Source organism: Lysinibacillus sp. NPDC096212 (assembly GCF_044763105.1).
Lineage (GTDB): Bacteria > Bacillota > Bacilli > Bacillales_A > Planococcaceae > Lysinibacillus.
In genome coordinates, this window is record NZ_JBIWFQ010000007.1 from 57672 (window position 1) to 115342 (window position 57671).

At 35.8% G+C, this 57671-nt stretch carries 59 protein-coding genes (2 of these 59 cut by a window edge); 38 read left to right on the forward strand and 21 right to left on the reverse strand.

The annotated features are described in order from the left end of the window. Positions 1-386 carry the 5' portion of a hypothetical protein gene (locus ACIQ7T_RS09180; protein ID WP_370077885.1) on the reverse strand. Its footprint begins 106 nt before the window's first position, so the window shows 386 of its 492 coding nt (coding positions 1-386); it begins with the start codon at positions 384-386; its stop codon lies beyond the left edge, outside the window. Between the two features lie 270 nt (positions 387-656). Between ACIQ7T_RS09180 and ACIQ7T_RS09185 the strand changes: the two genes are divergently transcribed. The 6 genes from ACIQ7T_RS09185 (at position 657) to ACIQ7T_RS09210 (ending at position 5136) form a co-directional block, all read left to right on the forward strand. Further along, a complete protein-coding gene (locus ACIQ7T_RS09185) occupies positions 657-806 on the forward strand; it encodes a hypothetical protein (RefSeq protein WP_370077883.1) in 150 nt (49 codons plus the stop codon). A 202-nt stretch (positions 807-1008) separates the two neighbouring features. Then, entirely contained in the window at positions 1009-1326 is a 318-nt protein-coding gene (locus ACIQ7T_RS09190; protein WP_402869904.1) for a hypothetical protein, read from the forward strand. A 6-nt stretch (positions 1327-1332) separates the two neighbouring features. After that, positions 1333-1728, forward strand: coding sequence for a MerR family transcriptional regulator (locus tag ACIQ7T_RS09195; RefSeq protein WP_370077879.1), 396 nt, complete (start codon positions 1333-1335; stop codon positions 1726-1728). A 262-nt stretch (positions 1729-1990) separates the two neighbouring features. After that, positions 1991-2758, forward strand: coding sequence for a nucleotidyltransferase domain-containing protein (locus ACIQ7T_RS09200; RefSeq protein WP_370077877.1), 768 nt, complete (start codon positions 1991-1993; stop codon positions 2756-2758). A 468-nt stretch (positions 2759-3226) separates the two neighbouring features. Next, entirely contained in the window at positions 3227-4708 is a 1482-nt protein-coding gene (locus ACIQ7T_RS09205; RefSeq protein ID WP_370077875.1) for a malate:quinone oxidoreductase, read from the forward strand. A 224-nt stretch (positions 4709-4932) separates the two neighbouring features. After that, a complete protein-coding gene (locus tag ACIQ7T_RS09210) occupies positions 4933-5136 on the forward strand; it encodes a hypothetical protein (RefSeq protein ID WP_370077873.1) in 204 nt (67 codons plus the stop codon). Here ACIQ7T_RS09210 and ACIQ7T_RS09215 read toward each other — a convergent pair. The 7 genes from ACIQ7T_RS09215 to ACIQ7T_RS09245 form a co-directional block, all read right to left on the reverse strand. Next, the gene (locus tag ACIQ7T_RS09215) at positions 5133-5414 is read right to left on the reverse strand and encodes a hypothetical protein (protein ID WP_402869905.1); all 282 of its coding nucleotides are present in this window, start codon (positions 5412-5414) and stop codon (positions 5133-5135) included. The two genes, ACIQ7T_RS09210 and ACIQ7T_RS09215, sit on opposite strands and share 4 nt — an antisense overlap. After that, entirely contained in the window at positions 5411-6067 is a 657-nt protein-coding gene (locus ACIQ7T_RS09220; RefSeq protein ID WP_370077869.1) for a hypothetical protein, read from the reverse strand. Before ACIQ7T_RS09220 ends, ACIQ7T_RS09215 begins: the two co-directional genes overlap by 4 nt. A gap of 162 nt (positions 6068-6229) precedes the next feature. Further along, positions 6230-6643, reverse strand: coding sequence for a MarR family transcriptional regulator (locus ACIQ7T_RS09225; protein WP_402869906.1), 414 nt, complete (start codon positions 6641-6643; stop codon positions 6230-6232). Positions 6644-6865: 222 nt separating this feature from the next. Beyond that, on the reverse strand, positions 6866-7897 hold the full coding sequence (locus ACIQ7T_RS09230; protein WP_370077865.1) for an alpha/beta fold hydrolase: 1032 nt from the start codon (positions 7895-7897) through the stop codon (positions 6866-6868). 38 nt (positions 7898-7935) lie between these two features. Then, positions 7936-8595 carry a hypothetical protein gene (locus tag ACIQ7T_RS09235; RefSeq protein ID WP_370077863.1) on the reverse strand — a complete coding sequence of 220 codons (660 nt, stop codon included), beginning with the start codon at positions 8593-8595 and terminating at the stop codon, positions 7936-7938. 3 nt (positions 8596-8598) lie between these two features. Beyond that, complete coding sequence (locus tag ACIQ7T_RS09240) at positions 8599-9006, reverse strand: permease prefix domain 1-containing protein (protein WP_370077861.1); 408 nt, start codon at positions 9004-9006, stop codon at positions 8599-8601. Beyond that, a complete protein-coding gene (locus tag ACIQ7T_RS09245; RefSeq protein WP_053482886.1) occupies positions 9003-9332 on the reverse strand; it encodes a PadR family transcriptional regulator in 330 nt (109 codons plus the stop codon). Before ACIQ7T_RS09245 ends, ACIQ7T_RS09240 begins: the two co-directional genes overlap by 4 nt. 281 nt (positions 9333-9613) lie before the next feature. Between ACIQ7T_RS09245 and ACIQ7T_RS09250 the strand changes: the two genes are divergently transcribed. After that, the gene (locus ACIQ7T_RS09250; protein WP_402869909.1) at positions 9614-9811 is read left to right on the forward strand and encodes a hypothetical protein; all 198 of its coding nucleotides are present in this window, start codon (positions 9614-9616) and stop codon (positions 9809-9811) included. Between the two features lie 177 nt (positions 9812-9988). Here the strand turns inward: ACIQ7T_RS09250 and ACIQ7T_RS09255 are convergent, their stop codons facing one another. After that, positions 9989-11179 (reverse strand): M14 family metallopeptidase, encoded by a 1191-nt coding sequence (locus ACIQ7T_RS09255; protein ID WP_402869911.1) that lies wholly within the window; start codon positions 11177-11179, stop codon positions 9989-9991. 206 nt (positions 11180-11385) lie between these two features. Between ACIQ7T_RS09255 and ACIQ7T_RS09260 the strand changes: the two genes are divergently transcribed. Next, complete coding sequence (locus ACIQ7T_RS09260; RefSeq protein WP_370077857.1) at positions 11386-14124, forward strand: ATP-binding protein; 2739 nt, start codon at positions 11386-11388, stop codon at positions 14122-14124. Between the two features lies 1 nt (position 14125). Then, the gene (locus ACIQ7T_RS09265) at positions 14126-14965 is read left to right on the forward strand and encodes a CheR family methyltransferase (protein WP_370077855.1); all 840 of its coding nucleotides are present in this window, start codon (positions 14126-14128) and stop codon (positions 14963-14965) included. Between the two features lie 70 nt (positions 14966-15035). Here the strand turns inward: ACIQ7T_RS09265 and ACIQ7T_RS09270 are convergent, their stop codons facing one another. Together ACIQ7T_RS09270 and ACIQ7T_RS09275 are read right to left on the reverse strand one after the other, a co-directional pair. Continuing rightward, the gene (locus ACIQ7T_RS09270) at positions 15036-16172 is read right to left on the reverse strand and encodes a SpoIIE family protein phosphatase (protein ID WP_402869914.1); all 1137 of its coding nucleotides are present in this window, start codon (positions 16170-16172) and stop codon (positions 15036-15038) included. A 162-nt stretch (positions 16173-16334) separates the two neighbouring features. Continuing rightward, positions 16335-17342 carry a hypothetical protein gene (locus tag ACIQ7T_RS09275; RefSeq protein ID WP_370077851.1) on the reverse strand — a complete coding sequence of 336 codons (1008 nt, stop codon included), beginning with the start codon at positions 17340-17342 and terminating at the stop codon, positions 16335-16337. Positions 17343-17741: 399 nt separating this feature from the next. On the opposite strand from ACIQ7T_RS09275, the gene ACIQ7T_RS09280 reads away from it, so the two are divergent. Then, positions 17742-18998, forward strand: coding sequence for a GNAT family N-acetyltransferase (locus ACIQ7T_RS09280; protein ID WP_370077849.1), 1257 nt, complete (start codon positions 17742-17744; stop codon positions 18996-18998). Between the two features lie 19 nt (positions 18999-19017). On the opposite strand, the gene psiE is transcribed toward ACIQ7T_RS09280, so the two are convergent. Continuing rightward, a complete protein-coding gene (gene psiE / locus ACIQ7T_RS09285) occupies positions 19018-19473 on the reverse strand; it encodes a phosphate-starvation-inducible protein PsiE (protein WP_402869916.1) in 456 nt (151 codons plus the stop codon). A gap of 104 nt (positions 19474-19577) precedes the next feature. Beyond that, positions 19578-19802 carry a hypothetical protein gene (locus ACIQ7T_RS09290; RefSeq protein WP_402869918.1) on the reverse strand — a complete coding sequence of 75 codons (225 nt, stop codon included), beginning with the start codon at positions 19800-19802 and terminating at the stop codon, positions 19578-19580. 229 nt (positions 19803-20031) lie between these two features. Between ACIQ7T_RS09290 and ACIQ7T_RS09295 the strand changes: the two genes are divergently transcribed. Beyond that, complete coding sequence (locus ACIQ7T_RS09295) at positions 20032-20253, forward strand: phosphate-starvation-inducible protein PsiE (protein WP_370077843.1); 222 nt, start codon at positions 20032-20034, stop codon at positions 20251-20253. Positions 20254-20362: 109 nt separating this feature from the next. Here ACIQ7T_RS09295 and ACIQ7T_RS09300 read toward each other — a convergent pair whose 3' ends face one another. Next, positions 20363-20914 carry a TetR/AcrR family transcriptional regulator gene (locus tag ACIQ7T_RS09300; protein WP_402869921.1) on the reverse strand — a complete coding sequence of 184 codons (552 nt, stop codon included), beginning with the start codon at positions 20912-20914 and terminating at the stop codon, positions 20363-20365. A gap of 137 nt (positions 20915-21051) precedes the next feature. On the opposite strand from ACIQ7T_RS09300, the gene ACIQ7T_RS09305 reads away from it, so the two are divergent. After that, a complete protein-coding gene (locus tag ACIQ7T_RS09305; RefSeq protein ID WP_370077839.1) occupies positions 21052-21612 on the forward strand; it encodes a hypothetical protein in 561 nt (186 codons plus the stop codon). Positions 21613-21727: 115 nt separating this feature from the next. Here the strand turns inward: ACIQ7T_RS09305 and guaC are convergent, their stop codons facing one another. After that, positions 21728-22711: a GMP reductase gene (guaC, locus tag ACIQ7T_RS09310; RefSeq protein WP_402869924.1), complete on the reverse strand. Its 984-nt coding sequence runs from the start codon at positions 22709-22711 to the stop codon at positions 21728-21730. A 342-nt stretch (positions 22712-23053) separates the two neighbouring features. Between guaC and ACIQ7T_RS09315 the strand changes: the two genes are divergently transcribed. Further along, a complete protein-coding gene (locus ACIQ7T_RS09315; RefSeq protein ID WP_370077835.1) occupies positions 23054-23473 on the forward strand; it encodes a VOC family protein in 420 nt (139 codons plus the stop codon). Positions 23474-23591: 118 nt separating this feature from the next. Here ACIQ7T_RS09315 and ACIQ7T_RS09320 read toward each other — a convergent pair whose 3' ends face one another. Beyond that, positions 23592-25541: a methyl-accepting chemotaxis protein gene (locus tag ACIQ7T_RS09320; protein ID WP_402869927.1), complete on the reverse strand. Its 1950-nt coding sequence runs from the start codon at positions 25539-25541 to the stop codon at positions 23592-23594. Between the two features lie 337 nt (positions 25542-25878). Here ACIQ7T_RS09320 and ACIQ7T_RS09325 point away from each other — a divergent pair, with 337 nt between their 5' ends. Beyond that, positions 25879-26253 (forward strand): VOC family protein, encoded by a 375-nt coding sequence (locus ACIQ7T_RS09325; RefSeq protein WP_370077832.1) that lies wholly within the window; start codon positions 25879-25881, stop codon positions 26251-26253. A 108-nt stretch (positions 26254-26361) separates the two neighbouring features. On the opposite strand, the gene ACIQ7T_RS09330 is transcribed toward ACIQ7T_RS09325, so the two are convergent. Then, complete coding sequence (locus ACIQ7T_RS09330) at positions 26362-27108, reverse strand: hypothetical protein (RefSeq protein ID WP_402869930.1); 747 nt, start codon at positions 27106-27108, stop codon at positions 26362-26364. Between the two features lie 271 nt (positions 27109-27379). Here ACIQ7T_RS09330 and ACIQ7T_RS09335 point away from each other — a divergent pair, with 271 nt between their 5' ends. The 5 genes from ACIQ7T_RS09335 (at position 27380) to ACIQ7T_RS09355 (ending at position 32070) form a co-directional block, all read left to right on the forward strand. Then, complete coding sequence (locus ACIQ7T_RS09335; protein WP_370077828.1) at positions 27380-28567, forward strand: acyl-CoA dehydrogenase family protein; 1188 nt, start codon at positions 27380-27382, stop codon at positions 28565-28567. Positions 28568-28580: 13 nt separating this feature from the next. Continuing rightward, a complete protein-coding gene (locus ACIQ7T_RS09340; protein WP_370077826.1) occupies positions 28581-29450 on the forward strand; it encodes a transporter substrate-binding domain-containing protein in 870 nt (289 codons plus the stop codon). Positions 29451-29879: 429 nt separating this feature from the next. Next, positions 29880-30587, forward strand: coding sequence for an amino acid ABC transporter permease (locus tag ACIQ7T_RS09345; protein WP_197142622.1), 708 nt, complete (start codon positions 29880-29882; stop codon positions 30585-30587). A 12-nt stretch (positions 30588-30599) separates the two neighbouring features. Further along, positions 30600-31301 (forward strand): amino acid ABC transporter permease, encoded by a 702-nt coding sequence (locus tag ACIQ7T_RS09350; RefSeq protein WP_134022231.1) that lies wholly within the window; start codon positions 30600-30602, stop codon positions 31299-31301. A gap of 13 nt (positions 31302-31314) precedes the next feature. Next, positions 31315-32070 carry an amino acid ABC transporter ATP-binding protein gene (locus ACIQ7T_RS09355; protein ID WP_370077824.1) on the forward strand — a complete coding sequence of 252 codons (756 nt, stop codon included), beginning with the start codon at positions 31315-31317 and terminating at the stop codon, positions 32068-32070. Between the two features lie 66 nt (positions 32071-32136). On the opposite strand, the gene helD is transcribed toward ACIQ7T_RS09355, so the two are convergent. Beyond that, a complete protein-coding gene (gene helD / locus ACIQ7T_RS09360; protein WP_402869936.1) occupies positions 32137-34443 on the reverse strand; it encodes an RNA polymerase recycling motor HelD in 2307 nt (768 codons plus the stop codon). 592 nt (positions 34444-35035) lie between these two features. Here helD and ACIQ7T_RS09365 point away from each other — a divergent pair. The 4 genes from ACIQ7T_RS09365 (at position 35036) to ACIQ7T_RS09380 (ending at position 38823) form a co-directional block, all read left to right on the forward strand. Next, positions 35036-35992 (forward strand): AAA family ATPase, encoded by a 957-nt coding sequence (locus ACIQ7T_RS09365; RefSeq protein WP_402869938.1) that lies wholly within the window; start codon positions 35036-35038, stop codon positions 35990-35992. A 23-nt stretch (positions 35993-36015) separates the two neighbouring features. Next, positions 36016-36651 (forward strand): RNA ligase family protein, encoded by a 636-nt coding sequence (locus ACIQ7T_RS09370; protein ID WP_402869941.1) that lies wholly within the window; start codon positions 36016-36018, stop codon positions 36649-36651. A gap of 476 nt (positions 36652-37127) precedes the next feature. Next, positions 37128-38210, forward strand: coding sequence for a YHYH domain-containing protein (locus ACIQ7T_RS09375; protein ID WP_402869944.1), 1083 nt, complete (start codon positions 37128-37130; stop codon positions 38208-38210). Then, a complete protein-coding gene (locus tag ACIQ7T_RS09380) occupies positions 38200-38823 on the forward strand; it encodes a hypothetical protein (protein ID WP_370077818.1) in 624 nt (207 codons plus the stop codon). Before ACIQ7T_RS09375 ends, ACIQ7T_RS09380 begins: the two co-directional genes overlap by 11 nt. 65 nt (positions 38824-38888) lie before the next feature. On the opposite strand, the gene ACIQ7T_RS09385 is transcribed toward ACIQ7T_RS09380, so the two are convergent. Next, positions 38889-40079, reverse strand: coding sequence for a coenzyme F420-0:L-glutamate ligase (locus tag ACIQ7T_RS09385; RefSeq protein ID WP_402869947.1), 1191 nt, complete (start codon positions 40077-40079; stop codon positions 38889-38891). Between the two features lie 124 nt (positions 40080-40203). Between ACIQ7T_RS09385 and ACIQ7T_RS09390 the strand changes: the two genes are divergently transcribed. After that, on the forward strand, positions 40204-41124 hold the full coding sequence (locus ACIQ7T_RS09390) for a LysR family transcriptional regulator (protein WP_370077814.1): 921 nt from the start codon (positions 40204-40206) through the stop codon (positions 41122-41124). 388 nt (positions 41125-41512) lie between these two features. On the opposite strand, the gene ACIQ7T_RS09395 is transcribed toward ACIQ7T_RS09390, so the two are convergent. Next, entirely contained in the window at positions 41513-42394 is an 882-nt protein-coding gene (locus tag ACIQ7T_RS09395) for a LysR family transcriptional regulator (protein WP_402869950.1), read from the reverse strand. A 112-nt stretch (positions 42395-42506) separates the two neighbouring features. On the opposite strand from ACIQ7T_RS09395, the gene ACIQ7T_RS09400 reads away from it, so the two are divergent. Next, positions 42507-43526: a YeiH family protein gene (locus ACIQ7T_RS09400; protein ID WP_370077971.1), complete on the forward strand. Its 1020-nt coding sequence runs from the start codon at positions 42507-42509 to the stop codon at positions 43524-43526. A gap of 102 nt (positions 43527-43628) precedes the next feature. On the opposite strand, the gene ACIQ7T_RS09405 is transcribed toward ACIQ7T_RS09400, so the two are convergent. Continuing rightward, positions 43629-43964 carry a heme oxygenase gene (locus ACIQ7T_RS09405; RefSeq protein ID WP_142509939.1) on the reverse strand — a complete coding sequence of 112 codons (336 nt, stop codon included), beginning with the start codon at positions 43962-43964 and terminating at the stop codon, positions 43629-43631. 242 nt (positions 43965-44206) lie between these two features. Here ACIQ7T_RS09405 and ACIQ7T_RS09410 point away from each other — a divergent pair, with 242 nt between their 5' ends. The 13 genes from ACIQ7T_RS09410 to ACIQ7T_RS09470 all read left to right on the forward strand — a co-directional run. Next, on the forward strand, positions 44207-44893 hold the full coding sequence (locus tag ACIQ7T_RS09410; RefSeq protein WP_402869953.1) for a response regulator: 687 nt from the start codon (positions 44207-44209) through the stop codon (positions 44891-44893). Continuing rightward, positions 44877-46304: a HAMP domain-containing sensor histidine kinase gene (locus ACIQ7T_RS09415; RefSeq protein WP_402869956.1), complete on the forward strand. Its 1428-nt coding sequence runs from the start codon at positions 44877-44879 to the stop codon at positions 46302-46304. The genes ACIQ7T_RS09410 and ACIQ7T_RS09415 overlap by 17 nt, the downstream gene beginning before the upstream one ends. A 153-nt stretch (positions 46305-46457) precedes the next feature. Beyond that, a complete protein-coding gene (locus ACIQ7T_RS09420; RefSeq protein WP_402869959.1) occupies positions 46458-47294 on the forward strand; it encodes a peptidylprolyl isomerase in 837 nt (278 codons plus the stop codon). A 12-nt stretch (positions 47295-47306) separates the two neighbouring features. Next, complete coding sequence (locus ACIQ7T_RS09425; RefSeq protein ID WP_370077802.1) at positions 47307-48008, forward strand: polyphosphate polymerase domain-containing protein; 702 nt, start codon at positions 47307-47309, stop codon at positions 48006-48008. 14 nt (positions 48009-48022) lie between these two features. Next, the gene (locus tag ACIQ7T_RS09430) at positions 48023-48706 is read left to right on the forward strand and encodes a DUF4956 domain-containing protein (protein ID WP_370077800.1); all 684 of its coding nucleotides are present in this window, start codon (positions 48023-48025) and stop codon (positions 48704-48706) included. A gap of 46 nt (positions 48707-48752) precedes the next feature. Continuing rightward, positions 48753-50543: a CotH kinase family protein gene (locus ACIQ7T_RS09435; protein WP_370077798.1), complete on the forward strand. Its 1791-nt coding sequence runs from the start codon at positions 48753-48755 to the stop codon at positions 50541-50543. Between the two features lie 88 nt (positions 50544-50631). Continuing rightward, on the forward strand, positions 50632-51234 hold the full coding sequence (locus ACIQ7T_RS09440) for a class I SAM-dependent methyltransferase (RefSeq protein ID WP_370077796.1): 603 nt from the start codon (positions 50632-50634) through the stop codon (positions 51232-51234). 482 nt (positions 51235-51716) lie between these two features. Next, a complete protein-coding gene (locus ACIQ7T_RS09445) occupies positions 51717-52940 on the forward strand; it encodes an ABC transporter substrate-binding protein (RefSeq protein WP_370077794.1) in 1224 nt (407 codons plus the stop codon). Between the two features lie 265 nt (positions 52941-53205). After that, positions 53206-54081, forward strand: a complete 876-nt coding sequence (locus tag ACIQ7T_RS09450) for a branched-chain amino acid ABC transporter permease (protein WP_370077792.1) — start codon at positions 53206-53208, stop codon at positions 54079-54081. A gap of 13 nt (positions 54082-54094) precedes the next feature. Then, a complete protein-coding gene (locus tag ACIQ7T_RS09455; RefSeq protein ID WP_142509935.1) occupies positions 54095-55030 on the forward strand; it encodes a branched-chain amino acid ABC transporter permease in 936 nt (311 codons plus the stop codon). Continuing rightward, positions 55030-55809: an ABC transporter ATP-binding protein gene (locus tag ACIQ7T_RS09460; protein WP_370077790.1), complete on the forward strand. Its 780-nt coding sequence runs from the start codon at positions 55030-55032 to the stop codon at positions 55807-55809. Before ACIQ7T_RS09455 ends, ACIQ7T_RS09460 begins: the two co-directional genes overlap by 1 nt. Then, positions 55809-56516, forward strand: a complete 708-nt coding sequence (locus ACIQ7T_RS09465) for an ABC transporter ATP-binding protein (protein ID WP_248717509.1) — start codon at positions 55809-55811, stop codon at positions 56514-56516. The genes ACIQ7T_RS09460 and ACIQ7T_RS09465 overlap by 1 nt, the downstream gene beginning before the upstream one ends. Positions 56517-57296: 780 nt before the next feature. Continuing rightward, positions 57297-57671, forward strand: partial view of a cupin domain-containing protein gene (locus ACIQ7T_RS09470; RefSeq protein ID WP_370077786.1) — the 5' portion only. 120 nt of this gene lie beyond the right edge of the window; only the first 375 of its 495 coding nucleotides appear in the window; its start codon is at positions 57297-57299; the stop codon falls past the right edge of the window.

Consider the following 57671-nt stretch of genomic DNA (forward strand, 5'->3'; position numbering starts at 1 on the left):
GGTTGCCCATTTTTGAGCAAGATAAGTGTATAAGCAGAAAGATTTAGTTGTAATTGGCCATCACTACTCACTAATTGGTTATTAAAAAAGTCGACTTTGACATTTTGAAAGCTATTTTCCTTTACGACAACGAGGGCTCGATATTGAGGTGGATATATCAAAGGAACAGGTGCATTCCCATCATAATATCCAGTAATCTGATCACCGATTGTTACAATTTCTTGGTTTACAAAATAAGTAGAAGGTGAGACGACAAAATTAACGATGCCCTGAGTACTATCTTCTACCGTCATAAGTTTATAACAACCTTCCTTTTCTCCGTTTTGCCCGATCGGAAAATCATCAATCTGTGTAACGACCCCACGAAATGATTTAAAGTTTACCATTGCTATTCCTTTCTTTATAAAATCTAAATCGATCATTGGTGAGACAAAAGCTTTGATTATTGTTTACCCAAAGGAACTGATTTGAATTCAATTACTAAAAGAAAACCAATTTTATAATATAGTACAGCGTCATTTTAATTTATGTAACATCTCTAATTTGGGTGACAGATAATGATTTTATTTATCAAAGGTTAGGTTTCTATATGACATGAATCAATATATACTTAATTTACAAACTATAATGTTCTTTTTTCAAAGGAGGGGAGCCTATTGAAGTGGATTTCTAAAAATAAGAAACCCCTTTTACTATTCATCATTATTATTATTGTCATTGCTGGGATACTCGATATCAAATATGAAGGATTGTTCTTTCAACTATTACCAGAGTCTATTCAAAACCGTTTAGCTGACATTTTCTAGGACACAGAGGCTAGCTATAAAACTCTTTTATTCATAGTTGGAATTGGCTTTATAACTTCATTAGCAACAGCAGTATATTTCTTGTACTAACGATAGGTAGTAGATCCAGAAGATTGATTGTGGCTCTTTTGATTAAAATCTGTTGACATGGAGTTAACTCCATCTTTTAAAGTGAAAGTATTAAAAGAATGGGGTGATGTAAATGGATATTATTGTTTATGTATTGATAGGGGTATACGCATTATTAACAGGGATTGCAGGCTTGTATCAATGGAAAGAGCACGGATATCAAATACGAACATTCTTATTTGTAGTTTTATCTATAGGTATTCTTTTAACGATATTTATACCAAACAAAGCTCTGGTACTGGTGTTGCTAATCCTTGAATTTGTATTGTTACATGTATTCGCAGTTGCGGAAGGGCTATTGACAAATAAACAACTAAGATATAGTCACCATATCGTTCGCTTCATATTCCATTGTATACTGCTATTATTGGTTTATAAATTTATAGTGTAGTAGGTGATGATCATAAAAATTGGTGAATTTGCTACATGTACGGATCTTAGTAAAGATACGATTCGTTATTACGAAAAAATGGGTCTATTACATCCGGAAATAAAAAACAAACATCGTGAGTATAACGAGGAACATATTGAAATCATTAGTGCAATTCTTAAACTAAAGCAATGTGGTTTTTCACTTCAAGAAATTAAAATGCTTTTTGAATGGTCGCAAAATACTGATGAAAATGATGAATTGACAGAAGCGGAAATTCAGAACGTTCAACAGCTGAAAATATTATTTCAAAATAAGTATAAGCAAATGCTTCAAAGAGAAAATGAGATTAAACAAATAAAGCAAGTCTTACTACGTGCTGATCATAAAATAGAGCAACTACTAGAAAAAAATAAAGGTTAGATGGGTGTTCTAATTAGAATAACGGCATCATTTTAAAAACAATTGAGATAATCATCTAATTGAACAAAAGATCCTGAAAACGACGGATATATTTCTTTATAACTAAAGGGAACATCAATAAAAAAGATAATGTTTTTTATAATTTAACACAGCTAATAATGCTGTGTTTTTTTCATTTACAAAGTTAAAGGTTTTTTTTGATAAATATTGAATATATGAGATATTCCAAAGCTCAATTTTTAAGAAAGGTGATGATAGTTTTATGGAAGAATGGCAAATGGCACTTGAAGAGTTTTTAAAAGATTGGAAGAACCGAAATGATGTTGTAGGGGCACTCGTATGTGGGAGCTATATAACGGGAGATCCTTCAAAGCTTTCTGATATAGATGTACATATTATTTTATCTGAAGATGTTGATTGGCGAGAGAGAGGGAATAGAATTGTTAAAGGTTTTCTTATAGAATATTTCGCTAATCCACCAAAACAAATTCGCAAATACTTTCAAGAAGATTTTCAAATCCATAGAACAATGTCCATGGTTCAATTCATTACAGGAAAGATTCTATTTGATAACACGGGAATACTTAATGAGTTAAAAATCGAAGCGGAACATTGGATAAACAATGACTATGATGAACTAAATAAAACAGTTTTAGAAATAAAAAAATATACACTATGGGATTCACTAGATAATTTAAAGGATTGTTTTGAACAACAAAGAGTGGATTTCCCTTTTGTGTATTTTAACTCATTAGCTAATTTATTTTCTGAGTACTGTCAGTTCTTAAAGTTAGAAAGCATTCCATACTATCAAGTACATTCTTATCTTATAGAGCCAGCATTTATTAAAAAATATCTAAAAAATGTTTTTCCTGATTCGATATTTAAAGAAATGTTTTTAAAAGCATTACTTGAAACGGACAAACAAAAGATGATGGAGGCATATGAAGAGGTAGTAAACCATGTATTTAATCAGATGGGTGGTTTCAAAATAGATGGTTGGAAAATAAAAAGCCCTGTCGAAAAATAGGATGAGATTCGGTTTTTTGGTTAGAATAAAAGAAATAAGTTTACGCTAGAAAGTATTAAGAAAATTCGGTGTGTTTTTATATGTAGTGGAGCTGGTGCAAAAACAAGACTGGTTCCATATTTTTATGTTATTATATAGATATAATATTAAAAAAATCCTCATTATTATATGAAAATGCTAGCCAATTTTAGGTCAATTATTCCATAAAACTTAAATAAAGGTTAGGTTTCTTTGTGGTGGAATAGGAGGTTTTTCTCTTGATTTATTAAGGGAAAGGCTCGAAAAATGCACATAACTCTCATATAGATAGTTGATATTTTAATCTTTATGTAATTATGATACACTGCAATAAGGTAATAATTGATACAGAAAAGGTGTACTCCTAGGTTACTCCTAGGCTTACTGAGACATCTAAGCAGGAGAGCTTTACATCCTTTCTGCAAATCTTAATATATAAGGAAGGTAAAAATGAGTAACAGACAAATTAAATCAGATGTTATCTTAATTGGTGCCGGAATCATGAGTGCTACTTTGGGAACAATGCTCAAAGAATTAGCGCCAGATTGGAAAATTACAGTGTTTGAGCAGCTCGATAAAGCTGGTGAAGAAAGTTCTCACGAATTAAATAATGCGGGAACTGGGCATGCGGCACTTTGTGAGCTTAACTACACTTCAGAGAAAAAAGATGGATCAATCGATATTAGCAAAGCGATTAAAGTTAATGAGCAGTTCCAACTTTCAAAACAGTTTTGGTCTTATCTTGTGAACAACCAACTGATCAGTAATCCACAAGACTTTATTATGCCTTTACCTCATATGAGTTTAGTACAAGGTGCAGACAATGTAGAGTTTCTAAAAAAACGTCATGAAACGATGACAAAAAATCCTTTATTCCAAGGTATGGAATTTTCTGATAACCCAGAAAAACTAAAGGAATGGATTCCTCTTATTATGCAAGATCGTCCAGCAGATGAAGCTATCGCTGCGACAAAAATTGACACTGGTACAGACGTTAACTTTGGTGCATTAACACGTATGTTATTCGACCACTTAAAAACTCAAGACGTTGATATCAACTACAATCATAGTGTTGAAAGCATGAAACGTACTAGCGATGGTTCATGGGAAGTACGAGTGCACGACAAAAATGGCTGTAAAATGGAATACCATACAGCAAAATTTGTCTTCCTTGGAGCTGGTGGAGGAAGCCTAGAATTACTACAAAAATCAGGTATTCCTGAAGGAAAACATATTGGTGGATTCCCAATCAGTGGATTATTCTTAGTATGTAAAAACCAAGAAGTTGCTGAACAACATCATGCGAAAGTATACGGAAAAGCTAAAGTTGGTGCTCCACCAATGTCTGTTCCGCATCTTGATACACGCTATATTGATAACAAAAAATCTTTATTATTTGGACCGTTCGCAGGTTTCTCACCTAAGTTCTTAAAAACAGGTTCAAATATGGATTTATTTGCTTCTGTAAAACCGCATAATATTACAACGTTATTAGCGGCAGGGGTTAAAGAGATGGGATTAACAAAATATTTAATCCAACAACTTATGTTATCTAAAGAACAACGTATGGAAGAGCTACGTGATTTCATCCCGAATGCTAAGAGCGATGATTGGGATATTATTGTAGCTGGTCAACGTGTACAAGTTATTAAAGATACTGAAGCTGGTGGTAAAGGAACGCTTCAATTTGGTACGGAAGTTGTAAGTGCTTCTGATGGCTCAATTGCTGCATTACTTGGAGCTTCTCCTGGTGCTTCTACTGCCGTTCACGTTATGCTTGAGGTAATCAATAAATGCTTCCCTCAACATGTTAACGAGTGGGAGTCAAAACTTAAAGAAATGATCCCATCATACGGCAAATCATTAGTAGAAAATCCAGAGCTTCTTAAAGAAATTAACGAAACAACAGACGAAGCGCTTCGTTTAAAATAAAATTAGATGTAGAAACAAAGGATTTAAGCGTTTGTTTCTACAAAATAAAATAGAACCTTCATTCTAATTTTGGATGGAAGGTTCTATTTTTTTATTTCACAAATGGAGTTGCAGTGGGAATTTTCATCCATATTAACTAATATATTAAAATAGGCATTAATTAATGACAAATACACGAGGATTGAATGAAAATAGTTGAATGGACAGCATGATGAGAAATACTAATGAAGTATATCCGCGAATATTCGACTCTTAATGAAGAACAACAACAAGCAATTGTTGAAGAGATAGCAATTGAGGAATTTGAAAAGTTTGAGGGAGCTCCATTTTTGGGAGATGAATTAGACCCTCGCGTACAATTAATGATTATTAAACAAATAAGAAACACACCTTTTATTATCAAACAAAAGGTGTGTTTCTTATTTTAAAATTTAAGCTTGGAAAAACAAAATTGGATAGAGTGTTTGATATACATTGAACAAAAGAACAGCAACAAAGAAACCAAGAGTGCTAGAGAAATGCTGAAAGCGATCGGAAGCTCAACACCGTTCCAAATGCTCATTTGTATTTGTTCCAAGCCGAATGTTCGCAAAATGCCGGCTACTATTGATAGTAATGCGCTTAAGACTAGCCCTGCATAGAGGATAGATAATACGAGAAGGGCTAATGAGCAAAAAAAGCCTTGAATGATTTTTATGAATGTCATTCCTTTTCCCTCCGTATAATTTGCTGCACCTTGGCGTTTTTAGCAATCGAATAGCTTTTTGTATAATAAAGTGTTTGTATATGACAATTATCGCCTACTGCTACAATATCTCCATCAACGATTTCTGCATCTGTATAGGAAAGATGTATTTGTTCACCTTTAATATATTTACAATTCAGCTTTTTCTTTAGAAAAGATATAGATAACGTGTCTTTTTCTACATGTATCACATCTGCAATAAGCTTTCCAATCTCATTTCCACCAGACATTTTTAATTGAAAATGTTTAGCCTCTATTTCATTCGCTTGAACAAGACCGATTGCATGAAACTGTTCTGCTTGTAAGTTTTGTTCAATGGTCAACTTCCCAGAACTATTCAATTTTGTTACTCGCCCATTGCGCATATTTAAGCTCCCGGCATTTTTAATCTCATTAATTTCACAAAAATCTTTTATAGAGCATGATCCTGTACTATTTAAAATCTGCGCTTCAACGTGGGAATGAAAAGAACTATGACCATGAGTAGAGATTTTTTTTACGCGTACCTCTTGATGTAAAGTAACGAATCCACGGATATTTAATTGCTCACAATCCGCTGCTAAATCTGTAATATTGCCATTAGTAAGGGTTACTGTACGTAGTTTTTGAATCACGGATAATCACCTCATGTTAATTTAATTAATATATATTTTAATAATTAAAATATATATTAATTAAAGTATATGTCACTTTGTTTTGTCAAGAACAAAAAATTTGCCATGAGCTTTTTATGTATTTTCTGGGCAATAAAAAAAGGACTTCAATTTTATGAAATCCTAAAAAATTTTTCTCATTAACTGATTAACCTCACGCAATATTTTTGCCATGTCTATCAGTTTTTCCTGTGGAAACTTTAAAAATAAATCTTGAACCTTCAATTCGCCGTTATTAGTTAAAATCATTTTTACAACACGACGATCTTCTTGCTCTCTAATTCGCTCTACCAATTCTAATTTTTCCAGCTTATCGCACATCGATGTAACGGCTCCTGGTGTCACACTAAAGAATTCAGCAATGTCTGTTGCTTTCATACCACCATTAATCTTTAGTTGAAGTAGGAGGATCAGCTGATTTTGAGATAATGATTCTCCCTCAGATAAAAGATTTACAAACATTTTCGATGTATGCTGTATTTCAAACATCTCTTTCATAATGATTTCCACATTGTGCAATTGATCATTTTTTGACATAGTATCACAGCCCATTAAAATATTTAATAACTAAATTATATAGTAAATAAATAATGTGAGCTACTATCGATATCCTTAAGAGAATTGATTTCTTGTCATTGTAAAACACAGAAGCGACTCATCGGACGCCCCCAGGAAGCTTTGTTCTGTGCAAAAGCGAAGCATCAGCAACAAAGAACTCGGTTGGAAGGAAATCAACCCCATGTTTTGGTGAAGAGCCAATTATTTCACAAACGTATCGCACATCCATTCATAAAATTTTTCCTTCTCTTCAAATTGTGGATAATGAGCTGATTGTTCAAAAGCAATAAATTCTTTTTTATCGGCTTCAATCGTATCAAAGTATTTTTTTGCTGTGTTAGATGAAGTTTGATAATCATATTTACCCATAACAAAATAGCATGGTAATTCAAGTTTTTTTACTTTAGTAGGTAATGGGTTTTTCATTACTTCATCTAATAGAGCTTTTTGAGAATAGGATAGCCCATAGTTGTAACGAATCACATCTAATAAGTTATACTCACGACTGAATAACATACTTATGATATTCCCATCAGGGTTATCAATAAGTCTTGAAGCTCCACCATATTTTGCAATATACTTCCGTGGAATAAACGTCTCGCCATTTTCTACTTGTTCAGTTAACCCTTGTAAATATAGAACATCCTCTACATTGCCATCGTATTCAGCTTGCTGAATAACGTAATTCAAACCGTCAATCTCGCTTCCTGCTTGATCACTCATCTGTCCAATTCCAACATATGCTGTAAATTTTTCAGGAGCTTTAGAGGCAGCTTGCGTTGCAATATACGTACCATAAGAGTGTCCAATTAATATTACTTTTTCTTTGCCAAGACGATCTGATATATAATCCGTCAAGGCCAATAAGTCATCTACGAGTAAGTCTGATGAAAGATTAGAATAATCCTCAAAAAAATGATATGATTTTCCGCTTGCTCTTTGGTCGTAATTCACGACCGTAAAATTGTTTTCCAATAAGTTTTGATACTTACTGGCATACGGTATTTCTGAACATCCAGGCCCTCCATGGACAAAAATAATAACGGGATTATCCTTATCTTTGCCACGTATCATAACTTCATGATTACTTCCATTTATCTTTACTTGCTCTAATACACTTACACTGTTATTACCTTTAATATGGGAAGTCCATGTAGGGAATAAAAGCGCTGTTATGAGTAATACGATTGTAATTATTACAGTATATTTTATAAATTTCATTATCTTTTTCATCTAATTACCTCTGTGGAAGTGAAATATAGTCGAAATTTTTAGATTTTTTCAGGAGTAGTTGTTGAATTGTACATTTTTCTTTTATAAACATAAAAGTACATGCTAAGGGGCCACCATAGGACTACAAAGATTGGATAAAACGCCCATATTACTCCTGGTGAAGAGACAATATTTACTGTAATAAAAAAGATACTGATAAGAATTGTAGCGGTAACAGAGAATGCTACAAATGTTTTTCTTTGTGCGTGGTATAAAGCTAATGGCCACCAAATTACTAAAAATGATGGATAGATCGCCCAAGGGTATGGATGGGATAAAATAATATTTAATAAGGAGTAATAGATAATGGTACTTGCACAGCCTATTAGTGCAATTTTTAATGTTTTTGCTTTTTCATCTAAATACATAAGAATTGGCCACCAGATGATTGGATAGATCGCATAAATGAACCATATATAATCGGGTGAATATAAGTAATTTTCAATGATAAGAAAAGCAATAATCATGGCACTACAAACAAGAGAATATTGTTTATACATTCTTTTAGACATAAAGAATAACGTTATTGGCCATAGCAATACAAGTAAGCACGGGTAAATAAACCAAAGCTCCTGAGGTGACGTCGTATAATTGACGATTCCTAAAAAAATCATTGTCATCAAACTACCTACAATCGAAAAGCTAATAAAGTTCTTCATGTTTTATTCACTCCATTTCTTACGTGACCAAACGAAGTACATAGATAATGGCCACCATAATATTGCAAAGATTGGATAGATTGCCCAAATTGTATTTGGTGTATAGTAAAGATTAATAAAAATAAAAAATGCAATAATTAAACCACTACCCCATATAGAGAATTCTAAATTTAATTTAGACATGTTTTTCTTTTCGGGCTCCTTAACACCTAATTCCTTTTTTAAATCCTCAATATCTCCAAACTCCACGATGGCTTTGTTGATGGCATCCTCTTGTTCTTTCCCTTGATCCATTAAATAAAATACTTTTTCTTCAAGGTTTTGAATGATTTCTTGTTTCACCATCTCTGTTTCTTTATTACGAGGAATGTCTTTAAAAAGCTCATCAATATGATTTTTTATCTTTTTCATTCTAAGCCCTCCATAAATAAGTCGATAATTTCTTTTACTTCCGACCACTCTTTTACTAGCTCATTTAAATAAGCTTTACCTAACGGGGTAATACGGTAATACTTTCTTTTGCCTCCATGTGAAACATCACCATAATAGGCTTCAATAATTTCCTTTTTCTCTAGACGTTGAAAAACTGCGTATAAAGTTGCTTCTTTAATTTGAAATCGATTATTTGTGCGGATACTTATTTCCTGAGAAATTTCATAACCATAGCGGTCTTTCTCTAAAATTAACCTTAAAATAATGGAATCCAAGTGTCCGCGGATGATGTCACTTCGAACCATAAGTCACCTACTTAATTTTTATTGCTCTATCTGTTAGAGTAATATTAGCAAACATTACTCTACCTGTCAAAGTAATTTTTCCAAATACGTCCATATTTCTGCTAAGAAGGATCATCATCAAAACGTGTGGTTGATTTCCGTTCCGGCTGGGCGCTTTGCCGCTGACGCTTCGCTTTCGCACAGATAAAACATTTGCCGCTGTCGCTTCGCTTTCGCACAGATAAAACATTTGCCGCTGACGCTTCGCTTTCGCGCAGAGCAGAGCTTCCTGGGGGCGTCCGATGAGCCGCTTCACTCGCGATGCTCGCTCCAGGGTCTCGGGCCAACAGATGTTTTTTGCGCGAAAGCGTAGTGCTAACGTAGCGGCAGCAGCACCGAGGTTGGTCACGAAGGCGTTATCACAGGATGGTTTTAGCCTTCGTTCCTCTATCGCTAATCCCCAAGGAGTCGCCCAGCCTCCACTCCAATCAACTTATTGACATAGTAGACGTTTTAACAAAAGTCATCCACAACTTTTGGTGATGAACTATCAAGAAGCAATCAATCAGAGGGTAAAAAATCCCCTTTCACTTCAGAAGTAAAAGGGGATTGGGGATATTTATTTAGCATTGAATTGTGATGGTTACTTCGACTTCACAAATTCTAGGCTCTTTTTATTACATATACAATGCTGCAAGGAATATACCTAATGTTTCTTCATAGATGGCGTCGAATTGGCTGAGTGGAAGTGGATTTGTACCACTACCTAACTCAACTGTAAAGCCAGGTCTACGCCAATCCTGAATAAACCAATCTTTATAGCCCGCATAACTGCCTGCCGAATTAATAGGCTCATAGCCACTGACCCGGCTAAACTCATTAACAAGGATTTCTGACTCTGGCGGTTCGAGATTTTCGAAACCCCAATAAATCACTCTTCCTTGTGTATGAAACGCGAGAACTCTGGCAAAATCGCGTTTCTTTGTTAAGTCAGCCATAGCAATGGCCTCAGGCTCGGACAAAGGTCGTTGTCCGCCAAAATCTCTTGGTCCAGGTGTTTTTGGATTTCGTGCACGTTCGAGTTCCCATTTTGCAGGAAACTGATCGTTCAAATCGACACCATTTATATTAGCCTTCCAACCTGAGAAATCGGTGCTACCGTTATTCCAAGTAATGAGCTGATTTCTTAATGCGTCGTCATTAGGTGGCCCTTGTAATACTAAATCGACACCATCGGGATTGACCATCGGAACTATAGAAAGGGTTGTTTGCTGGTAAAGTGGTAATGGAGATAAACCGCGAATTGTACTTTGATTGGTGAGAGAAAGTAGATAGTCGTTTATAAAAGTTAAAATAATTGGAGTCGTAATCCATTCATTCGCATGAAAGGAGCCGTTATAATGGACACGCTTAGCTCCGTTCCCGATAAGAAGTTCTGGAATTTCATGCTGTAAAACAGAATGTCCTATCGTAGAGCTTTGTAGAAATGGATAAGCATCGAGTAGCTTTTTGATATCATTCATCATAATCGCATAAGAATAATTTTGTTTACCATTGACGAGCCTCCATGTGATTCGTTGGGGAATGCGAATTGTCTGTCCAATGTGTAATTGATTTGGATTAAGATCAGGGTTGACAAGCAAAATGGCTCCTAATGGGAGATTTCTGCTTTGGGCTATTTGCCAAAAACTATCTCCTTGTTTTACTTGATAATTGACTGCAACAAACCCTGGAATTCGAATGCGCTGTCCAACCCTTAAAAGTTGAGAATTGATATTTCGGTTCGAATCTATAATTAGTTGAAGAGGTATTTTAAACACTTCACTGAAACGCCAAAGAGAATCCCCTGGTCTTACGTAAATGTCCACAATTGTTCTCTCCTTAATTTAAAGTAGTTCAATATAAAATGTATATGAAAAAAATAGGGGACTTATTAACTTTAAATGAGTAAATTTTGTTAAGTATTTCTCGGAAGGATATTATTGTCTAAATTTAAGAGGAAGAAACTTTGTTACTTTTTGATGTACAATGATACTAGTTATAGAGTTTATGACAGATAAAGGTAGGAAAACAAATGTTAAATAAATTAAAAATAGGTATACGAACTAAAATTACGTTAGGCTATATTGTTATCATACTTTGTTTACTTGCATCAGTGATTATCTTAAATAATCAAATTACCTCTCTACAAAAAGAAAGAAATTATATTATCAAGAATGATTCAAATATACATGCTTTAACCAATCGTATTGAAAAGCACATTTTAGATATGGAATCGAGCCAGAGGAGTTTTGTTATCTCAGGTGAATCAAGCTATTTAGAGTCTTATAATGAATCTGATGAAAAATGGGAATCTGATTTTAATGAACTTTATCAGATTGTAAAAAATAAACCAACAAAACAGAAGTTAAATGAGATAAAGGCAACGATAGAGCATTGGATTACAACATTTGGTGAACCTTCCATTAAATTTAAAAAAGAAAAAAATGTGGGGGCATTAGGGGAACTCTATAAGGTAGGTACAGGTCCTAGAGACATAGAAACAGTACGAGATCAGTTTGAATCACTTCGTTCAGAGGTAATTGCAACGATGCAAGCCAAAGTAAACGAGTTGGACAAAAAAAATAGTATAGTAACACTTACACTGCTTGGCATACTTGTATTTATCTCAGTTGTTGCGATTATCATTGCAAGTGGTATTTCTCGTTCAATCGTAAAAACGTTAACAGAGGTTACTCGAACAATCCAAGAAATCACTGCTTCCAAGAGTAATCAAAAAGGACGAATTCATGTTAGAACAAATGATGAAATCAATGCTCTTGCAGCTGCTACAAATGAGTTGTTGGATGCGCTTGAGAGAAGAGAATGGCTACAGTTGAATATCGCAGAAATTGTCACAAAATATCAAGGTATTTCTGCTATAACAAAATTAGCTGAAACCTTCCTTTCAGAAATAGCGCAAAAAACGCAGTCTTCCCTTGGCGCATTTTATGTTCGTGAAACTACTGATAATCATATACAGTTTGTAAAAAAGGCTGCTTTTGCGGAAGCAACGGATAACGTTGGAATTGAGAGCTTTAAACTGGGACAAGGCTTAATTGGACAATGTGCTTTAGAAAAAAAGATTTTAATTTATAACGATATTCCAGAAGATTTCCGTTTAGTAGGCACTGGTTTAGGGAAAATACCACCAAAGGGTATTTTTATCGTCCCTATTATATTTGAAAATAACGTAATCGCTGTCGTTGAATTAGCTACAATAACTAGCTTTAATGAACTGCAGCAGGAATTAGTGAAGCAAGTTATCGAAACCTTCGGATTAACGATCAATAGTGTTCTAGGGCGTATGGAAGTTGTCCGTTTATTGAACGAGTCAAGAGCTATGACAGAGGAATTACAGGCACAATCTGAAGAGCTTCAGACACAATCAGAAGAATTGCAGATGCAAACAGAGGAACTGACAATGATTAATGACCAATTGGAAGAAAGAACAAAAGAGGCAGAGTTAAAGTCGAGAGAATTAGAACAAGCTAAAAAAGAATTAGAGGAAAGTGCGGAACAGCTGTTACTAAATTCAAATTATAAATCTGAGTTTTTAGCCAATATGTCACATGAATTACGAACGCCACTGAATAGCATATTAATTTTATCTGAAATGTTAGCTGAAAATAGCCAAAATACTTTATCAGAAGAGGAAGCTGAATTTGCAAAGGTTATCCATTCTTCAGGGGAAGATCTGCTGGCATTAATTAATGATATTTTAGATTTATCAAAAGTAGAGGCAGGCAAGCTGGATATTAGTTTTGATGAAATGAATATGAGTGAGGTTCCTGTACAAATCGAGCAAACCTTTGCGCCTGTAGCAACGAAAAAAAATCTACAATTCTATATTTCGAAAGACGAAAATGTAGTCGATATTTTCTATACTGACGAACAAAGATTCCAGCAAATATTGAAAAATTTATTATCAAATGCCTTTAAATTTACAAAACAAGGCTCAGTTCATCTTGACATTAAACAGCTTAGTGAAGAACAGTTAACAAATAATATGCAGGATGTTAGTGCTGACTGGTTAGAGATCATAGTTTCCGATACAGGAATAGGGATTCCGAAGGACAAGCATCAACTTATTTTTGAATCATTCCAACAGGCTGATGGGGCAACAGTACGTAAATACGGTGGAACAGGTCTTGGCTTGTCCATTTGTAAAGAGCTTGCGGGATTACTTGGCGGCTGGATTTCTTTACAAAGTAGTGAAGGGCAAGGTAGTACATTCACACTAACAATCCCAAGCTTGCCAAATGGCATCGAAGAGCAAAAACGTAATGAATTTGCTATTCATGAAGTAGGGGCTACTAATGAATTAGAAGAGCTAATGGAAGTACTATCGGAAACTCAGGACTTCTCTCAACAAGAGGTAGAAGTTTTTCAAGGAAAAAATATTTTAATTGTAGACGATGATTACCGTAATATATATGCATTAAAAAACGCACTCGAAAAACGAGGTATGAATATCTTAGTTGCCAAAGATGGGATAGAGTGTTTAGATATTATGCAAGCTAATGATGAAATTGATCTTATTCTGATGGATATTATGATGCCGAATTTGGATGGCTATGAAACGATGTCGATTATACGCAAACAAATGAAGATTACGGATTTACCGATTATCGCTTTAACAGCGAAGGCCATGAAAAATGACCGAGATAAAACATTAGAGGCTGGTGCTTCAGATTATATAAGTAAGCCATTAAATTTAGAGCAATTAATATCCGTTTTAAGAGTATGGCTAGTTTCTAAAGGGAGTTTATAAAATGGACCGATTTCCTTTGCAGCAAAAAAAGCATACAGATTTAGAAATTGATTTGTTACTTGAGGCTATTTATCGTTTATCGGGATTTGATTTTCGACAATATAATCGTTCTTCTATATTACGAAGGGTTTATAGTAGGATGAGGATGAGTAATATTCCAACCATTTCTCATGTACTTGAAAAAGTAATACACGAAAATGATTTTTTAGAGCAACTATTGAATGATTTTTCTATAAATGTGACTGAAATGTTCCGTAACCCTAGTTTTTTTAAGGCTTTTCGCCAAGAAGTTGTACCGTATCTAAGAGATTACCCTGAAATTCGGATATGGCATGCAGGATGTGCCACGGGTGAGGAAGTATACTCCATGGCTATTTTGCTACAGGAAGAAGGGTTAATGGATCAAGCCGTTATTTACGCTACGGATATGAACGAACAAGTATTGGAAGAGGCAAAAAAAGGAGTATTTCCGATTAACAAAATGCAGGCATATACGAAAAACTATATGCTTGCAGGCGGCATCCATGCTTTTTCTGAATACTATAAAACAGATTATCAAAATGCTTATTTCCATCCGTCACTGTTAAAAAACATTATATTTGCACAGCATAATTTAGTAACAGATCAATCGTTTAATGAATTTCATGTCATTATGTGCCGAAATGTTTTAATTTATTTTTCACCTGAGTTACAAAACCAGGTGCATCATTTGTTTTCCGAAAGTCTAAGTGATACTGGATTTTTATGCTTAGGAGATAAAGAGACACTCCGATTTGAAGATATTATTTCAAAATATAAAGAAATCGTAGGCAATGAAAAAATATATCAGAAGATAAAGTAAGATAAAAAATAGGCTGTTGTCCAAGTCTCTCCACAGTAGAGACTTAGGCAACAGCCACTTTTTATGTAGTTTAACGTGCCTGTATCATTAATACACACATATCATCTGGTTGATTCCCTTGTTTTTCCATGGGTAGTAAATGGTCAATCAGACGTCGAGAATTATCCCATTTCGTAGATATTAGTGTTTGTAAATGCTTCTCGGATTCCATTTCACATGGTCCCATTGCCTCTAACACACCATCCGTATATAAAATAATTTGTACTTCCTCATTGTATTGAATGCATTGCTTTTGTACGTTGATCTCATCGAAAAAGCCGACTGCACAGCTTCCTTGATTTAAATGTACGAGCGTCTTTTCGTCAACTAGAGCATAGCCAGAAGGATGACCAGCGTTCACATATTCAATGGTTTTTTGTTCTGTATCTATCACTAAATAAATAGCTGTGAAATAAAAAAGATTGTCCTCTTTTCCGTTTCGTAAAAGTGTCATATAACGGTTTAACTCTTTTATAACTAATTCAGGATCTTCTAATTGTTTAACAGCTTCTCTTAGGACAGAGGAGATAAACATACAAACAAGCGCTGCAGGGATCCCATGTCCCATCATATCAAGCAAAATGATAGCATATCGATGATCATTTATTTTATGCCAATAATACATATCCCCTGCTAAATTAGAAGAAGGAAGATAAGAGACCTCTATTTGAATAGTAGCCTCATTTAAAGGGGCGCTCAAAAGGCTTCTTTGTACGTGTGTGGCTAAATCTAATTCGTATTGTATTTTCTTTTCTTGCTGAGTATGCCAATCTAATTCAGCTTTCAATCGTAAAGCAACTCGAATTCTAGCAAGAAGCTCGGTTTTATTAATGGGCTTCGTAATATAATCTACTCCACCGATATCAAGTGCTTCGGCGAGCGTGTTTTTATCTTCTAGAGCTGTGACAAAGATAATTTGAATATCTTTTAATCGTTCATTTTGCTTAATACGTTTACAAGCTTCAATGCCATCGATTTCAGGCATCATAATATCTAATAAAATCAAATCCACCGAATTTCCTGTTGAATTTGGTGCATCTAACTGTAAATAATCAAAAAGCTCATAGGCAGATGTTAGAGAAACACAGTTATCATAACCTGCATTTTTTAATACTTTTTCAATTACAAATAGATTGACCTGATTGTCATCTACAAGAAGAATGGTCATAGTTATTTCCCCTTATTCTGTTTGAATTAGTGCAGATTATTTATGAATGTATTAACTTTATTATTATACAAAACATTAGAGAATAACGGTATTTTGAAGGAGAATATGAATAAGTAAAGAGCCAACAAAAAAGAGTCAGCTCTCAAAAACTTATAGTTCTTTTCAAATTCTAGCTTTTTTAAAGCCATTATAAATATCAAATGCATTTGCGATGATGGCAATTGCAATGCTTATGAATAATATTCGATCTATAGCAAACAAAATCTTAGCAGAGGTCGTCCCCATAATTGCAGCGATATAAGGTACGGCTGGACTGTGTATAAGATCAGGGTGAATAGCCATGAGGATAAAAACAATGACTCCTGTACATTGAAGAAGTGCATTAGTTACGGCGATTAACATTGTCCATTGACCAGCCTTCAATTTCCATAATGTTAAAGCGACACTTAAAACGATACAACATAAAACGATTGGAGCGAAGGTCAGTAAGACATCCTGATTGAATATAGGCATAACAAATTTCAACCCGCCTTTATTGTGAGAAGTATAGATTCCTAAAAGGTGATTAGCATTGAAAAAGGCAAAGGAGAAAATAGCAATGCCTAAGAAACTTAAAATATTATCATTAAGTGAAATAGTTTTTTCTTTAGGGATTATTTTAACTTTTGCTAAATCATCCGGTGTCCATTCTGGATGATTCTTTATAAGAGGGATTCGAACGTTTTTTCCTTCAGATCGTTCGATGACAATGAAAGCAACTGTAATCCAGAACAGTACGTAAATGATTACTGAAATAATATGAGAGATAGTTATAGAAATAGTGTTAATAATAGCAGTCAGGAGTGCACCTTCTCCGTTATAAAGCACAATACTTTCTATCATCTGTACAATAATTGTAATTAATATTGCCCAAGGAATAACTAATTTTATTGTTCTAATATAAGCGTCAAACACTATTGGGCTGATTAAAAATCGTGGTGTATCTTGATATTTTGCTGCAACTTCTATGGGATTTCCAAGCTTTTTAAGAACGTCCTTTATATCTGATTCTGAATAATCTTCAGGTAACATATCTTCAATAGTAGATTTTAGTTCTAGACTGGTTTTATCACGCTTATCTTTGCTTATCCTTTTAGTTACTTCATGAATATATGCATCAATCAGATTCACTCTTTCCGTCTCCCTTCAATAATTCATGCAGTCCATTCCTTTTTAGTTGAGTCATATGTGTGCGCAACACATCGTATTTCTGAGCTTTACCTTTAGTCCTATCCCACTTATAATCACTTCCTGATGCCCTAATCAGCGAGCCAACGAGAATAATGTATTCAGTTACTGCCGACTTGCTTGAGAAGCTGAATAAGGGTGTAGTTATAAAGCATTGTATGCAAAAACAACAAGCACTAAATGTTCCGCTTCATACTTCCTTTCTGTATACATCTAATAAGGAGCTCACCGCGTACTATTTGTATGTGGTAATATATGTTATTATCAAGGGCTGGAATTAATGTGAAAAAAATTATAAAAAGAGCGTGCCTTAAAATAATTTAGTGTAGGATGGGGATGTATATGAAAGTCGTTGAGAAATTATTGAAGGAAGAGGATTTTATACATTTTGTTGATATTGTGGTTGGTGCTTATCCAGGAAGGATGGGGAGTTTACAGCTAACAAAAGAGCAGCTAAAGGCACTTTTTATACGCAATCAAAACAATGACGCAGCTATTCATTATTATGGGCTATGGGAAGATAACAAACTAATTGGTGGCATGCGACTCCATGATTTTGAAATGAATTTCTTCTCTAAAATGATTCCAATAGGGGGAGTAGGACTAGTTGCAGTTGACTTACTCCGTAAAAAAGAAAAGGTTGCCAAAGAATTAATAGATCATTTTTTCAAGGTTTTTTTAGAGAAAAATGTTCATTTTGTTGCGTTATATCCGTTTAGACCTGACTTTTATAAAAAAATGGGCTTTGGATACGGACCGAAAATGCATCAATATTCAGTGGAACCATCAAGCTTTCCGAAGGGGCCAACAAAAAAACATCTTACTTTTTTAACAGCGCAAGATCAGCAAAAATTAGCAGATTGCTATAGAAGAGTTGCATCGAGGAAGCATGGTATGTTTTTAAAAACAGAATCGGAGCTTTCATCAATTTTTAAAAACCCGCAAAACTATATTATTGCTGTTGAAAAGGGAGATTCAATACAAGGTTATATGGTATTCTCCTTTAATAAGCAAAGTGAAACGAATTTTTTACTTAATAATCTAGTCATTAAAGAATGGATCTATGAAACACCAGAGGCTCTATTAGAGTTCAGTACATTTTTAAATAGTCAGGTGGATCAAGTGAACCGTATAGAATGGAACACACAGGAAGAAAATATTCACTTCTTTTTAGGAGATGTACGAAATGGAACAAATCATTTAATCCCAAGTGTCTACCATGCAAGTGCTGTATCAGGTGTTGGCTTAATGTATCGCATTATTAATGTTCAAGGTTTTTTTGAGGAACTCACAACAAATAATTTTAATGGTCAAACATTAACTTTTAAGTTAATTGTAAAAGATTCGTTATTAGCTGAAAATAATCATCAAATTGTTATTGAGGCTATCGATGGTAATATAAACATTTCTAATAGTACTAACTATGATGTGGAAATGGTGATTGATATCGCAGAGCTTTCTTCTCTTGTCATGGGAGTTGTGACAGTACAAGAATTATTTATGCTTAGCAAGGTGAAGATTAGTGATGAACAATACGTACAGTCATTGCATCATTTCTTCTTTGTCCTTGATAAACCAACTTGCATCACAGCTTTTTAGGAAGATTAATAGTATAAAGCTATTGTTCTTTTTTCATAAAGAGTGATGAGCGTACAGGTCGTTCCAGCGGCGTAATATTAATAATAAAATAGCTTACAATTAATATTAAAATAATAAGTGAATAAATTAAGGTGTTAATGGGATGATCATGTTCCACGATAATTAATCGAATCATAGCTGTAATCCCTATATATATAAAGTACCTTAGTGGAAAATGATAATTCTCTTTAAAATATTTAATAATCATAGTGATAAATTCAAAATACAAAAAGAAAATAAGAATATTAGCGAGGAAAATCTTATAGTCTCCGTCATCGTTGTTGAATATTAGAATTTTAAGAAATTGGATGAGTTCTTTGCAAAGTAAGAAGGATAAAATGAGCGCTAGAAGTACAAGGCAAACATTTAGAAACAATTGTAAAGATTGCGGTACAGCCTTTATTAATTGTAAATAAGTCGAGTTCTTTCGATTCATCGAATTCCTCCAATCTTGTAAGTCGTTCTAAGTGAATATGAATAACTAAATAACACATAATCATATGTTTGAGCGTCTTCGTTTAATGATTTGAATATAACATTTTATCGTAAATGTATTAGGTTTAATTTGTAAAGTTTTGGTATATATTGAATTATCGCCAAAAGCTGTGGATGATATTTGTTAAAACGTATGTTATGTATATAGGTTGATTGGAGTGAAGGCTGGGCGACGCCTTGGGGATCAGCAATAGAGGAACGAAGGCTAAAAACATCACGTCCTGTGATAACGCCTTCGTGACCAACATCATGTTGGCCCAAGCGGCTCATCGGACGCCCCCAGGAAGCTCTGCTCTGCGCGAAAGTGAAGCGTCAGCGGCAAATGTTTTATCTGTGCGAAAGCGTAGCGACAGCAACAACAAAGCGCCCAGTCGGAACGGAAATCAACCACACGTTATGGTGATGAGCCTATATATTCGCGAAAGAAAGTTTTCAAAATAAATTAGCTGTATGCTAAAATAGATGTGCATGAATATAAAATTCAAAAGGGGTTTTTAAAATGGCTAATGCAGCAAAAACAGGAAAAATTACACCAGAGCGTTTAGAGGAAGCATTAAACGTACGTGATCGTCTTGTTATCGAGTTACTAGTACAAGTTCTTGATGAAAAGCTTGTAATTGAACGTCCAGTATTACGTGAACGTGTAGCAAACCTTGTAGACCTTTCTGATCATGATGCAGAATTAAAAGAAACGATCCACGCTGTTATTAACAAGCTATAATCTTTAGGAAAATGCTACTCTTAATTGGTAGCATTTTTTCTTTTGTTGGAAAGGAACATATAAAGTATAACGATAATTTTCCTTAGAAGGTGGACTGTAAAACCTATAGTTAATCATTGGGTATCCCCATAAAACTATTATATATTAAACCCATTTCATCAGGACTTTCCGTACAATCATCCTCTCCCCACTTACAAAGAATCTTCCAAAACCCACCGGATGAATAAGCTATGCTATATTTAAGCATCGTGTCATTAACTTTATTTTGTTGTTTACATGGAAATAGATTATGGATCACCGGTAAGTACTCTTCGTATTTTTTTAGTATATAAAATAATAAATTGTTTCTCTCTAAAAGTTTAAGGAATGATACATGCTCTTGCCAAAACTCAAAATAACATTTGGTTACTGAAAAATTTGTTAAATTATCTAAATTAGCTAGTTTATGAATATATTTATTAAATAAATAGTCTACATATTCATTTAGTACATCATCTTTTGACTTAAAATTACGATAAAATGTTTTGCGAGCCAATTGAGCTTTAATTACTATTTCTGTAATAGTAATTTCACTATATTCCTTCACTTTCATTAGTTCTAATAAAGTATTAATAATTATTTTCCTTGAGCGAATAGATATTGGATTTTTACTTTTTTCCATAACTTCCTCCTGTATGACACGAATAGCCTTGATTTGTATCACTTGCTTGGATTATATTGACTTCAAATTTTTGCTCAATTATACTTCAAAACATGAAAATTACACAAATGTGTATTTTAACCAGTGGGGGTGGGAGTATGTTTGGGGCAATTAATAAATTATCTAATATGAAAAGTGTTAGTATCCTACTTATAATTTTTTTATGTTCTATGTTTATTATGCGTAGTGCAATTTCTACTTTAAAAGGAATTACAGGCGGAATAGGCATATTAGATTTACATTTTAGCTATACCGTACAAGAGATTTACGAAACTTTATTTTTACAAGGGGTAGCAGGGAGATCCTATTATTTAACAACTTTTTTTATAATTGATTTTATTTATCCTCTTACTTATGCATTTTTTTATTCGGTAGTGATTTCGTACTTTTTTAAAGTTCTAAAAATCAAAAATAAAATAGTAAACTATTTCATTGTCCTTCCGTTTATAGGTATGGCATTTGATTATTTAGAAAATCTTTTCTTAAGTATTATCCTCATGAAATATCCAACGGAACTTTTTTATTTAGGGTTAATTTCTAGCTATTGTACAAAAATAAAATTTCTATGTGTTTATTTAAGCCTTCTTCTAGCTATTCTATTATTTTTAGTAATTTTATTTAAAAAAATAAAAATATCACTTAAGTTTTTAATGAAATAAATTTATGAATAGTTTACGAGGGGGTGAAAAGATAGGGGATTTGTATATTTGCGAATAAAGAAAAAGTAAATGAAGCTAGCAAAAATTTTCGGCTAGCTTCATGCTGGTTAGACTGTTAGTATACCTTATCTCCATTAAAAATAGAGTTTTTCACAATTACATAATCTACATTTCGAATGGCATCAAGTTTATTGCCACCTGCATAGGAAATAGATGATTGAAGGTCTTGTTGCATTTCAATTAACGTATCTTTGATGCTACCTTTATGTTCAACAAACATTTTTTTACCTTCAACATTTTTACGTTCACCTTTTTGGAATTCAGAAGCAGATCCGAAGTATTCCTTCACAGTTTTACCGTCGATTTCGATCGTTTCTCCAGGTGACTCTTCGTGACCTGCAAATAATGATCCAATCATTACCATTGAAGCACCAAAGCGAACCGATTTTGCAATATCACCATGTGTGCGAATACCACCATCAGCGATAATTGGCTTTGTTGCGGCTTTTGCACACCAGCGTAGTGCAGCAAGCTGCCAACCACCTGTACCAAAACCAGTTTTGGTTTTAGTAATACATACTTTACCTGGTCCAATACCAACTTTTGTTGCATCTGCACCAGCGTTTTCAAGTTCACGTACTGCTTCAGGTGTACCCACATTACCAGCAATAACAAAGCTATTTGGTAGATGTTTTTTGATATGTTGAATCATACGAATAACAGCATTTGAATGACCATGTGCAATATCGATTGTAATAAATTCAGGCACTAAATTAGCAGCAGCTAATTCTTCAATAAAAGGATATTCTTCATTTTTCACACCAACACTAATAGATGCAATTAATCCACGAGCTTGCATATCTTTAATGAAATTGATACGTGTCTCTGGGTTAAAACGGTGCATGATATAAAAGTAACCGTTTTCAGCAAGCTTCGCAGCAAGACTTTCGTCGATAATTGTTTGCATGTTTGCCGGTACAACAGGAAGTTTGAATGTATGATCACCTAAAGTAACAGAAGTATCACATTCTGAGCGACTTTCTACTATACATTTTGCGGGAATTAGTTGAATATCTTCATAGTCAAATACGTTATCCATTATAAACACTCCTAAAATACGAATATTTTTTAAGTTTTAATTTAAATCGTTCGTCATTTGGTAATTTACATTATTTTCGAGTAAATGTCAAAGCTTTTATCTAAATAAATAAAAAAATAACAGGAAAGAACAGGAATTAAGCGAAATATAAGTTTTAGCAATTGTTAAAAAAGATAAAAGTAAGGTTAAAATTCTGCAAATTTTTGTAAGGAAGTAAGATCTATTATGATTCTTCAAAAGAGGAAAAGGAGTTTTTAATTAGTTTTATCTAAAATTTGTATTACTATTTGCTATCCATGTAAAATAGAATTGTTTCGAAAAATGACAAAGGGAGTGTTGGGAATGGCAGTAGAGGTCTATTTAATTTTTAATGGAAATTGTCGAGAGGCTGTATCTTTTTATGAGAAAGTTTTTAATGCGAACAAGCCTGAAATTATGACATTTGGAGATTCACCACAAAACCCAAATTATCCATTACCAGAGGAAGCAAAAGATCTTGTGATGCATACGCGACTTTCGATTTTTGGTAGCACTGTAATGTTCTCAGATACATTTCCAGGCAATCCATTCATGACTGGAAACAATATAACGTTAGCCGTTGTCTCAGACGATGAGACTCAGCTGCGAAAAGCTTTTGACGGTCTTAAAGATGGTGGCAAGGTTAAAATGGAGCTACAAGAAACGTTTTGGAGTAAATGTTACGGCTCCCTTACTGATAAATTCGGTATAGAATGGCAATTTAGTTATGAGGAAAATAAATAAAGAGCAATTATGCCTCGGCATAATTGTAGCCTGTCGCTACAGAAAATAATTGCTGAAAGAAGTTAATATTGAAAAGCACGATGTTTGGAAAATCTCCATTAACATCGTGCTTTTCTTTTTAGTATTTAAAACGATTCACATAGCTTTGTAATTCATCAGCCATGTCAAGAAGTGCTTTTGAGGCTACAGCCATTTCCTTCATCGAGGACAACGTTTGTTCAGTTGAAGCGGCAACTTCTTCTGACGCTGCTGCATTTAATTTAGCATGATCAGTTAGCTCGATAGCTGTTGCAGAAACTTCTTCGACTACTGCTGACATCTCCTGAGCGGATGCAGATATATCCTCCATTTTCGGAGCAATATCGTGTAGACTCTTAATAATGTTTGCAAATTTTTTACTTGTATCTTCTGTTAGTTGTAAACCATCCTGGACATCCGCTGAAGCCTTAATCATTGTTTGAACAGATTTAGCCGTATCTTGCTGAATGCCAGTAATCAGTGCAGAAATTTGCTCTGCTGATTGATGGGATTGCTCTGCTAACTTGCGCACTTCATCGGCAACTACTGCAAAGCCTTTCCCGTGCTCTCCAGCTCGCGCCGCCTCAATAGCAGCATTAAGGGCAAGTAGATTTGTTTGATCTGAAATAGCACTAATAATTTCTAAAATAGAACCGATTTCTTTTGTTCGATCATAAAGTGATTTAATCATCGTATCTGATTGTGTCACAGATTCATGAATAGAAATCATTTGATTAACAGTTTGTTCGACTGCTTGGCCACCCTCTTCGGCCAATTTTATAGCATGGCTAGATAAATCTGAAACCTGCATAGAGCTATCAGCGACCTCGACGACTCCTTTTGAGATTTCCTCAATAGAAACAGCATTTTGGTCAATGCCAGTTGTTTGTTTTTCTGTACTAATAGCAACCTGTTGCATAGCGTTAGTAACTTGTTCTGAAGCAGCTATATTTTGTTCGGCATTCGCAGATAATCCATGTGCTGAAGTCTGTACGTGTTGGGAGCTTTGATCAACGTTGCGAATAAGTTTTTTTAAGTTAACCTTCATTGCGATAAAGGCTTCCCCTAGCTGTCCAATCTCGTCTTTAGAATGAATGTCAATAAACGCTGTTAAATCGCCTTCACTAATTTTTATAGCGCTTTGTTTAAGTCGATTGATCGGATTAACGATCGATTTTATCATGAATAGCATAAAAATAATGCCAACAATAATAGAAACAGCGATGATTATTAAGTTGATATTAAAGGTCGAAGCAGCGGCTTTTGCAGCCTCGGCTGTAAACATTGTACCAACAACTTTCCAACCTGTTAGCTTATTTGTAACAAATTGTAGCTGACGATCTTTTTCTATAATGCTACCACTATCTTGTTCATAGATTTTAGTAATATAGCTTTCTGTTGCTTCAGAGCCACTTTCTTTATCTGGTTGGGCAATATAAATTTTATTGCCATCTAAAAGTGAAGCAAAGCCAGTTTCTCCTATGCGTATATCATTCGTGATGGTACTAAGTTTAGATATATTTAAATCTAACCCGATTACCCCTGAGCCATCTGGTAAAGCCTGAGTAATCGTAAGAACGATATCACCTGTAGTTTGTGTAATGTATGGAGCTGTAATAGATACTTGGTTTTTGTTATCTAAAGCTTGCTTATACCAAGGTCTCGTACGCGGATCAAACCCACTAGGGTATTTTTGAGCAGGCTCATCTAGTAGTCTGCCATCAGAGGTTCCAATATAAATCAGCTCCACCTCTGGATGCATATTGATGTATTCTTTGAAAAGAGATTTAAGTTCTGGAATTTTACCTTCTTGTAAATAAGATTGATTGAGCTTTTTAGTAAAATATTGAATGTCCTTCACTCTTGGCTCAATCGTGTTAGTAATATTCGTATTAAGCATGCGCACACTTTCGGCTGCGCTTGCTTGTTGTTCTTCTGAAATTTGTTTTCCAGCACTTTGGTAAGACACAATTCCAATTAACAGTGTTGGGATGAGAAGCATTGCTAAAAATGAAAAAATGAGCTTTTTCCTTAAACTTAGTTGTTTCACTTGAATTATCCTCACTATAATTTAGTATTTGATACTTTGTCTTATCACCGAAAATTGGATGTAATAACGCCCTTGTGACCAACCTCCTATTGTCCTAAGAGGTTCATCGGATAATCGACACCCTATGTATGGTGAAAAGTATATACTTTACCGATTAAGGCAAATAATAGACGACTAGGCTCATTTTATCAAAAATAAAATAAAAGTTAAGTATTTTGTAATAACTGTTCATTAATTGTAGATATAAGAAATAATATTTTGAAACGATAATCATTAGATGACATATAAAGCTACTTTTTGATATATACTAATGCTCAAAAGAGGGGGGATTGTTTTCATGATTCGACAAATTGGACAAGTGATGTTATATGTAAATGATCAGGAAACTGCTGTGAAGTTTTGGACAGAAAAAGTTGGATTTGTTGTAGTTGCTGACCAGGAAGAGGGAGGAGTACGTTGGATTGAAATTGCTCCAACTAAAGAAGCTCAAACTACCCTTGTTCTACACAACAAAGAAATCATTGCGAAAATGCAGCCTGAATTAAATTTAGGGACACCTTCTATTATGTTTTATGCCGATCATATAGAAAATTTATATCAGGATTTTCAAGCAAAGGGCGTTAAAGTAGGAGATTTAGTAATGATGCCAATGGGTAGGGTTTTTAATTTTGCTGATCACGAAAATAATTATTTTGCATTAGTAGAAAAATAAACCTTGTCCCATCAGTAGAAAAAGTAAGTTCGAATCTGTCCAATTTCGATTATTCTATGCGGAAATCGGACAGATTTTTGCTTTTTCCCCTATATAAGTGCACGTAATTTATTTTATATCTTCTCCAAAAATCCCTACAGTTTGACGGTCAACGATAAATTCATGGCCATCCCATTTCAAAATATTTTCTACATACCCTAATCCATCGGCATGAAATCGGCCTGCTATAGACTGATACGCTAAAATCTCATATATGCCATCACGTTCATAGTCCACTGGGTACAATCCGCTGATTGGATCAACCCATCCTTCAATAGGCTGCTTTAGTGTACCGTCTTGATTATAAATTTCTGCTAAATAATCCGGACCCTTGTATTGTAAATCGATGATATATTGCTTTTGGGGATTCATGCTACGAACGGCTACTTTATATTGATTTTGATAATTAACGCTGTACTTTAGCTTATTATTAAAAGAAATTGCATCAAAAATTGAGCGGATTTTGCCGTTTATTGAGGCAAATATTTCCCCGTTGATAATGCCTCCACTACCTCCTGTGTCAGAAATAGCTAGAATATCTTCTAGGTGATTGCCTGTAAAGTCACCTAAAAATATAGTTGGATTATAGCCAACGCTTTGTTTTAGCATTATTTTTTCGAATTGGTGCGTCTGTCCGTAAAAAATAGCAAGCGTTAGGTCTTTCCACAAAGGGCTATCTGGAGTTTTAGTCCCCATCAAAAGAACAGTTTCAAGTAAGCCATCTCCATTAATATCTCCAAATTTCGTCTGAATAACCTGAGGGGTCATAGTTGAAATAGGCATATTATTTAAGGATGGATTCATATTATTAGTCATACATGCACCTCTTTCTTTAGTTTTAGCATATGTTGTAAACATGGCTTGGTGAAAAAAGAAGACGTGTTAGTAATGGATATAAAGCTTATAAAAAAACTTGTAATTAACCCATTGACATTTTTAAATGTGAAAAGTATCATAAATGTCAACGAATCAGAAAATTCAGTACCACGCATCCTCTCGCTACTAATACGTAGTTAGAGATTTTTTTACAACTTTAATTCTTAGTAAGTATATATGTTTTATACATTTTGGGAAGAAGGAGATTTTCTTGAAGAATTTATTTATTAAAACAAAGCAGCAGCAGTATTGGCTAGATCAGCTAGCATCTATTTCTGAGCCAATCAAGGCTGAGGCTAAAGAAGTAGATGAACAATCTCGTTTTCCATTCGAAGCACATAAACTACTTCTGCAAATTGGTTATCCAAAACTAACTTTACCGAAAGAATATGGCGGTGAAGGATTATCAGTCTATGATTTGGTACTCGTTCAAGAAACGTTAGCAAGCTACGACGAGAATGCTTCACTCTCACTAGGGTGGACATTAGGTGTTATAGGCGAACTATATGAGAAAAAGCTATGGACAGACGATTTACTAAGTTCATTTGCTCAGGAAATAAAGAACGGAGCAATTATAAATAGGGCTGCGAGTGAAGCGGCAACTGGTAGTCCAACACGTGGAGGGCGACCAGGAACAAATGCTGTGTCAAAAGAGGCAGGTTGGCTCTTAAATGGACGTAAAATCTTTACGACAGCCTCCCCGGTACTAGATTACTTCTTAACATCAGCGTGGATTGAGGAGAAAAATCAAATTGGTTACTTCCTTATTCATAAAGATGCCCAGGGGCTTTCAATTGAAGAAAACTGGGAAATGTCTGCAATGCGAGGCACAAGCAGTCATGACCTAGTTTTAAAAGATGTGATAGTCCCTTCAAATCATTTAGTAGAGTTACCGGGTCACCCAAGTGGTGGCAAGATAAATGGTTGGATGCTACATATACCAGCAACATACTTAGGGATTGCGCAGGCAGCTCGTGATTATGCACTGCATTTTGCCAATCATTATCAACCTAATAGTTTAAATGCTCCAATTAGTACATTACCAAATGTGCAGCAACTTCTAGGTGATATTGAATTGAAGCTATATCAAGCGCGCTTTGTACTGTATGGGGTTGCCGAAGCTTATGATGACCCAGCTAGACGTGAGCTTTTGGTAAATGAAATGGCAGTTGCTAAGCATACGGTAACAAATTTGGCGATTGAAATCGTCGATAAGGCAATGCGTGTAGTAGGAGCTAAAAGCCTACAATTAACAAACCCATTACAGCGCTACTATCGAAATGTTCGTGCAGGACTTCATAATCCACCGATGGATGATATGACAATTATTAAATTGGCAAAGGCAGCAATTGAACAACAAAAATCGACTGAACATCAATTACAAAACAATGGAGAATAAGGGGAAATGACATATGTTTAAACAAAAGAAAAAGATTTTCCAATTGGCAGCAATCGGGTTGGCTTCACTTGCTATTTTAGCGGGCTGTAATTCAGGTGAAGCTTCAGATAAAGATTCCGAAGATGGCGCGAAAGTACGTACAGTGAAGGTTGCATATGATCAGGCATCTAAGCCTATTAGTTATATTGATGATAACGGAAACCCAACAGGCTACGATGTGGAAGTTATGAAGCTAGTGGATGAGATGTTACCTGAATATAAGTTTGAATTCGTAGGTACAACTAGTGATGATTTACTAATTGGTGTTGAGCAAGGGAAATATCAAGTAGGGATAAAAAATGCCTTCTTTACGCAAGAACGTACAGAAAAGTTTATTTTCCCTAAAGAATTTTTAGGCTTAAGTAGTGCGGGCTTAGTATTACGTAAAGAAGATGAGGGTGTGAAAACATTAGCCGACTTTGCGAAAAAAGGTTATTCATTAGCACCAATTGCTGCGAATAATGCCCAATACACAATTATAGATGAATATAATAAAGCCAACCCAGACAATAAAGTGAAATTACAAGCTGGAGATGCATTTACTGTCGATGTCGTGCAATGGGTAAATGAAAAACGTGTCGATGGTGGTGTGATGATTGAAGGTCCATTTAAACAACAAGTTTTAGCAGAAGATGGCCCATATCATAATTTAAAAGATGATGTAGTTTACAACGAATTTGACGTTATCAAAACATGGCCGTTGTTCAATAAAAAGGAACAAGAATTTGCAGATGCTTACGATAAAGCTATAGCAAAAATTAAAGAGCAAAAGAAAACAAATGAATTAAGCACTAAGTTTTACGGTCGAGATTTATTTGAAGTGTTAGATTCTGTGAAGCGCTAATAGGCGGTAGCTGATCAAAGAAGACCCCTCTTTAGAAGGGAAAGTGCTAGCAGCTACTACTAAATAAAAGGCTGTTGAGTCAGTATACTCAGCAGTCTTTATTAATAAAAAGAGAATTATTGTATCAGGTGTGTTGATTAGGGAAAAATGTTTGTTAATTATTGGGTGAAAAAGGGATTTTTTTGTTGATAATTTGCCTTATATATGAGCATATTTAGCTGATTGTAGTGAAGGGCTACTTGACTCCCGCAGGAAAGCAAGACAGACGAGACCCTGCACGGAGCGGAGCGAAGGAAGCGGCTCGTCGCTCGCCCGCAAGAAAGCAAGTAGCCCGTAACGGAAATCAGCGTCTTCTACTTAATTTTAGTAATTAAAAATAGCTAATCAACACACCTCTTATTGTACATTTATATAGAAGTTGGTGAGGAAATGGAGAAGTATTTTGATGCATCATACATTTGGAACTCAATTCCTGTATTATTACCGTTTTTAAAAGTTACCTTTTTAGTCGCGGGTTCTTCCATTGTACTAGGCACAATATTTGGCTTACTATTAGCGGCTGCCAAGTTAAGTTCAATAAAATTGCTGCGAAAATTAGCGAACTTATATACAACGATTATGCGTTGTACACCATCTATCGTCTTATTATTCCTCGTATATTATGGTGTTCCAGCGTTAGCGGAAAACTTCGGCATCAATCTCCATTCAATCGAAACAGCCATTTTCGTAGTCGTAACGTTCACTTTGCAGTTTGCGGCGATTATGTCGGAAGTTATTCGTTCTGCTTATTTAGCGATTGATAAAGGGCAATTTGAAGCGGCTGTTAGTGTGGGATTAACGCCATTTCAGGCCTATCGACGTATTATTTTCCCGCAGGCACTCGTTATCGCTTTACCGAACTTTGGGAATGGAATGATTGCCTTATTACAAGAAGGGGCGCTCGCTTATACAATCGGCTTAATTGATATTGTCGGAAAGGCAAATTTAATTATTGCAAGTAACATTAATGCACATGCATTAGAAATATATATTGCTTTAGCGATTGTTTATTGGGTGCTGTCGATTATTATAGAAAAATTCTTCGCTATGCTAGAAAAGTTCTTTGGTAAGGGGAAAAAGACATTAGAAACAACGTAAGGAGGCGAAACCATGAATTATCAATTTTTAGTTGAAACATTTTTTGTTGCATTATCAGGTGTACCTATCGCACTCCTTGTGACAATTGTTGCTATGCTCGTTGCTTTACCACTTGGCTTTCTACTAGCACTAACAAGAATCAATAAAATCCCAGTGATCCATCATATAGCAAAAATTTATGTCTCCTTTGTCCGAGGTACACCTATAATCATTCAAATCTTTATTATTTATAGTAGTATCCCATTACTACTTAAAATGATTTTTGAAAAATATAATATTGCCTACGATATTTATAAAATCAATCCGATTTGGTATGCATTTATCGTCTTCGCATTTAGTACAACGGCAATATTAATTGAGGTATTTCGTTCTGCTTTAAGTACGATTGAAAAAGGTCAGCTAGAGGCTGCTCATGCAGTAGGCTTAACAACATTTCAAGCCTATCGCCGTATTATTATTCCGCAGGCTTTAGTAGTAGCTATGCCAAATATTTGTACGGCTACAGTCAATCTCATTAAAGCGACGTCTTTAGGCTATGCAATGTCCTTACCTGAAATTACATTAAAGGCTAAGGTGGCTGCAAATGTTGGCTACAATTACGTAGAAGCATATATTGATATTTTCATAGTGTACTTAATTTTATGTAGTACAGTTGAATACATCTTTAAACGATATGAAAAACATTTAAGTAAATTCAAAGTGGCAAAAGCCTAAGGGGTGAACGAGTATGTTAGAAATTAAAAATATTCATAAATCATTTGGAGACAATGAAATTTTAAAGGGTGTCGATTTAGCCATTGATAAAGGCGATGTTGTTGTTATTTTAGGCCCAAGCGGCTCAGGAAAAACAACATTATTACGTTGCATTAACTTTTTAGAGAAGGCTGACCAAGGACATGCGACATTTGGTGATATCCAAGTAGATTTTCAAAATGTGAAGAAGAAGGACGTACATTCGATTCGTCAGCGTGTAGCCTTTGTATTCCAAAACTACAATCTTTTCACGAATAAAACAGCGCTAGAAAATGTGACAGAAGGGCTTATTATAGGACGTAAAATTCCGAAGGCAGAAGCGATTGAAGTTGGCAAAAAGGCGCTTGATAAAGTAGGCTTATCAGAAAAATATGATGCCTATCCAAGTCAATTGTCAGGAGGTCAGCAGCAGCGAGTTGGTATTGCACGAGCAGTAGCATTAAATCCTGATATTATTTTATTTGATGAACCGACTTCTGCACTTGACCCAGAGCTAGTAGGAGAAGTCCTTCAGGTTATGAAGAACATTGCAGCAGAAGGAACAACAATGCTTGTGGTCACACATGAAATGGGCTTTGCAAAAGACGTAGCAAACCGGGTGATTTTTATGGACGGTGGTGTCGTAGTAGAGGAAGGAAATCCTCATGATATATTTGTTAATCCGAAAGAGGAGCGCACGAAAAAATTCTTAAAACGTGTTATTCCAGAGGATTATACTTACTACATTTAACTTAAATGATAAAAGAAGAGAATCTGCAAGCCTTCCATGGAAGCTTGTGGATTCTCTTTTTTGAAATTAAAGCTTTAAAAAATGTGTTAACTCATTAATTGAGTAGACATGCAATTCGTGCATAGCTCGTGTACAAGCTGTGTAGAAATAATTACGTTCTGTTTCTCTAGAATAATTAGCTACGGAAGCATTGTATAGCAAGACAGCATCAAATTCAATTCCTTTTGCCATATAAGCAGGTAACAGTAAAATTCCTTTTTTAAATTGATTTGTATCATGGGTAATGAGTTGAAGATCTACTTGGTCTTTCATTTGTTCAAAAACCATTGTACATTCATGCTCTGTTTTACAGATGACTGCAATTGTTTCGAACTTTAGGGACAAACTGTTAATCTTTTCGACAAGCTGTTCAATTAAATCTATTTCGTTTGGAACAATCGTGATAGTCGGTTCGGGACCAGTTCGATTAAAGGCTTCTACTTTGGCGCCTTCATGTAAAATCTTCGAAGTTAGTTGAATAATTTGTTTTGTTGAGCGATAACTTTTCGTCAATATCATTTTTTCTGCTTGTTCACCATACAATTGTGGCGTTAGCAGGGAAGGGTTTTTAAAGGTATGAGGATGGATGGTTTGATGTCCATCGCCCAATATAGTCATACGTGCACGTGGGAATAATTGTTGTAATACAAATAGCTGAAATGGAGAATAGTCTTGTGCTTCATCAACTAAAACATGGCGAATCATCGTATTTGTTCGTTGACCTTCTATTTTGTCCTGCAAATATAAAAATGGAGCGGTATCTTCATATGAAATAATGCGCTTTGCTAAATTAGGGAGTGTATGTTGACAGATTTCTTCCCAATGGTCGGGCAAAAAGTTCTGTAATTGCTGATGAATCGTATAGTTCATCTCAAACAAATGTCGATAAATGCCTAATATGTGAACAAACTTTAATTGTTTCACAGATTGACGAAGTGGCTTGAACTGTTTTTTGACAATTTGGATGGCTAATTTCTTGCGTTCTTGCTCGAAATCATCAAAAGAATTTTCTGAAAATCGACCTTCATGTAAAAGCTCGCTATAGGTTTTTGTATATTCTTCAATGTCTAAAAGTTCACTGGCTTCTTCTACCCATTCTTTTGCCCGTTCTGCTTTTTCAATTTTCGATAATCGTTGTAATAACCATTCTTTCACTAACTGCAGTCGATTTGGGATAGGCATTGTGGCGTTGAACGAATAAAAGTATTCAGCAATTTCTTGAGCTGTAATAATTCTTTCTCCGCGAAAAACAATATTTTTAAACAGCAAACCTTCATTTGTAAGGTGCTCAATATATTTGTCCATCAATTCTCGATATTGGAGGCTAGCTTTAAAAGAAATAATCGAAAGCTTCATTTGGTAGAGTGAGTCATCTTGCTCTGTTAAAAGTGACTCCAATTGCTCATAAGGATATTCCAATTGGAACTGTCGACCTAAACGTTTTGTTGCATATTCGGAGAAGGTTAATTGCTGCATATTGTCTTCACCTAAATCCGGTAAAACGGTATGAACATATTGATTAAAGAGCTGATTAGGTGTAATCAATAAAATTTGATCAGCAGTAATTTGGTCTCGATAATGATATAACAAATAAGCAACACGTTGGAGAGCAACAGCCGTTTTTCCACTACCCGCGACACCCTCTACGATTAGATAAGGAGTGCTGACATGTCGAATTATTTTATTTTGCTCAGCTTGAATCGTTGCTACGATGCTGCGGATATGTTCGTTTGCATTTTGAGCGAGAATATCGAGTAATAAGTCATCACCGATCGTTAAACCTGTATTAAACATCGATTGTAATTGGCCATTTTTAATGATAAATTGCCGTTTTAAAAGCATCTCACCTTGAATTTCGTCAGTCGCCGTTTCATAAGTAGCGGGGCCAGGGGTGTAATCATAATACATACTTGATATAGGGGCTCGCCAATCGTAAATTAGTATGTTTTCATTCTCTTCATCCATTAAGGTTGCTACACCGATATAAATCTTTAAAGGTTCGTTATGATCATCCTGTAAAAAATCAATGCGAGCGAAATAGGGTGATTGCAGTAAACGGTCATAAATTTTTACATCCTTGATGACACGTTGCTGAGCATGCTGGGAATCAGATAAGAGCTCTGCCTGTTGTTTGATAGCATAAAAGGTTTCGTCTATATCCTCAGGCGTATCTAAATTCACTCTAACGTCGTCCCAAAAGGTTTTCTTTAACGCTAAAACATTGTCTTTAACAGCCTTTTCTTTTTGTAGTAACTCCTCTTTTTTATGATCAACTGTGTTTAAACAAAGAGCAAGATACTGTTTTTCTTCTGTCCATTCATATTGCTTTTCCAATGTTACTCACATTCCTTTCAATATGGATTTAGAATCGGGAAATTTATCATACAGCTATTTCAGAAAGAAGTATAGTCTAGTAATTTTGGCAAATTTATGATATAATAAAGTTATAAGAGAAAATCAATTTTTTAATAAAAAAGGCTGTTCCGCAAAAGGTGGAGCAGTCTTTTTTTGTAGTCAAATTGTCCCTTTTGAAGAATGTTGCTTTTTATGGATAGTTTCCGAAATTTTGGTATGACATCATGTATATAGGTTGATCTCCGTTCCAACAGGACGCTTTCCTTAGGTTCCTGGTGAGGTGTGGTGTTCTTAGTAGCCGTTCTCGTACTTGCTCGCTCCAGGGCCCATCCGTGACCCGAGAAGTCGCTCAGCCTCTGCTCGACTTATGTTCATGGTATACATTTCAAAAAATGTTATGTCGGATTTATATCATTTTTACCCTCAAAAATTAATCCCTATACGTTAGAGTTAAGTTGATGATTGAATTTTGATAAAAACAGCTTCATGAGTAAGGGGGGAAGTCGTTAATTGCTAACTAAAGAATATGTTTCTAGAAACGATATAGACACTTGAAAGGGGGTGAGAAAAAATGAAGGTGATATTTACAGTTGGGTTACCTGGAAGTGGCAAGAGTACGTTTGTTAAAGAGCTAGCGAAAAGCGAAAATGCAGTTATTCTTTCAAGTGATGCTATACGTCAAGAGTTATTTGGTGACGTTTCAAGACAAAAAACACGAATAGTATTTCGTGTTTTGTACGAGCGTTTAAATGAATTTGTGGCTAAAGGTCAATCTGTCATTGTTGATGCGACAAATATCGAACGGGAACGCAGGATGTTTGCACTGAGTAAATTGTCTGGTAATGTGAAGGTTGCATGCTATTATTTTGATACTCCTTATACTTTGTGTGTATCAAGAAATCAACAAAGAAAGAGAAAAGTTCCGTTAGTGATAATGGATAAAATGAGAAAGAATTTAGAGTTTCCGATATTGGGAGAAGGGTTTGAAGAGGTGCATATTGTACATGAAGCGAGTCCATATGAAATCTCAAAAGAGCAATTTCTTTCACTAATCCAAAGCGAACCCACATATGAAGAGCTTTTTCAAAAGTTGAGAGCGGTCCAACCATTTAAAGAGATTTATCAATTTAATCAAGAAAATCCTTATCATCAATTTTTACTTTGCCAGCATACGTATTTTGTTTATGAATATATGAACGAATACTATATGGAGAGTGACAAGTTAGCGCTACAAATAGCTGCTTTATTCCATGATGTAGGCAAACCGTTTTGTAAAAAATATAAAGAATTACAACAAAGATATGGATATTATGGACATGAAAATGTATCCGCTCAAATGGTATGCCATTTTTTATTAGAGCTTGGCTTTGAAGAAGACTTTGTTTTAAAGGTTGTTAATTTAGTGCAATTTCATATGTTAATTCAATATGGGGGCGATAGGGGATCAAGTAAGATTTATCATTTATTAGATGGTGACTTATTAACAAAGCTTTATTTCTTTCGTGAAGCAGATCAATTTGCGAAGTAGATGTAAACAAAGGAAGTGAGTTTATGACCAATTTGATGAAGTATCCAAGAAGCTTTCATTTGCCGTGGAGTAGAGGATATACACATGATGACAAGGTTGCTAAAAATGTTGATCATTTTATTGGAAAAGAGGTAGTTGTAACCGAAAAATTAGACGGGGAAGGAACAACACTTTATCAAAACTATATGCATGCTAGAAGCTTAAATTCAGGAGATCATCCGTCGAGGCATTGGGTGAAAACGTTTCATGCTACATTTGCCTTCCAGATTCCAGAAGGTTGGAGATTATGTGGCGAAAATATTTATGCCAAGCACTCCATTTACTACAATGAGTTAACTAGTTACTTTTATTTATTTAGTATTTGGAACGAAAAAAATATTTGTTTAAGCTGGGATGAAACAGTTCGTTATGCAGCTGAATGGGGGATTGAAACGGTACCTGTATTATATCGAGGTATTTTCGATGAAGAAAAAATAAAGAAGACGTTTACAGGAAGATCACTTCTTGGGGGTGAGCAGGAAGGGTATGTTATTAGAAATGCGGATGCCTTCCATTATGATGATTTTCGATATAACCTAGGGAAATTTGTGAGACAGAATCATGTTCGAACAAACGAACATTGGTTAAATGAAGAAGTGATTCCTAATCAATTGAAATAAGCTTTATTTGAAAAGATTGAATCTACTATAAAACAAAAGGACTGAGAACAATGTAATTCTTTAACACGAAATTAATAATATATAACAAATATGAGGAAGTATGCAGTGGCAGCGAGTCCCTTTGCTGAATAGGGACTTACAGGTTCGATTCCTGTCAACCTCACTAAATGAAAAGGCATAATAGAATATATTCCCTCTAAGTAGACAATGTAAAAAGGATACTTAGGGGGTTTTTCTATGAACAGGATAGATTAACCTTCTGCTTCGTGGAGAAGTATTACTTTTTTAAATAAATAATTTAGTATAGCTACCGTCTTTTAGACTTTTTTCTCAAAAATTAAACGCACTCCCATTTCTCACTTATATTATTTAATTTTTTTAGATCGGAATGGAGAATGGCAAAATCGTACTATACGTCATGGGAAACATGATATAAGATAAAATATAGAAAATATTATAAATGGGAGGTAAAAATGGTGAGAAATGGTTATTTGTCGATAATTAGTATTTTAGCATGCTGTTTTTTACTTCTGCCACCGTATACAGCAAGTGCCCATCCAGGCAGAACTGATAGTAATGGAGGGCATACCTGTCGAACTAACTGTGCAAAATGGGGATTAAAAAATGGAGAGTATCATTATCATAATGGTGGTAGTACGTCCAACGGTAGTAGTGGTACATCCAGTAGTAGCGGTAGTACATCAAAACCTACCCCGACAAAATCTGTAACCTCAACACCAGAGCCAAAAGTGGATGAGGATCAAGTGAAGGCGGAAAACTATTACACAACAGCAACGGATTTATATAATAGTGGAGAATATAAGAAAGCTATTACTGAACTTGAAAAGATTTATGAATTGAATAAAAGTAGTAGTAAGACAGATAGCCTTGTTCAAAAATCTATGAATGCTATTTATCAGTTGGCTGAATCTAAGAGTAATGCAGGGGATTATTCAATAGCTAAAGATTATGCGATTTATATAAAAGAAAATCGACATGCTAGCGACGAGATTAAGCTAAAGGCTAATGGTTTATTAAAACAAATAGAAGAGAACGAGAAAATCAATGAATTGCTTTATAAAGCAACAAATGCTAGAGATGAAAAAGAGTACGAAAAAACTTTCAGCTTTATCCAAGAGGCTCAGAAGATAAAAGATTTAGATAAAATTAAATCTTTTTATAATGAAACGGTAGAGTCTTTAACGAGTGATGCAGAAGAAGCATTTCACCAAAAGCAGTATGGGGATGCTAAAAAGCTTTATAAATTATTGGTCAAAAAAACAGAAACGCCAACATTAATCTCACAATATCAAAAGAAAATCCAGCGAATACAAGGCGAACAATTACTACAAAAAAGTTTTGATATTAAGACAACGGATTTTGAAGGGACGTCTCTTTTTAATCATTTAATGGAAGATGAAAACAACTCACATTATGATGAAAATATTGTAAATATATTAAAAGACTCCTTACATGAGGGTACAGATAATGCTAGGAAATTTATATTTAATGTTAACATTGAAGAATTGTTAAAAGGGGGAAAGAAAGATGCTGCATAAATCAGAGTTAAAACTTAGAACCCCGATTTTTAAAACAGCTTGGTTTATGTGGTTTTGGTTAATTATTTTTCCTCCTTTGGGTGTATTTCTTATGTGGAAACAGGGACGTCTTACTAAAATGAAACGTACTATAGCTACCGCAATAGCCGGTGTCTACTTTGTCTCTCCGATGATAATTGGAATGGCAACAACGCTGCCTCTTTATAGTAACCAAGAAGAATTTATAGAGGCATTCAATAAAGAAATTAAAAAACTAGACTTCTCGTATTCTCTTGAAAATATAAAAAAAGAAGAAGAAACAATTACTTCGAAGTTGGGTAAGGATATTACTTTAATTGAAAATATTGATGAAAAAGGCGCAGTACATGAGTTGGTTATGGTGGGGCAAGGCGAAGGGATGGATATCATACTTTCTATGGGGTTGTTAATTGGTATGACAAACCCCATCTTAAACCAAAACGAGATTGGCGCTGTTTTGAAGGATTTACGTTTGTTTGACGAAAGTTATGAATATCAAAAGAATGAAACAACTGTAGAGAAAAATAAGATTCGTTATAATTTAAAATATGATCAAGCTGCTGGTGTAATATTTAGTGTTTCAAAAGTGAATTAATATTATAGCTAATGAATCTTTCAATAGAAAAAGTGCGAGCAACTAGCTCGCACTTTTTTTGGAAATTACTTTGTATAGTTATCGAAATAACCTTGAATATAAATCATTGGTGTTCCTTTATCACCTGAACCAGAAGTTAGATCAGATAGTGAACCAATTAGGTCTGTTAAACGACGAGGTGTTGTACCTTGAGCTGCCATTTGCCCAGTTAAATCTTCGTCTTTGTTTTGGATATACTCAGAAATTGCTGCTTTTAATTCTTCGCCGCGAAGATCCGCAAAATCATTATCTGCTAAGTATTTTAGCTTTACTTCGTTTGGCGTGCCATCTAATCCAGCAGTGAAAGCTGGTGAAACAACTGGGTCAGCTAACTCCCAAATCTTGCCCACAGGATCTTTAAATGCACCATCACCATAAACCATTACTTCAACTGTTTTACCAGTAGCTTCTTTGAGTTTTGCTTGGATGCCATCAACGATTGGTTGGCAAGTATGTGGGAATAATTTTACGCTATCTTCAGTAGCTTTATTTGAACCAAGTAGACCATACTCCGCATTGAAGCCAGAACCGTTATTAGATACAGATAAAATATTATCAAGACTGTATACTTTTTCAGCTCCATTTGCCGTTAAAATACGTTTCGTACGTAAGCGTGTATGAATATCACAAGTTAAAACACTCTTCGTAAAATCTAAAATTGTTTTTGGGTTATTTGAAAAGATAACTTCACAAGTAGCACCTTCAGCTTCGATCAGCTCTTTATAATATTCGATATAATCTACACCTGTAAATGTATGTTTTTTATAGCCGAAATGCTCACGGAATTCAACCTCAGTTAAAGTATCTGTCCAAGGATTAATCCCTTTGACATCTAGCTCATCGATATCAACTAGGTGATTCCCAACTTCATCAGATGGATAGCTAAGCATAAGAACAACCTTTTTTACGCCTTTTGCAATACCACGTAAGCAGTTAGCGAAACGATTACGGCTTAGAATTGGAAAAATAACACCAACAGTATCATCGCCAAATTTAGCAGCTACGTCAGTTGCGATATCATCAATGGATGCATAGTTACCTTGTGCACGCGCAACGACAGATTCTGTTACTGTGACAATGTCACGATCTTCAATGGAATAGCCTTCAATCTTTGCTGCATTTAATACTGTATCAACAACGATTTGCTCAATATTATCGCCTTCGTTAATAATTGGACCACGAAGACCTCTTACTACTGTACCAACTACACGTTCCAAAATAATCTCTCCTTATTAAATAGGTAAATGTATGTTAAATAAAACCAATATAGTTTTACTATACGCTCCTTTAGTGATATAAGTAAAATTAATAGTTCGTATAATAGCTATAAGAGGTGCTTATATGATAGGGAAATTAGATTTATATCGCGTTTTTAGTATTGTCGCTAAAAATAATAGCTTTTCAAGTGCAGCTAAAGATTTATATATGACTCAACCAGCTGTTAGCCAAGCCATGATGCAATTAGAAAAGGAGCTAGGTACACGTCTCTTTAACCGTACACCTAAAGGAGTGACGTTAACAACTGAAGGTAAACTTTTATATGAGTATACAAATTCAGCGTTAGGCCTTTTAGATGCTGGTGAGGAGAAACTGCTAGAATTTAAAAATTTAACAACAGGTCAGTTGAAAATTGGAGTAGGGGACACTATTTCTCGTTTCTTTTTAATGCCTTATCTAGAGACGTTTCATACAATGTATCCAAATATCAAATTACAAATGTTAAATGGAACGACTTCGGAAATTTGTAACTTTATTAAATCTGGCGAGGTTGATATAGGACTTTGTAATTTTCCGATAGAAGATCAGACATTACAGTTAACAGCTTGCACCGAGGTTCAGGATATTTTTGTATGCGGCGAAAAGTACAAAACCTTGGCATCAAAAAGCTTAAGCTTTGAGGATCTGTTAAAGTTTCCACTTGTATTTTTAGAGAAAAAATCAAATTCAAGAAAGTATGTAGAAGATTATTTATTTGCAAGAGGGATCTTCATTGAACCTGAGTTTGAGCTTGGTTCACATGATCTAGTGCTGGAATTTGCACGCAGTAATTTAGGAATTGCTTGTGTAACGAAAGAATTTTCTAAAGATTATTTGCAGCGAGGATTTTTATATGAGCTAACATTAACAGAAAGTATACCAAATCGGAGCATTGGCATGTGTTATTTGAAAAGCGTACCTTTATCTCGAGCAGCGTTGAAATTTGTAGAAATTATTGAGCATAAGCAGGAGCGTAAACGTCTAAATCCAAGAATTATAAAGTGAGCTTAGCGAGTAGTGTTGAAAACCAAAATGGTGAAGGGAATCTTTGTCACATTAAATAAAGTATGGCTCTTCTGCAAAACGAGAGGTTGATTTCCGTTCTACTGGGCGCTTTGTAGCTGCCGCTTTGCTTTCGCTACAGAAAACATTTGTTGTTGCTGTCGCTACGCTTTCACACAGAAAACATCCGCTTCGCTGCAGGGTCTCGGGCCAACACGATGTTGGTCACGAAGGCTTTATCACAGGACGTGATGGTTTTAGCCTTCGTTCCTCTATTGCTGATCCCCAAGGAGTCGCCCAGTTTCCACTCCAATCAACCACTTCACATAGTATATATCTTCTGACACATAATAGCTTTTCAACAACATGAAGCTTAGCGAATTACTAGTCGCTAAGCTTTTTTTAATAGTGCCTCTAAAAGAATGTCGACATTGCGTTTATTTTTTATTGTAGGCGAGCACAAATAAGAAAATGTTCGGATAAAATGCTGTTCCTCGAGGGGTAAGATTTTTATATCGCCATTTTTTAATTCACGCTCAATGACACTAGCGGACAGTAATGAAAGTCCAAGCCCCTGTATAACGCTTTCTTTCACACCTTGATTGCTACTAATAGTAAGAAGTGAACGTACTTGGAGCCCATTTGCTCTAAATAAATGATCTAAATAATAACGTGTGCCAGAGCCTTCTTCACGTGCAACCCAATTTTGCTGCTGTAAGTCCGAAACTGTAATCGTTGACTCCTTTGCAAGAGGGTGATTACTCGCGCTGACAATAAATAACTCGTCTTGCATAAACGGTTTAATAAGAAGTTCATGGTCGTGTGCTTGTCCTTCAATAAGACCGATATCGACTTGTAATAATTTTGTATATTGAATGATTTCTTTCGTATTGCCAATAATAACTTGAAGCTCTAGCTGAGGGAATTGCTGTTGCAAGCTGGCAATGATAGGAGGTAATATATATTCCCCAATGGTAAAGCTAGCGCCAATCACAAGTGTACCTTGAATTTCATGGTGATAGGTTAAAATATCTTCCTTTGCTGCCTCGGCAATGGCCATCATTTGCTTAGCTCGTTTATATAAAATTTCTCCAGTTGGTGTGATTTGTACAGATTTTGGTGAACGGATAAATAAAGTCGTGTGAAATTCTTGTTCTAAGTTTTTAATGTGTAAACTGACACTTGGCTGCGAAATATGAAGTATTTCGGAAGTTTTCGTAAAATTATTGACCTCCACCAGTGTGATGAACGTTCTTAAAGCATCAAATTGCATATTACCACTCCTATTATTAGAAATATTAATAATTATAATTATATATATGTATTTTACTGATGATTAACTTTCTAATAAAGTAAAATCATCAAGGATGAAAGAAGTGAACAACATGGATAATGGCCAGCAGAGGTTAAAAAGTTTCCTGACCCCAGCGTTTATGAAGGGAATCTTGTTGACACTCATTATTGCCTTAGTAGCAAAATATATTTCGACATTTCCTTTCTTCTCAATATTAGGGCAGCTTGTCATTGCGATTATATTAGGTATGGCTTGGAGAGCAGCCTTTAAGGTGCAGGATTCTTGGCAAACAGGTATAACATTTTCAAGTAAAAAATTATTACGCCTCGGCATTATTTTTCTAGGTATGCGCTTGAATTTAGCGGATATTTACAATGCTGGAGCGAGTGTCTTTCTTATTGCGTTTATTAATCTAGTATTTGCTTTAGTGGTTGTATATGGCTTAACGAAGGTATTTCATGTAGATAAGAAACTAGGCATATTAACAGCTTGTGGTACAGCTATTTGTGGGGCTGCTGCTGTTGTCGCTATTGCTCCTCAAATTAAAGCGAATGAAAAAGAAACGGCAGTGGGCGCAGCGATAGTCGCATTGCTAGGGACTGTATTCACATTAGTCTACACGGTGTTATACTCTGTATTTAACTTAACTCCTACTGAATATGGTATTTTTGCGGGAGGCACTCTACATGAAATTGCTCATGTTATTGCAGCAGCCTCAGCTGGTGGAAATGAAGCAATTGATATGGCAGTTATTGTGAAGCTAACACGTGTCGCATTGCTTGTACCAGTAGCCATAGTCATCGGTATTTTATATCGAAGAATTGATAAGGGGCAGGAAAAAGAAGGATTTTCACTGTCGATAATTCCATGGTTTATCCTTGGGTTTTTAGCGATGAGTGCTATTAATTCGTTAGGGATTGTACCAGCTAATGTAGCGCAAACATTTGTAAATATCGCTTATATTTTAATTGGGATGGCGATGGCTGGACTAGGTTTAAATGTAGACATAAAAACCTTTAAACAATTAGGCGTAAAAGCGTTTATTGCAGGATTTATCGGTTCGGTTTGCTTATCAATACTTGGCTATGTTTTAGTTATTTTCATGCAATAATTCAAAAGATCCTGCATTTTCAAAAATGCAGGATCTTTTTTAGATAGAATCAGAAGATATTTTAGTTGTTACTTCTTTCAGCCTACTGAAAGAAGTTAAAAATTAGCGTAATGCTTCAATCGAAGAAGCTAATTCAGCTATAACTATTTTGCTACCGATAAGTGGACTGTTTTCAGGTTTTCCTCCCTCAGCACTTTGTCCAGGACGGTGATGAGCTGCGGCGAATGCATCGCTATTACGCCAAGCTTGGAAATGCTCTTTAGACTCCCAGTACATATTGACGCTCATTTCGTCATAAGTGGGATCATCAGTTGAAACTAATACCTCCACTTTATGGAAGCCTTCAAACTGCTGTAGAGGTCCTGGTTTTGTAAAGTTCGGTGCCATTTTTGCAGCAAAGCCGGGTTTGACTTGAATACGATTTGTAACAATAATCATGCTTTCCCCCCTAATCATTTTTTTGTTAACTATACGAATGAATTATCAATGATTATCATTCGCAATCAATGATAATTCGCCTAGGAAGACATTGTCAATAGAAGAGCCATGTAAATTGCAAATAGCTCGATATTTGATGCACCACTATAAGTATGAACAGTCTCATTAGGCCCTGACATTTAACTGACATAATCCGATGATATAATGAAAATACGAATGTACTGGTAACGAGGTGAAAGGGCATGGCAAAAATATTAGTAGTAGAAGACGAATATGCAATTAGCCAAGTTTTGAAGGCATATTTGAAAAAAGTAGGCTATGATGTTATGCAATGTTTTAATGGCGGTCAGGCATTGGCTATATTTCAAGAGGTTCAGCCTGATTTAGTATTACTAGATATTATGTTACCAGAAAAAAACGGTTGGTTAGTTTTAAAGGAAATTAGAGAAGTTAGCTCTTGTCCAGTGATCATGCTAACGGCATTAGGCGATGTAAATTATCGATTAGAGGGTTTCGATCAAGGAGCAGACGATTATATTGCAAAGCCATTTATTGCTGATGAGGTAGTGGCAAGAGTCAAGGCGGTTTTAAGGCGCGCTAAAGGGAGCCGTGAATCTTCAGAAATAAAACGCTTTGGTGGGTTAGAGATTGATATGAAAGCCCATCGAGTGCTACTTAAGGGAGAAGAAATCATCTTAACGCCTAGAGATTTATCTGTACTTTTATTTTTGGCCGAGCATCCAAACCAAACATTTACACGTGACCAACTTATTGATCAAGTTTGGGGCTGGGAATATGAAGGTAGTGATAGAGCGGTGGATTTAGCGGTGAAGCGACTAAGAAAGGTACTTAAAGAATGGGATGAGGAAGAGGGAGAAATAAAGACACTACGTGGATTGGGGTATCAGCTAAGTGTTCAAAAAAAATAAGCGAATATCTTTACGCAACTATTGGACAAGTCGCTATTTATTAACTCTCTTTGTGGGTCTAGCTATTATCTCTTTTATTTCTGCGGCATGGATTCGGCATACGACGTTTCAAAATCGACTAGAGATGATGGAATTTATAGCAGACGAGACTGTATTTCGCCTAACAGATACTTCTAGCCAAAATAATGGACCTATGAGCGGTATTCAAGGGTTTATTGGTAACCGTGAGCGATCTACTATGCGAGAAATTGATCCTGTTTTATATGTTGTAGATACGGCAGGCAATATAGTAAGTAGCAATCGACCGATGCCTCCAGGAAGTGAAAAAAATGTTGCCAACATACTGGATGGTGAAGAAGGGACAAAGAAAATAACTGTAACGAGTGAGGGACAAGAGTTAGTTCAATATGTCGTAAAAAGAAAACTTGAAAGGGACAATAAGGAAGTTGGCTGGGTGCTTGTCTTAGAGAAAAAGGAGAATTTAACGAAGGTTAACCAAGCATACGGGCTACTGGCATTACTTATTGGAGCACTTGCTGTATTGGGGTGGGGTGCTATTTATTTTTTATCCAAACGTCTAGCACACCCAATAAAACAGGTTGCCGAAGCTGCAAAGCAAGTGCAAGAAGGAAACTATACATTTGATTTGCCTCAAAATAGTAAGGAAGAAGAAATTTATGAGCTCGTTACTTCTTTTAAAGAAATGGCGAATAAGCTAGAACAATTAGAAAAGACTCGAACAGAATTATTAGCGGGCGTCACCCACGAGCTAAAAACACCGGTTACGTCAATTAGTGGGTTATTGCAGGCGGTGAAAGATGGAGTCGTTACAGGTCAGGATGCTAGTGAATTTATTCAAATGGCATTAGTAGAAACGACGAAAATGAAAACGATGGTCGGTGATTTGCTAGCTTATAATCATTTTGCGGTAGATGCAATTCCAGTAAAGCTTGAAACAATGAATGTTAATCAGTTAGTGCGTGATGCTGTAGCTCAATGGGAAGTAATGCAGGATGACGAAAATGTAAAAATACAAATGGATTTCCTTGCAGACTCCGTTGATGTTCAGGCGGATGTTGTACGTATACAGCAAATAGTTACTAATTTATTGACGAATGCAAAGCAAGCAATGCAGGAAGGGATTGTCATCATTACGCTGGTGGAAAAAGAGGATGCTGTCTTCATTACTGTAAAGGACACAGGACATGGTATCCCTCAGGAAGATCAGGCATTTATCTTTGAACGTTTTTATAGAGGAGAAAATAAAAAATATGCGGTCCGAGGCTTAGGCTTAGGATTATCACTTAGTAAAATGATGGCGCAATCTATAGGCGGTGATTTACGACTAATTGACAGTAATTCATCAGGAACATGCTTTGAAATAACACTGAAAAAGGCTACTTCGCTCTAAAAGGCGTGGTAGCTTTTTTTTGTAAAGTTTTTTTGAAGGAAATGTAAAGCTGACATCTGACTGACACATTAGGCCTTTATAGTAAGCATTGTAAACGAGAAACCAAAAGAAAGGACGGGATCAAGGATGACCGGAAACAAAAGGTTTTTCCAAATGATAACCTTACCTGCAGCATTATTAATACTACTAGTCGGTTGTGGTGAGAGTAGCGATTATGTGGCGAAGGTTGATGGTGAAAAGATTTTACAAACAGAACTAGATGACGCATTGCGTGAACAATACGGTACAGAGGTGCTAGAGGCACTAATTACCAATAAAATAGTTGAACTAGAGGCGAAGAAAGTGGGTGTTTCTGTATCCGAGGACTCTATTCAGGAAGAGTATAAGGAGTTAGCCGAGTCGTATGGTGGGGAAGAATCATTACAAGAGGCACTAGAGGTGAACGGACTGACAGAGCAGAGTGTGAAGGATAATATTCGCATATATCAACTTACCAAAAATGTAATTGCTGAAAGCATTGACATATCAGATGAGGAAGTAGCTCAATATTTTGAAAACAATAAGGATAGCTATGGACAAAAGGAAGAGATTGTAGCTAGCCATATTTTATTGGAGGATGAGGCAACAGCAAAGGATGTGCTAGCAAAAATAAAAGCTGGTGAGGATTTTTCGGAGCTAGCAAAAACATATTCAATCGATTCATCAACGAATGAGGCTGGTGGGGAAATAGGCTATATTAGTCGAGGACAGATGGATGAGAAATTTGAAGAAGCCGCATTTGGCCTTGAAAAAGGTAGCGTCAGTGATATTGTTCAAACGTCAGAAGGTTATCACATCATTAAAGTAACCGAAAAAGTACCTGCAGAAGAGGCCGTATTCGAGGATGTAAAAGATGAAGTTTATGCGACTGTGCTGGAGGATCGCATAAATGAGGAATACGCATCTTGGTTAGCTGATAAACAAGAGCAATACAAAATAGAAAAAATGTAAGGAGTGAACTATATGCCTACTCTTACCTCGTTTAATCCTAACGGTCGAAAGGAGATTAAACAGGCTATCTCCTATCCGGACTATACATTGCTAAAAACTAAGCTACAGCATGTAATGCAGCGAGATAAGCATGCTGGGATGAATGGTAAGTATTTAATTCGCAGCACATACTTTGATAATTTTGAAAACAAAGTTCTAAATGAAAAAAAAGAGGGTTATATCAATCGAGATAAATATCGAGTACGAATTTACGGTAAATCCACTACGACTATAAATTTGGAGCGAAAAAGCAAACGAAATAATTTAACCTTTAAAACGAAGTGTGCCATATCCCAAAAGGAATATGAAAAAATGCGTGGTGGGGATAATGCTTGGATGGAGGAAGACGAACGAGCGTTAATTCAAGATTTATATAAGGACATGAAGTATCACCAATTGAAACCAATGACAGTTGTCGATTACGAGCGTGAGGCTTACATCTATCCCTTTGGAAATGTGCGTGTCACATTTGATAGTAAAGTACAGTCGAGCCTACGTAATACAGATATGTTTAATCCGAAGCTACCGATGGTTGATGTACTTGAGCCAAACTTAGTTATTTTAGAAGTGAAATACGATGAGTACTTGCCGGATATTATTAAGTACTTATTACAATCAGTAGATACACGTGCTGAGGCATATTCGAAATATCAGCTTAGTCGTATGTATGTATAAAGGAGAATTAAACAATGGATACTATAAAATTTAACGATATTTTTAAATCCAGCTTTTTAGAGAAAACAACATCATTTTCATTAATAGATTCACTTTTAGGGTTAGTTGTAGCATTCTTTGTAGGCCTGTTTATTTACGCTGTATACAAGAAAACCTTTAACGGAGTAATTTACTCGCATTCCTTCAATATTTCGCTACTCATTATGACAATGGCAACAGCACTAGTGATTATGGGAATAAGTTCAAATGTGCTGTTATCGTTAGGTATGGTTGGTGCACTATCAATCGTGCGTTTCCGTACACCTATTAAAGATCCTATGGATTTAGTATATATTTTCTGGGCAATAGTTTCTGGGATTCTTTGCGGTGCAGGATTTATTCCACTTGTTATAATCGGTGCCGTTCTAATTGGTCTCGTACTACTCGTGTTAGTGAACAAAATTACTGTGGAGAATCCATATCTTTTAATTGTGAAATTTGAAGAAGATTTTGCTTGTGAGGAAGTGGAGCATATTATTGCGGCACAGTCTAAAAAATTCGCTTTAAAATCAAAATCTATTATGTCGGATGTTGAAATCGAAACAACCTATGAAATTCGTGTTAAACAAAATGATACAAAATTGATGGACAATCTTACAAAAGTACCTGGAGTAAAATCAGCAGTAATGCTTAGTTATGATGGTAATTTCACTGCTTAGTAACCACTCTAGAGGAGTTTTCTAACTATGAAGAGAGGTGCTGATAATGATTAAAACACGGGTTGTCTATATTAGTATGGCAATTCTGCTACTCCTCTTTGTTGTTGTGTCTGCAGTGCTCCCAAAAACCGGCATTGAAACAAAAAATACCGAGTTTTCCTATGAGTCTATTGTGTTTAATAAAAATAAAGTAACAACAGTAGATATTGAAATAGCCGAGGAAGATTGGGCTGACATGCTAGAAAGTGCAACAGATAAGGAGTTGAAGCAAGCTAATATCACAGTAGATGGCAAGAGAATAGAGAATGTAGCTATTCGTACAAAAGGAAGTTCATCACTGAACTCGGTTGCAAATAGCGACTCGGATCGATATAGCTTAAAAATAGATTTCGATTATTACGATGATACACAAAGCTTATACGGCTTGAAAAAATTAAATTTAAATAATAATTTCAGTGATTCAACGTTAATGCGAGAATATATTTCTTATGAGCTGATGGAACAAATGGGATTACCTACACCCGCTCATTCATATATGTATGTCACAGTGAATGGTGAGGATAGAGGTTTATTTTTAGGGGTAGAAGCCGTGGATGAAACATTCCTGGCAAATAACTACGGCTCTAATGATGGATTTTTGTTTAAGCCAGATGGGACAGGCAGTGATTTAAAATATATTAGTGATGATATTGCTGATTATACGGGAATTGGCTTAAAAACGAACGAAGGTAATGTCGATCAATCAAAATTCATTGACATGATTAAAGCTATCAATAATGGCGGCAATATCGAAAAATATATTGATGTCGATGAAATGCTGCGTTATTTTGCTATGAACACGGCAATTGTAAATCTTGATAGTTATCAGAGCAATATGAAACACAATTACTATTTGTATGAGAAGGATGGTGTGTTTTCTATCATACCTTGGGATTATAATATGTCCTTTGGTGGCTTTGGTGGAGGTGGTAGAATGGGTGGCAATATTCAAATGCCAGCCGATGCCAATATGAAAGCACCAGAAGATGCACAGACGAATGAGCAATTAGATAAACCAGACATGGAGTTTCCGAATAATGGTGTTCAACAACAGCAAGGAGAACGTCCTAATGGTGGCCTCGATAAGGGTGGAATCAATATGGGGATGGGTATGTCCGGCGATCTTATGGCAGATAGCGCTATTAACTTTAGTGTGACTACCCCAGTATCTGGTACAACATTAGAGGATAGCCCGCTATTAAATGCCTTACTCTCAAATGAAGAGTATCGTGCTAAATATGAAGGCTATTTAGAAGAGATAGCGACTAATTACTTAACAGAAGAAAACATACAAAACATTACCAAAAAATTAGCATTGTTATTAACGACGTATGTGGAAGCAGACCCTACGAAATTCTCTACAACAGAACAGTTTATAGAAGCGGTAGAAGGGGAAAAAAGTCTTCCTGAATTTGCAAAACAGCGCTCCGAATCTATTTTAAAGCAACTGTCAGGGGAACTTGTTGTGGAAGCAACAACACAAGGGAATATGGCAATGCCTAATCCAGGCGAAATGGGTGACATGAACATTCCGATGCAAAGACCAGATGACTTTGATCCTTCACAAGCCCCTCCATTTAATCAAAACGGTGATAAGCAGGGAGACAGACCAAATGGTGGTGGTCCAATGCAACGACCTGACAAAAATGGAGGACCTATGTGGCCAAACCAAGGCGATGAGCAACTAAAGCAAGGAACAGTTATCGATAAAAATACAATTCTTACAGCGGCTGTTTGCTTTGTCTTGTTAATAGTTGCACTGCTCTTTGTTTTAAAATTTAATAGAAGAGGTCGTTAAAAAAATAACCATATCCAAAACTTTTGGGTATGGTTTTTGCTTTTTATCGTGCTAAAATAAAGCATTCTTTTTTGAGGAGTCTACTAATATGAATGAACAACAATTTGATAAGCTTTTGCATATTAATACGGTCGGTGAACAGTATGGGTTTCCTAAATTAGCTCACTACCATCGTTATGAGCCAACACCATATGCTGGATTAGAACAATTATTTTCTGAGTATGAGATGCCTGATAATCCAGTGTTTATCGATATTGGATGTGGAAAAGGGAGAGTCCCTATTTATGTACATGATAAATTTCATATTCCGACAATAGGGGTAGAAATGGATGCAGGTTTTTATGCAGAGGCTGAGAATAATAAAAGGAACTATCTTCAAAAAAAGAGTGCTCAATCTCCGGTTTCCTTTATGCATTCAATAGCGGAGGACTATGCTATTCAACCAAGCGACACGGTTTTCTTTTTTTTTAATCCATTTTCAATCCACATTTTTCGTACGGTTATTCATAATATATGGAAGTCTTATGAACAGCATATGCGTGAAATTCATGTTATTTTATATTACCCACCATATGATTATTTACAGTTTTTACATCATGGGACGCCTTTTGAATTAATCCATGAGGTTCATCTTGAAAATGAAACAAATATTAACGAACGACTTTGTGTGTTTGCATTGAAAAAAGCTTAGAGCTGTAGAAATAACCCAGCTCTAAGCTTTTTAATAAGATTCGACTATGACAAATTTTAAAAAATCTTACTCCGATTGCGCCCTCTAAGTACTGTATTTCCCTGGGAATAAATAGTTATTGGTAATTCCAAATTAATACTTCGCCAGCCCGCTTTATATTTTAGATCTTGCGATTTTCGAAAAAAGGACTTCTTTTAACGAGATTGTATCGTAAAAAAATAATTAAATATGATAGTTTTATATTAATGTTTGTTCTAAATTAATAGATAATTCTTAAATTACTAATTATACAGAAAAATCACTCTAGACTAAAAATAAAGAATGTTTTACAATGTAAAAGGTTTAATTGAATAATATATTGATTTAGTAATAGATAGTTATGAATTGTCATTTTGGTTATTTTTGTTATTGAGGAAATGCTGTGGATTGTTTATAATTATCAGAAATATCTAATATTTGAAAAAACTTAGGGGGAATAAATTATGAGAGAGAACAAAAAACTTAAAAAGTTTGGCTCACTTCTAGTTGCATCTTCACTACTTGCAGGCGTTCTTGCTGGCTGTGGTAATGGAGATAGTTCAAGTTCAGGAGGAGGATCATCATCAGGCGGTGGCGGTTCTTCTGACGGTGATACTATTAAAATCGGTGCAAACTTAGAGCTTTCGGGTAACGTAGCTTCCTATGGTTCTTCGATTGCTCTAGGTGCAGACCTTGCGGTAAAAGAAATTAATGATAATGGCGGAATCGACGGTAAAAAAATTGACCTTATTAAAGTAGATAATAAGTCTGACAACTCAGAGGCTACTGCAGCAGCTCTTAAACTAGCAACGCAAGATAGAGTAGTAGCAATGTTAGCCCCAGCAACTTCTGGTAATACAGTTGCTACCGTTCAAATTGCGAATAAAAATAAAATCCCAATCGTTACTGGTTCTGGTACTGCTCCAAACATTACAGTGAATGATAACGGTAGCATTAATGAGTATGCATTCCGTACTTGTTTTATCGATCCATTCCAAGGGATCGTAGCAGCAAACTTTGCTACTAATGAATTAAAAGCTAAAAATGTAGCTATTTTTGCGGATAACGCATCTGATTATGCAAAAGGTTTAGCAAAATCATTTAAAGAAACAATTACAAAAAATGGTGGGAAAGTTGTAAAGGAAGAAGCGTATGTAGCGAAGGATACTGATTTCCGTACACAATTAACTAATATTAAAGGAGAGAAGCCAGACTTTATTTTTATTCCAGGATACTATGAAGAGGTAGGTATAATTGTAAAACAAGCGCGTGAATTGGGTATTGATGTACCACTGATGGGGGCTGACGGTTGGGATTCACCAACATTAGTAGAGTTAGCTGGTGCGAAAGCGCTGAATAACACGTACATCACAAACCACTACTCTGCAGAAGACCCAGATCAAAAAATTCAAGATTTCGTAAAGGCGTTTAAAGCAGCGAACAAGGATAAAGCACCAGATGCATTCAATGCACTTGGCTATGACTCAATTTACTACATTGCTGATGCTATTAAGCGTGCAGGCTCTACGGATGGGGAAGCTATTAAAAAGGCTTTAGCTGACACAAAAGATCTTTCTTTAGTAACAGGTACTTTCTCAGTTGACAAAAATCATAACCCAATTAAAACAGCAACAGTTCTTGAATTTGAAGACGGTAAACAAGTGTTCAACTCTAAAGTTAATCCTTAATGTTTTTTAGGCAAGGGGAGGCGGGGAAACACGCCTTCCTTTTTATGTTTTATCTTCATTCAGTAAAGGCTCCCACCATTGAAGGTGGTGAGATGAATACGGATATGGTTCCTTTACAGTGTCCAAACACCTAATTACGCCAAGGCGAAATTGATAGAACAAAAAAAATTTTTAAGAGGACACAATTTACTCTATTTTCAATAATAACATGTAGAAGTAAGTCCTATTTTTGCACTTTTCAAAAAATAAAAAGGAGTGAACGCTCATGGAATGGATACAGCAGCTTGTGAATGGTATTTCACTAGGTAGTATCTACGCATTAATAGCGCTGGGGTATACGATGGTATACGGGATTATTAAGCTGATTAACTTTGCCCACGGCGATGTCTTTATGATCGGGGCATTTATTGGCTTTTATGCAATTGCTAAATGGGAGCTTGGCTTCTTTCCAGCACTGTTATTGGCGATGGCAGTCTGTGCAATCTTTGGTGTTTTAATTGAACGTATTGCTTATAAGCGCTTGCGAAATGCCACACGTATTGCGGCTTTAATTACTGCAATCGGTGTATCGCTATTAATTGAATATACAACTATTTTCTTCAGAGGTGCGCAACCTGCGGCATATCCTGATGTCATTAAAAATAAATCATTTGATATTTTCGGTGTTCAAATCAGTAGTATATCAATATTAATTTTATCTGTCTCAATTGTACTGATGGTTCTTTTACAATTCATCGTACATAAAACAAAAATCGGGAAAGCGATGCGTGCGGTTTCTCATGATGCCGATGCAGCACGTTTAATGGGCATTAATGTAGATAATACAATTTCAGCAACCTTCGCAATTGGTTCAGCTTTAGCGGGTGCAGCAGGTGTTATCTTTGGGGTATATTACACAAAAATCGATCCATTAATGGGTGTTATTCCAGGGCTTAAAGCATTCATCGCGGCAGTACTTGGCGGTATTGGTATTATTCCTGGTGCCATGGTTGGCGGTATGTTGCTCGGTGTTGTGGAATCATTAGTAAGTGCACTTGGTTTCTCTCTATGGCGTGATGCAGCAGCATTCGTTATTTTAATTTTAATTTTAATCTTCAGACCATCGGGTATCTTTGGTAAAAATGCCCGTGAGAAAGTGTAGGTGAGCGGTGATTATGAAAAAGTCTAAAGTTTTTTGGGGTTATGCCGTATTAGCGCTAGTCATCTATGCAGTTGTACAGGTGCTTATTTCAACGAACTTTCTCGATATTTACTATCAAAATATGTTGATCACAATGTGTATTAACATCATGCTTGCGGTCAGCTTGCACATTGTCATTGGTATTACTGGTCAATTCTCGATAGGGCATGCAGGCTTCCTAGCGGTAGGGGCATATATTTCTGCCATCATCACAACTAAATTAATGCTTCCGTTCCCATTAGCAATTTTCTTAGGGGCACTTGCAGCAGCAGTAGCCGGTTTAATTGTAGGTATCCCGACGTTACGTTTAAAGGGGGACTATTTAGCAATTGCAACGCTCGGTTTTGCGGAAATTATTCGTATTATCTTTTTAAATACGGATTATGTTGGTGGCGCAGCAGGGATGCAGGTTGAATATTTATCGAATTGGACTTATGCATTCATAGGTGTTGTTCTAACAATTTTAGTAATCTCGAACTTTACGAACTCTCGTCATGGACGCGCATGTATTTCGATTCGCGAGGACGAAATTGCGGCAGATGCAATGGGTATTAACACAACTTACTATAAAGTTGTAGCTTTCGCAATTGGTTCCTTCTTCGCCGGTCTTGCAGGGGCCATCTTTGCACATAATTTTTACATTATTCAACCGACAACTTTCGGTTTCTTAAAATCATTTGATATTTTAATCTATGTAGTTCTTGGTGGCTTAGGAAGTCTTTCAGGATCTGTCATAGCTGCGGTTTTCTTAACAGTCGTCTCAGCATATCTAGCAAACTTCCCAGAAACACGTATGATTATTTACAGTTTAGTATTAATAGTCGTAATGCTGTACCGTCCAACAGGTTTGATGGGAACAAAAGAAGTTACGGATTTATTTAAGTTTGGTAAAAAAGGAGGTACAAAATAATGACTGGAAACCTTCTTATCAATGTTGAAAACATGGGCATTCAATTCGGTGGTTTAAAGGCGGTACAGGGCGTTAATATGTACCTACATCAAGGAGAACTAGTAGGTCTTATAGGGCCTAACGGTGCTGGTAAAACAACGAGCTTTAACATGCTTACTGGGGTGTATAAGCCAACTGAGGGCACGATTACATTTGACAGTGTAAAGTTAAATGGGCTTGCACCATATCAAGTAACACAAAAAGGTATTAGCCGTACATTCCAAAATATTCGTTTATTTAAAGAGCTATCTGTTTTAGATAATGTTAAGGTAGCGAACCATTCACTTGCAAAGCATTCCATGTGGTCTTCCATTTTCCGCTTGCCGAATCATTTTAAAGGTGAGGCAGAAATGGAGCATCAATCTATTGAATTTCTAAAAATCTTTGGCTTAGATGTTTATAAGGATGAGCTTGCGAAAAATTTACCTTATGGGATGCAACGCCGATTAGAAATTGCTCGTGCTCTAGCTGCGAAACCTAAGCTACTTTTACTAGATGAGCCTGCAGCAGGGATGAACCCGCAGGAGACGCATGATTTAATGGAATTAATAGCGTTTATTCGTAAAGAATTTGGCTTAACAATTCTTTTAATTGAGCATGATATGAGCTTAGTTATGGGGATTTGTGAACGTATATACGTGCTCGATCACGGTCAATTAATCGCTGATGGGACACCAGAAGAAATTCGCAATAATCCAAAGGTAATTGAAGCTTACCTTGGCGAGGAGGTTATCAGCTAATGCTAAAAGTACAAAATATAGATGTATTTTACGGTAACATTCAAGCATTAAAGGGCCTCTCTTTAGAAGTAAATGAGGGTGAAATTGTAACGTTAATCGGTGCAAATGGTGCTGGTAAAAGTACATTATTAAAAACATTGTCAGGCTTATTAAAACCAAAGGGTGGCATCATTGAATATGAAGGCTTCTCTATCGCAGGGAAAGCTGCACAGACAATTGTAAAATCAGGCATTTCACATGTTCCAGAGGGGCGCCGTGTTTTTGCCAATATGTCCGTTGAAGAAAACTTAGAGCTTGGAGCATATCTCCGTAACGATAAAGCAGGCATCAAAAAAGATCTAGAGCATGTGTATGAATTATTCCCACGTCTTTTGGAGCGCCGTAAACAGCAATCAGGTACATTATCTGGTGGTGAGCAACAGATGCTAGCGATGGGGCGTGCATTAATGGCAAAACCGAAGTTGTTATTAATGGATGAGCCTTCAATGGGACTTGCGCCACTCATGGTAAAAAATATTTTTAATATTATTGAGCAAGTTAACAAAGAAGGTACAACCGTATTACTTGTTGAGCAAAATGCCAATATGGCTTTATCAGTAGCAAATCGTGCGTACGTACTTGAAACAGGACGTATAGTATTATCAGGTACAGCAAAAGAGCTTCAAGAGAGTGAACAAGTAAAGGCTGCTTATTTAGGCGGTTTATAGAGGGAGAAGACGTCTCAATTTTCGAGGCGTTTTTTTTATGAGCGAAGGGAGTAAAAAAGACGGATAGACCAGTTAAAGTGAAGGATAGAAAGGCTAAGGCGACGGAAAGAAGGGGCAAAACGACGGATAGAACAGTCAAGGTGACGGAAAGAAAGGGCAAAGCGACAGAAAGAAGTCAAAGCGACGGATAGAAAGGCTAGAGCGACGGATAGAGCGGTCAAGGTGACGGAAAGAAAGGGCAAAACGACGGATGGAATGATCAAAGTGACGGAAAGAAGTCAAAGCGACGGATGGAAAGACTAGAGCGACGGATAGAACAGTCAAGGTGACGGAAAGAAAGGGCAAAACGACGGAAGGAATGATCAAAGTGACGGAAAGAATTCAAAGCGACGAAAAGAAAGACTAGAGCGACGGAAAGAAAAGCCAAGGTGACGGAAAGAAGGGGCAAAACGACGGATGGAATGATCAAAGTGACGGAAAGAATTCAAAGCGACGGAAAGAAAAGCCAAAGCGACGGATGGAATGATCAAAGCGACAGAAAGAAGTCAAAGCGACGGATAGAGCGGTCAAGGTGACGGAAAGAAGGGGCAAAACGACGGATGGAATGATCAAAGTGACGGAAAGAAGTCAAAGCGACGGATGGAAAGACTAGAGCGACGGAAAGAGCAGCCAAGGTGACGGAAAGAACGGCCAAATCGAAGTAGAATGATCAAATCGACGAAATAGCAGTAGCATTCGTCGTTTATTATTTGGTAATGTGGACGAAAGGAGTGATGTTTTATGAAGTATTCAGCACAATATTTTATTGAGAAATTAAATTTAGCAGAGCATCCTGAGGGAGGGTATTACATATCCTCGTTTCGAGCAGCTGAGGATATGGCTGTAAGAGATGTACAGAGACCAATTTATACGAGTATTTATTTCTTACTTCGTTCACAGGATATATCGCATTTGCATCGTTTAAAATCGGACGAGCTTTGGTATTATCATGCTGGCAGTCCGCTAACAGTCCATATGATTTTCCCAGATGGTACATATGAGGCGAAGAAGCTTGGATTAAATGTTGAGGCAGGGGAGGTACCACAAATAGCAGTACCGAAAAATACTATATTTGGCTCATCCGTAGAGGATGCAGATGCATTTAGTTTAGTAGGC

What these genes read in the sequence shown, in the direction of transcription:
- ACIQ7T_RS09190 (WP_402869904.1), top strand. Translation starts at nt 1,009, where the DNA reads ATGGATATTATTGTTTATGTATTGATAGGGGTATACGCATTATTAACA.
- ACIQ7T_RS09195 (WP_370077879.1), top strand. Translation starts at nt 1,333, where the DNA reads ATGATCATAAAAATTGGTGAATTTGCTACATGTACGGATCTTAGTAAA.
- ACIQ7T_RS09200 (WP_370077877.1), top strand. Translation starts at nt 1,991, where the DNA reads ATGGAAGAATGGCAAATGGCACTTGAAGAGTTTTTAAAAGATTGGAAG.
- ACIQ7T_RS09205 (WP_370077875.1), top strand. Translation starts at nt 3,227, where the DNA reads ATGAGTAACAGACAAATTAAATCAGATGTTATCTTAATTGGTGCCGGA.
- ACIQ7T_RS09210 (WP_370077873.1), top strand. Translation starts at nt 4,933, where the DNA reads ATGAAGTATATCCGCGAATATTCGACTCTTAATGAAGAACAACAACAA.
- ACIQ7T_RS09215 (WP_402869905.1), bottom strand. Translation starts at nt 5,414, where the DNA reads ATGACATTCATAAAAATCATTCAAGGCTTTTTTTGCTCATTAGCCCTT.
- ACIQ7T_RS09225 (WP_402869906.1), bottom strand. Translation starts at nt 6,643, where the DNA reads ATGTCAAAAAATGATCAATTGCACAATGTGGAAATCATTATGAAAGAG.
- ACIQ7T_RS09230 (WP_370077865.1), bottom strand. Translation starts at nt 7,897, where the DNA reads ATGAAAAAGATAATGAAATTTATAAAATATACTGTAATAATTACAATC.
- ACIQ7T_RS09235 (WP_370077863.1), bottom strand. Translation starts at nt 8,595, where the DNA reads ATGAAGAACTTTATTAGCTTTTCGATTGTAGGTAGTTTGATGACAATG.
- ACIQ7T_RS09240 (WP_370077861.1), bottom strand. Translation starts at nt 9,006, where the DNA reads ATGAAAAAGATAAAAAATCATATTGATGAGCTTTTTAAAGACATTCCT.
- ACIQ7T_RS09245 (WP_053482886.1), bottom strand. Translation starts at nt 9,332, where the DNA reads ATGGTTCGAAGTGACATCATCCGCGGACACTTGGATTCCATTATTTTA.
- ACIQ7T_RS09250 (WP_402869909.1), top strand. Translation starts at nt 9,614, where the DNA reads ATGAGCCGCTTCACTCGCGATGCTCGCTCCAGGGTCTCGGGCCAACAG.
- ACIQ7T_RS09260 (WP_370077857.1), top strand. Translation starts at nt 11,386, where the DNA reads ATGTTAAATAAATTAAAAATAGGTATACGAACTAAAATTACGTTAGGC.
- ACIQ7T_RS09265 (WP_370077855.1), top strand. Translation starts at nt 14,126, where the DNA reads ATGGACCGATTTCCTTTGCAGCAAAAAAAGCATACAGATTTAGAAATT.
- ACIQ7T_RS09270 (WP_402869914.1), bottom strand. Translation starts at nt 16,172, where the DNA reads ATGACCATTCTTCTTGTAGATGACAATCAGGTCAATCTATTTGTAATT.
- ACIQ7T_RS09280 (WP_370077849.1), top strand. Translation starts at nt 17,742, where the DNA reads ATGAAAGTCGTTGAGAAATTATTGAAGGAAGAGGATTTTATACATTTT.
- psiE (WP_402869916.1), bottom strand. Translation starts at nt 19,473, where the DNA reads ATGAATCGAAAGAACTCGACTTATTTACAATTAATAAAGGCTGTACCG.
- ACIQ7T_RS09290 (WP_402869918.1), bottom strand. Translation starts at nt 19,802, where the DNA reads ATGAGCCGCTTGGGCCAACATGATGTTGGTCACGAAGGCGTTATCACA.
- ACIQ7T_RS09295 (WP_370077843.1), top strand. Translation starts at nt 20,032, where the DNA reads ATGGCTAATGCAGCAAAAACAGGAAAAATTACACCAGAGCGTTTAGAG.
- ACIQ7T_RS09300 (WP_402869921.1), bottom strand. Translation starts at nt 20,914, where the DNA reads ATGGAAAAAAGTAAAAATCCAATATCTATTCGCTCAAGGAAAATAATT.
- ACIQ7T_RS09305 (WP_370077839.1), top strand. Translation starts at nt 21,052, where the DNA reads ATGTTTGGGGCAATTAATAAATTATCTAATATGAAAAGTGTTAGTATC.
- guaC (WP_402869924.1), bottom strand. Translation starts at nt 22,711, where the DNA reads ATGGATAACGTATTTGACTATGAAGATATTCAACTAATTCCCGCAAAA.
- ACIQ7T_RS09315 (WP_370077835.1), top strand. Translation starts at nt 23,054, where the DNA reads ATGGCAGTAGAGGTCTATTTAATTTTTAATGGAAATTGTCGAGAGGCT.
- ACIQ7T_RS09325 (WP_370077832.1), top strand. Translation starts at nt 25,879, where the DNA reads ATGATTCGACAAATTGGACAAGTGATGTTATATGTAAATGATCAGGAA.
- ACIQ7T_RS09330 (WP_402869930.1), bottom strand. Translation starts at nt 27,108, where the DNA reads ATGACTAATAATATGAATCCATCCTTAAATAATATGCCTATTTCAACT.
- ACIQ7T_RS09340 (WP_370077826.1), top strand. Translation starts at nt 28,581, where the DNA reads ATGTTTAAACAAAAGAAAAAGATTTTCCAATTGGCAGCAATCGGGTTG.
- ACIQ7T_RS09345 (WP_197142622.1), top strand. Translation starts at nt 29,880, where the DNA reads ATGGAGAAGTATTTTGATGCATCATACATTTGGAACTCAATTCCTGTA.
- ACIQ7T_RS09350 (WP_134022231.1), top strand. Translation starts at nt 30,600, where the DNA reads ATGAATTATCAATTTTTAGTTGAAACATTTTTTGTTGCATTATCAGGT.
- ACIQ7T_RS09355 (WP_370077824.1), top strand. Translation starts at nt 31,315, where the DNA reads ATGTTAGAAATTAAAAATATTCATAAATCATTTGGAGACAATGAAATT.
- ACIQ7T_RS09365 (WP_402869938.1), top strand. Translation starts at nt 35,036, where the DNA reads ATGAAGGTGATATTTACAGTTGGGTTACCTGGAAGTGGCAAGAGTACG.
- ACIQ7T_RS09370 (WP_402869941.1), top strand. Translation starts at nt 36,016, where the DNA reads ATGACCAATTTGATGAAGTATCCAAGAAGCTTTCATTTGCCGTGGAGT.
- ACIQ7T_RS09380 (WP_370077818.1), top strand. Translation starts at nt 38,200, where the DNA reads ATGCTGCATAAATCAGAGTTAAAACTTAGAACCCCGATTTTTAAAACA.
- ACIQ7T_RS09390 (WP_370077814.1), top strand. Translation starts at nt 40,204, where the DNA reads ATGATAGGGAAATTAGATTTATATCGCGTTTTTAGTATTGTCGCTAAA.
- ACIQ7T_RS09395 (WP_402869950.1), bottom strand. Translation starts at nt 42,394, where the DNA reads ATGCAATTTGATGCTTTAAGAACGTTCATCACACTGGTGGAGGTCAAT.
- ACIQ7T_RS09400 (WP_370077971.1), top strand. Translation starts at nt 42,507, where the DNA reads ATGGATAATGGCCAGCAGAGGTTAAAAAGTTTCCTGACCCCAGCGTTT.
- ACIQ7T_RS09405 (WP_142509939.1), bottom strand. Translation starts at nt 43,964, where the DNA reads ATGATTATTGTTACAAATCGTATTCAAGTCAAACCCGGCTTTGCTGCA.
- ACIQ7T_RS09410 (WP_402869953.1), top strand. Translation starts at nt 44,207, where the DNA reads ATGGCAAAAATATTAGTAGTAGAAGACGAATATGCAATTAGCCAAGTT.
- ACIQ7T_RS09420 (WP_402869959.1), top strand. Translation starts at nt 46,458, where the DNA reads ATGATAACCTTACCTGCAGCATTATTAATACTACTAGTCGGTTGTGGT.
- ACIQ7T_RS09425 (WP_370077802.1), top strand. Translation starts at nt 47,307, where the DNA reads ATGCCTACTCTTACCTCGTTTAATCCTAACGGTCGAAAGGAGATTAAA.
- ACIQ7T_RS09430 (WP_370077800.1), top strand. Translation starts at nt 48,023, where the DNA reads ATGGATACTATAAAATTTAACGATATTTTTAAATCCAGCTTTTTAGAG.
- ACIQ7T_RS09435 (WP_370077798.1), top strand. Translation starts at nt 48,753, where the DNA reads ATGATTAAAACACGGGTTGTCTATATTAGTATGGCAATTCTGCTACTC.
- ACIQ7T_RS09440 (WP_370077796.1), top strand. Translation starts at nt 50,632, where the DNA reads ATGAATGAACAACAATTTGATAAGCTTTTGCATATTAATACGGTCGGT.
- ACIQ7T_RS09445 (WP_370077794.1), top strand. Translation starts at nt 51,717, where the DNA reads ATGAGAGAGAACAAAAAACTTAAAAAGTTTGGCTCACTTCTAGTTGCA.
- ACIQ7T_RS09450 (WP_370077792.1), top strand. Translation starts at nt 53,206, where the DNA reads ATGGAATGGATACAGCAGCTTGTGAATGGTATTTCACTAGGTAGTATC.
- ACIQ7T_RS09455 (WP_142509935.1), top strand. Translation starts at nt 54,095, where the DNA reads ATGAAAAAGTCTAAAGTTTTTTGGGGTTATGCCGTATTAGCGCTAGTC.
- ACIQ7T_RS09460 (WP_370077790.1), top strand. Translation starts at nt 55,030, where the DNA reads ATGACTGGAAACCTTCTTATCAATGTTGAAAACATGGGCATTCAATTC.
- ACIQ7T_RS09465 (WP_248717509.1), top strand. Translation starts at nt 55,809, where the DNA reads ATGCTAAAAGTACAAAATATAGATGTATTTTACGGTAACATTCAAGCA.